Origin of the sequence: Microbacterium sp. WCS2018Hpa-9, from assembly GCF_031843745.1 — a bacterium.
Lineage (GTDB): Bacteria > Actinomycetota > Actinomycetes > Actinomycetales > Microbacteriaceae > Microbacterium.
This window is the reverse complement of the sequence record NZ_JAVTIY010000005.1, coordinates 226,103-281,215: the sequence shown is the minus strand read 5'-3', so window position 1 is coordinate 281,215 and position 55,113 is coordinate 226,103. Positions and strand designations below refer to the sequence as shown.

Below are 55,113 nucleotides of genomic sequence, written 5' to 3'. Positions count from 1 at the left end.
ACGAGGCCCTCGCACACTATCGAGTCGTGATGCTCGACCAGCGAGGCACCGGACTCTCGACGCCGGTTGGCGATGCTGATCTCGAGCGCGGCCCGGCCGCGGTCGCCGAGTACCTCACACATCTGCGCGCCGACTCGATCGTCCGCGACTGCGAGGCGATGCGCGAACACCTCGGCGCGGAGACGTGGAGCGTGCTCGGCCAGTCCTTCGGGGGCTTCACGACCCTGGCCTACCTGTCGACCGACGCGGACTCGATCGCCGACGTCTTCATCACGGGTGGGCTCAGCACCGTCGACCGGCACCCCGATGAGGTCTACGCGCTCTGCTACGACAAGATGCGCGCGGCCTCCGAACGGTACTACCGCAGGTTCCCCGAGCACCGGGATGTGATGCGCCGCCTGGTCGATCGGGCCGATGCAGGCGACATCGTGCTGCCAGACGGCGAAGTGGTCTCGCCCTCGCGACTGCGTTCGGTGGGTTCTGCGCTCGGCACGAACGACGGGTGGCAGACCGTGTGGTCGCTGCTCGAGCGCGATCCCGCGTCAAACGCCTTCCGCCACGACCTGATGCACGCGATGCCGTACAGCGGCCGCAATCCGCTCTACTTCGCGTTCCACGAGTCGAGCTACGCCAGCGGGCAGGCAACACGCTGGTCGGCGGAACGCACGGAGCCGCAGGACTTCCGCGACGACGTCACACTGTTCACGGGCGAGCACATCCGCCGCGAGTGGACCGAGACGGTGCCGGCCTTCCAGCCGTGGCGTGACGTCACGCTCGCGCTGGCGGACTTCGAATGGCCCCGGATCTACAACGAGGTCGCCATCGCCACCTCCGGTGCGACGGGCGCTGCCGCCGTCTATGTGAACGACGTCTACGTGCCGATGGAGTTCTCACTCGAGACCGCTCGCCTTCTGCCCGGCGTGGAGCTCTGGGTGACCAGTGAGCATGAACACAACGGCGTGCGCTCAGGTCCGGTCCTCACGCATCTCATAGATCTCGCGCACGGGCGCCGCATCCGCTGAGCACCTCCGCCGGAATCCTCCTGTAGACGGATGCCGAGGCGGCGGGAGCCGCATAGCCTGGTCCCATGGCCGACGCACTCGGGATGCTCCTCACGATCGCTATCCTCCTCGTCGTCGTGATCGCGACGGTAGTGGTGATCGTGTCCGTCTACGCGAAGGCGCCGCTTGAGAAGAAGTACGAGAGCTCCGGGGGTGGCCTGGGCGGTTCGTTCGACGCGATCTGGATGCCTTCGGCGCATGAGGCCGGAATGGAACGCGACCGTCAGACGCAGCGCACCGCCCCGGCACCATCCCCCGGCGACCCGCCGAGCAGGATCGACGGCGAACGCATCATCATCGACATCTGACCTCGCGTGCGACCCTGGTGAGACGACGAAGGCCCCGTGTTCCGAGGAACACGGGGCCTTCGAACGCGGTGGTCGTTACTTGGTCGATCCGCCGAAGCCCTTGAAGCGCTGGTTGAACTTCTCGACGCGGCCGGCCGAGTCCATGATGCGCTGCTTGCCCGTGTAGAACGGGTGCGATGCCGACGAGATCTCGACGTCGATGACGGGGTACTCGACGCCGTCGAGCTCGATCGTCTTGTCGCTCGAGACCGTCGAACGGGTGAGGAACGTCTCGCCCGAGCCGAGGTCGCGGAACACGACTGCCTTGTACACGGGGTGAATGTCAGTCTTCATGGGATTCCTTAGTTGCTGCCCTGGATTGTGCCAGGGACGAGGGAAGTCTGCGGTGCAGAGAGCACCAAGGATCGATTCTATCAGATCCGCGTCAGGATGCCGCGCGGGCCGCATAGCGGCCCTCATCGCTGCTGAGGACGATCGGCATGCCGAACGTCTCGGTCAGAGTGTCGGCGGTCAGCGTCTCGGCGATGGGACCGGCAGCCACGATGCGCCCCTCGCGCATCAGCAGCACGTGCGTGAACCCGACCGGGATCTCCTCGACGTGATGCGTGACCATCAGCATCGCGGGTGTCGTCGGCGACGAGGCATAGCCGCTCAGAAGCGCGAGCAGCTCCTCGCGTGAGCCGAGGTCGAGAGAGGCAGTCGGCTCGTCGAGCAGCAGCAGCTCGGGGTCGGTCATCACGGCGCGGGCGATCTGGACGCGCTTCTGCTCGCCGTCGCTCAGGGTGCCGAACGTGCGATCGGCCAGGTGGTCGAGACGCCAGTCTCCGAGCACCCGCAGCGCACGGCGCTCGTCGATGTCCTCGTAGTTCTCGTTCCAGCGTCCGAGCACGGAGAATGCCGCCGTGAGCACGGTGTTCAGGACTGTCTCATCGCGCGGCACGCGCTTCGCCATCGCCGAGGAGGCGAAGCCGATGCGCGGACGCAGCTCGAACACGTCCGTTCGCCCGAGGGTCTCCCCCAGCACCGTGACGGTTCCCGACGTCGGGTGCATCAGCGTGTCCGCGAGCTGGAGCAGTGTGGTCTTTCCTGCGCCGTTGGGTCCGAGGATCACCCACCGCTGATCATCGTCGACCTGCCAGGTCACGTGATCGATGATGTCGCGCCCCTCGCGGCGCACGACGACGTCGGTGAATTCCAGGGCGATCGACATGCCTCCAGCCTATCGGCTCAGGCGGTCAGCTCCGCGTACAGCGCGCGCGTGGTGTCGGCGATCGCATCCCAGCTGAACTCCGCGCGAGCGCGCTCCCGACCGGCCGCGCCGTAGGCGCGAGCCTGCTCGGGATCGGATGTCACCTCGGTGAGCACGCTCGCGAGGTCGGAGACATACCGTTCGGGGTCGACCGGAGTTCCGGTGCCGTCCTGCAGCTGCTCGATCGGCACCAGGCGCCCGGTGACGCCGTCGTCGACGACCTCGGGGATGCCGCCGGTGGCCGTGCCGACGACAGCGGCCCCGCAGGCCATGGCCTCGAGGTTCACGATGCCCAGCGGTTCATACACCGACGGGCATACGAACGTCGTGGCCGCCGTGAGGATCGCCGAGAGCTCGTCGCGCGGCAGCATCCGATCGATCCAGATGACTCCCTCGCGGGTCTGCTGGAGAAGGCGCACGCCCTCCTGCACCTCCGCCATGATCTCGGGAGTGTCGGGCGCGCCGGCACAGAGGATCAGCTGAACCTCCGGGGGCAGCAGGCGCGCGGCCTGCAGCAGGTACGGCAGACCCTTCTGGCGGGTGATCCGGCCGACGAAGACGACAGACGGTCGAGCAGGGTCCATGCCGACCGACTCGAGGAACGCGGGGTTCTGCACCGGGCGCCACCGCTCGACGTCGATCCCGTTGTGGATCACGCGCACCCGGGCGGGGTCGACGGAGGGATAGCTGCGCAGGATGTCCTCGCGCATTCCGGCGCTGACCGCGATCACCGCCGCCGCGTTCTCGTAGGCGAGCTTCTCGATGCCGCTCGACACCGCGTACCCGCCACCGAGCTGCTCGGCCTTCCACGGGCGCAGGGGCTCGAGGCTGTGCGCGGTGAGCACATGGGGGATGCCGTGCAGCTGCGAGGCGAGGTGTCCGGCGAAGTTCGCGTACCAGGTGTGGCTGTGCACGAGATCGGCATCGGAGATCGCCGCCGCGATCTCGAGATCGGTCCCGAGCGTCTGCAGAGCGGCATTGGCCGAAGCCAGTTCTGAGGGGGCCTGATACGAGAAAGTACCCGCCTCATCCCGCGGAGCACCGAAGGCCCGAACCTGTACATCGATATTCTGCCGCAGGGCCGTGACGAGCTCTGCGACGTGCACACCCGCACCTCCGTAGATCTCGGGCGGGTATTCCTTCGTGATCATCTCGACGCGCATGTCTAGACGGTAGTGACTCACTTGTCCAGATGCTAGTTAGCCGAGCCGAATCACATCTATGGTTGGTGCATGTCCGCTCCAAAGAAGATCTTCGGCATCATCCTCGCCGGCGGCGAGGGAAAGCGTCTCATGCCCCTCACGGCCGACCGCGCAAAACCTGCAGTGCCTTTCGGCGGACAGTATCGATTGATCGATTTCGCGATCTCGAACCTAATCAACTCGGGTCTGCGCCAGGTCGTCGTCCTCACGCAGTACAAGTCGCACAGCCTCGACCGCCACATCTCGCAGACCTGGCGCATGTCGGCGCTTCTCGACTCGTACGTCACCTCCGTGCCCGCGCAGCAGCGTCTGGGCAAGCGCTGGTTCTCGGGCTCCGCCGACGCGATCCTGCAGAGCCTCAACCTCATCAACGACGAGAAGCCCGACATCGTCGTCGTGATCGGCGCCGATCACGTCTACCGCATGGACTTCCGGCAGATGCTCGACGCTCACATCGAGTCGGGTGCGAACGCCACCGTCGCCGGCATCCGCCAGCCGCTCGCGATGGCTTCTCAGTTCGGCGTGATCGACGCCGACACCGAGTCGGGTCGCATCAAGCAGTTCCTCGAGAAGCCGACCGACATCGCGGGCCTCGAGGACTCGCCTCACGAGGTGCTCGCCTCGATGGGCAACTACATCTTCGACGCCGATGCGCTGATCGCCGCGGTCGAGGCAGACGGCGAATCGCCCACCTCGGGTCACGACATGGGCGGCGACATCGTGCCGTACTTCGTCGATCGGGGCGAGGCCGGCTACTACGACATGAAGCGCAACGACGTTCCGGGGTCCTCCCCGCGAGACCGCTCGTACTGGCGCGACGTGGGTACCATCGACTCCTTCTTCGACGCGCACATGGATCTGATCTCCACGCTGCCCATCTTCAACCTCTACAACATGGAGTGGCCGATCCACTCGCAGGCAGTGAACTCGCCGCCCGCCAAGTTCGTGCGCGACTCCGTCGGGCGCATCGGCAATGCGATCGACTCGATCGTGTCTCTCGGATCCGTGCTCTCGGGCACTCATCTCGAGCGCAGCGTCGTGGGCCCATGGACGCTCGCCGGCGGCGGGTCGACGATCACCGATTCTGTCGTCTTCGACGGCGTGAGAATCGGGGCCGGTTCCCGCGTGCATCGGGCCATCCTCGACAAGAACGTCGTCCTCGCCGACGGCGCGACCGTCGGTGTCGACCGCGAACGCGATCTCGCTCGGGGCTTCACCGTGACCGATTCCGGCATCACCGTGGTGGGCAAGGGTCTCTTCATCGAGCGTTGAGGATGTCGGTCGACGACTGCCGTGCACCGACCGCTGACTTCTGGTCGCTAGGCTCGGAGGCGTGACTGCCGCGCGATTCCTCGTCGTCCTCGATGCCGATTCCACCCTCATCCGCAATGAGGTGATCGAGCTGATCGCCGACGAGGTGGGGCGCGGGGCCGAGGTGCAGGCTGCTACCGAAGCCGCGATGCGCGGCGAGATCGACTTCGCCACGAGCCTGCGCTCACGCGTCGCAGCTCTCCAAGGCGTGCCGGTCTCGGGATTCGCTCGTGTGCTCGCCCGCATCGAGCCGACTCCCGGCGTGCGCGAGCTGACGGCAGCCGTGCATGAGCGCGGGGGCGTCGTCGGCGTGGTGTCAGGCGGGTTCCACGAGCTCCTCGACGATGTCGCACCCGCACTCGGCGTCGACCGCTGGCGTGCGAACCGCCTCGAAGTCGCAGACGGCTCTCTGTCAGGGCGGGTCGACGGCGAGATCGTGGATGCCGCTGTGAAAGCAGCCACGCTGTTGCAATGGGCGGAGGAGCTCGGCGTGCCCCGTCGCGCCACGATCGCCATCGGAGACGGCGCCAACGACCTGCAGATGATGGCGGTCGCCGGGCTCGGTCTCGCCTTCAACGCGAAGCCCGCCGTGCGCGAGGCCGCGAGCCTCGTCATCGGACCGCAGGATCTCTCCGAGGTCATCGCACTGCTGCCCTAGCGGATGTCCGATGCCCCGTCTAACCTCGGGCGCATGGACATCATCCTCATCCCCGGTCTCTGGCTCGATGCGTCCAGCTGGAGCGAAGTGACAACCGATCTCGAACGTGCAGGGCACACGGTGCATCCGCTGACCATGCCCGGCGTGGGTCTTCCTGCCGCCGAGTCCGCTGACATCGGCATCGCCGACTGGGTCGGCGCTGCGGTGGCCGCAGTAGACGCCGTATCCGAGCCCGTGGTCGTCGTCGGTCACAGCGGCGGTGGCAACGTCGCATGGGGCGTCGCCGATGCGCGGCCCGATCGCGTCTCGCGGGTGATCTTCGTCGACACGGTGCCGCCGCCGTCCGGGTTCGGCATCAGCGAGTTCGAGATCGTCGACGGCGTCGTCCCGTTCCCCGGGTGGGATTTCTTCCCGGCTGAAGACGTCGACGACCTCGACGACGCGACCCGCGCTCGCACCGCACCCCTCACGCACAGCGTGCCCGCGCGCGTGCCCACTGATGAGATCGCACTCGGCTCCGGTGAGCGTCATCGGGTGCCGGTGACGCTGCTCATGGGCGGTCTCGACCAAGAGACACTCGAGTCCGAACTCGAGCAGTGGGGGCCGTATGCCGACGAGTTCCGCGCGATCGACGATGTCGAGGTGGTGCGCATCGGATCAGGTCACTGGCCGCAGTTCTCGGTGCCGAACCGGCTCGCCGCACTGCTCGACGCCGCGATCACCCGCCGATGACGGAGCGTCGACGGCGGAGGATCAGTGCCCCATCCCGAGGCCGCCGTCGACGGGGATGACAGCACCCGAGATGTACCCGGCGTCATCGCCCGCGAGCCACGTGACGACGCCTGCCACCTCATCGGGCGTCGCGAAACGTCCGGCCGGGATGTTCGCCTTGTACTGCTTCTGAGTCTCTTCGGGAAGCTCAGCCGTCATGTCGGTCTCGATGAATCCGGGCGCGACGACGTTCGCGGTGATGCCACGTCCGCCGAGCTCCCTCGTCAGAGAACGGGCGAAGCCGACGAGCGCGCTCTTCGAGGCGGAGTAGTTCACCTGGCCAGCGGAGCCGTAGAGGCCCACGACGCTGGAGATGAGGATGACTCGGCCGAATCGAGCCCGCAGCATGCCCTTAGAGGCGCGCTTGACGACGCGGAAGGTGCCGCCGAGGTTCGTCGCGACCACGCTGTCGAAGTCGTCCTCGCTCATCCGCAGCAACAGAGTGTCCTTGGTGATGCCCGCGTTGGCCACGACGATCTCCACGGGGCCGAGCCGATGCTCGACCTCGGTGAAGGCTGCATCGAGCGCAGCGGCATCGGTGACATCCGCACGAACCGTCAGAGTGCCCTCGGGGCCTTCGCCGCTGCGAGCCGTGACGGCGACGCGGTAGCCGTCCCTGACGAATCGTTCGGCGATCGCGCGGCCTATGCCGCGATTTCCGCCGGTGACGAGGACGACGCGAGAACTCATTTTCCACTCCTGATCTGGCCGGTGGGGTTCGGGGCCGGGTCGTCATCGATCCTACCGATGATGCCCCGACGTAACCGGCTCGACGTTTGACAGATCCATGCCCCGACTGGAACGCTGAACCCGACGAAAGGCTTCACCGTGAGCGACAGCAGCATCCCCACCACTCCCGGCGGACAGCCGACGCCTCCTCCTGCGGCCGCGCCGGCGCCTCCCGCACACCCCTACCAAGCGGCTCCCGCCGCTGCACAGCCGCCGGCGTACCCCGGAGCCGCTCCCGCACAGCCGACTCAGGCGTACCCGGGGGCCGCTCCGTCGATCGCCCCGACGCAGCAGCCCTACGGCGCACCGTCGCAGCAGCCGCAGTACGGAACACAGCAGCCGTACGGTTCGCCTGCACCGCAGCAGCCTTACGTCTCACCTGCTCCGCAGCAGCCTTACGTCGTGCCGCAGCAGCAGGGATACGGCTCCCCTGCAGCCGGTCAGCCGGGCGCGGGTTACCCCGCCTACGGCACGCCGATCTACCCGGCTCCGCGTCCCGCCAGCGGCCTCGCGATCACGTCACTGATCTGCGGCATCGCGGGTGTGGTCCTGTTCTGGGCGGTCGTTCCGCTGCTCGCCTCGATCGTCGCCGTCATCACCGGCCACATGGCGCTGCGCAAGACCAAGGAGAACCCCGAGATCGGCGGCCGCGGCATGGCGTTCGCCGGCTTGATCATGGGCTACATCATGGTCGGATTCCTGATCATCGGCATCGTCATGACGATCGTCAGCTTCGTCTTCGTCGGGGCGTTCACGCTGCCGTTCATCTTCTCGTCCTGAGGTGCAGACGGGCGCGCCGTCGCCCCCGCACCGGCGTAGGCTGGACTCATCGTGAAGAGCAAGCCACTGGTCCCTGCTGTCACCTCGCTTCCGCAGTCGCCGAAAGACGAGGCAGACCATCGTGTGCGCCGATACGCGCTCACGATGACCATCCGCATCGTCTGCTTCGCTCTGATGATGTTCGTGCAGCCGTACGGCTGGTACACCTGGGTCTTCGCCCTGGCCGCCGCACTTCTTCCTTATATCGCGGTCGTGTTCGCGAACGCGGGGAGCGACAGCACCGAGACGACGGCAGAGTCTCCCGTGCAGCAGCTGGAGGCTCCGGCCCCGGCGCCGACCCTGCCGGTCGAAAAGGACTCCGCCCCTGACGTCTTCACCATCCACGAGAGCCGCCAGGATCGCGAGTGAGTGGACTGGAATGCTCGCGCGCCGGTTGTCGGAGCGCGGCGACCATGCAGGTGGTGTGGCGCAATCCTCGTATCCACGCCGCTGACCGTGAGAAGGTCTGGCTCGCGTGCGATGAGCATGTCGGATTCCTCCGCGATTTCCTGGCCGCAAGGGATTTCCCCGTGACAGTGAGAGATGGTGTGCCCTCGTGAGTGCCCGCATGGGTAGATGGACCGTATACGTGCTGGTGGCGATCGGTTTCGCCGTCGCGTGCGCGTTCCTCTCGAACTGGCAGTTCGAGAGGAACGAGACCCGGTCCGAGCAGATCGCCCTGGTCGAGAAGAACTACGACGCAGACCCCGTGCCGCTCTCCGACCTCATCGGCGACGACGGCGCTCTCGCCCCCGGCGATGTGTGGCATCCTGTCGTGCTGACCGGTGAGTACGTCGCAGACGAGCAGCTGCTCGTGCGCAACCGCCCGCACGGAGGCACCAGCGCATATGAGGTGCTGGTGCCGTTCCGCGACGCCGACGGGCGCGTGTTCATCGTCGACCGCGGCTGGGTGCCGCCGGGTGACGGCGACTCCCCCGACGCCGTTCCGGCGCCCCCGCGCGGCGAGGTCGAAGTCATCGTCCGACTGCGACCGGGCGAGCAGCTCCCCGCCTCTGGGCGAGGCGCCCCCGAGGGGCAGGTGCCCACGATCAACCTGCCGTCGATCGCCGAGCTGGTCAGCGGCGATGTCATCACGAGCGCATACGGGCAGATCGTCAGCGAAGAGCCTGCCGGAGAGGGCACGCTCGGAGGCTTCGACTCCCCCACCGACGACCCGGGTCCGCACCTGTCCTACGCGATCCAGTGGATCCTGTTCGCGCTGATGGGCTTCATCTTCATCGGCTACATCATCCGCACCGAGATCGTGAAGCACCGCGAAGAGGTCGAGGGGATGCCGGCACCGGTGAAGACGTCTCGGCGGCGCGACAAGGATGCCGACGTCGAAGACGAGCTGCTCGACGCGCGCTGACTCCGATCAGTCCCAGGCCGTCACCCCGCCGATGACGGCGGTCTTGGGGTACGCGCCAACGGGCCCGCCGATCTCGAAGAGGTCGATCATCAGGACCATGGGATAGTCCGGCGCCTGGCCGAGGCGGCGCACCACCTGTCCCTCGCAGCCGATGGTCGTCTCGCCATCGCCCCAGATCACGGTCCAGGTATGCGGCCCCCGGGCATCGAACGGGAGGGTCACCTCGGCCATGTCGGTCGTCAACCTCGGGTCGTGGTGCGACTTGATGCCCGTGCGTGCCCGCGTCGTGCTCCCGATAGCTGAGGCGTCGATCTCGAAGATGCAGATCTCGCCGGCGTCTGTCTCGGAGAGGTGTTCGGTGCCGACCAGCCACGCCGCGAGCATGCATCCTTCGTCGGTGCTCGCGGCGACCGTGAGGTCGATCCGACCGTGACGAGGCGTGAAGAGCAGTCGCTGCGGCGTATGCGTTTCGACCACGAGTCCGTCGTCGCGGTGGCGATGCGTGCCGGCGGTCGATCCGACCGGACCGAAGTATGTCGCCGTCTGCAGATTCGACACCCGTAGCGGCGCGTCGTCCGGGCGCCAGTCGAGCTGATCCTGCTCGATCCGGAGTTCCAGCCCGCCCTCGACGAAAGCGAATCGCGCTTCGGACCGCTCGGGCACCGTCCAATGCGGCAGGTAGTGCGGAACCCACTTCCCCGCGTCGAGCCCCCGCGTGAAGTCATCCGTGAGCGTCGGAGGCGATGACGGACGCGGTGGCAGGAGGTCAGCCACAGCTCAGTCCCGCCAGGGCATCGGCTTCTCGGGCAGGCGAGCGCTGTCGTCGGGGAGATGCGGAAGCTCTTCCCCGCCGGCTCGGATGCAGAGCCAACGCAGCTCTCCCGGGCTGTCGGGCCGAGCGCGCCAGGTACGCGCGACGCCCTGTCCAACGCGGATCACCGTTCCCGGTCCCACCTCCACGACCTCGTCATCGAGTCCCATCTGCCCGCGCCCGTCGAGGAACACGTAGAGCTCTTCAACCCGCGAATGGACGTGCCAGTAGCCCGCTTCCTCACCCGGTTGAAGGGCGTTCGCGGTGAGGCCGATGTACTGCACCGTCAGTTCGTGATCTACGACGCGACGGCCATCGCGCGACCGCGTCTGGTCGAACCCGCCATGGTGTGCGCGCCACTCGTCGAGAGCGCCGATATCGATCACCTGGTATCCGCACATGCCCTTCACCCTTCCGACTTCTGATCTGCCGGGCCGCCCGTGATCGAGCGGCTCCATCCGTCGTCGACGGCGTCGAAGATCACTCGCGTGTGACGGCGGTCTCTCGACCCCTGCCAGAACTCGATCCGGGTGGGGACGATCCGCCACAGCACCCAGTCACCATCCGCGACCTCCGCTCGCGCTGCCGTGGAGCGGGCGGCGAGGTCGGCCGCACTCTCCTCGGGCGTCGCCTCCTCGACGCGGCCGCGCACCCGCACCGCGCGCACCTGCGGCTGCCACCAGAAGTTCAGGGCTGCGGCCGGCGAGGCAGCCAGTTGCGCGCCCTTGCGAGACGACCTCGTGCTGGCGAAGGCCCAGCCTCGCTCATCGATCCGCTTCAGGATGAGGGTGCGAGCGTCGGGCAGTCCGTCGGTATCCACAGTCGCGAGGGTCACCGTGTGCGGCTCAGCCACTCCGCCGTCAGCCGCTGCGCGCAGCCACGTGGCGAAGAGCGCGCTCGGGTCGTCAGGAAGCGCGCCGAGATCCCAGTCGGGGGCGAGCCCGGTGAGAGCGTGCCGACCCTTCAGCCACTCGTTGAGCTGGGCGGTGTCGAAGTCATGTTCGTCGTGCGTCACGCTCTCGACTATGCCACGAGGGGCGACGGATCAGGCGAGCTCGATGAGGTCCTGGTACTCCTGGCTCCAGAGGTCTTCGACCCCGTCGGGGAGGATCAGCACACGCTCGGGGTTGAGCGACTGCACCGCACCCGGGTCGTGCGAGACGAGCACGACTGCTCCCTCGTAGTGCGCGAGCGCGCCGAGGATCTCCTCGCGCGACGCGGGGTCGAGGTTGTTGGTGGGCTCGTCGAGCAGCAGCAGGTTCGCAGACGAGACGACGAGCGTCGCCAGTGACAGACGCGTCTTCTCACCGCCGGAGAGCACCCCGGCAGGCTTGAGAACGTCGTCGCCAGTGAACAGGAACGAGCCGAGCACCCGTCGCGCTTCCATCTCGGTGATGTGCGGAGCTGCCGACACCATGTTCTCGAGCACCGATCGATTCACATCGAGGTTCTCGTGCTCCTGCGCGTAGTACCCGACCTTCAGACCGTGTCCGGGCTCGAGCTGACCGGTGTCGGGCTGGTCGACGCCTGCGAGCATGCGCAGCAGGGTCGTCTTTCCGGCACCGTTGAGTCCGAGCACGACGACCTTGGATCCGCGGTCGATCGCGAGGTCGACGTCGGTGAAGATCTCGAGTGAGCCGTAGGACTTCGAGAGTCCGGTCGCCATCATCGGGGTCTTGCCGCAGGGAGCAGGCTTCGGGAAGCGCAGCTTGGCGACGCGTTCTTCCTGGCGGACGTCATCGAGTCCGGCGAGCAGCTTGTCGGCACGCGCGATCATCTGATGTGCGGCAGCGGCCTTCGACGCCTTCGCCCCGAAGCGGGCTGCCTGCAGCTGCAGGGTCGTGGCCTTCTTCTCGGCGTTGGCGCGCTCCTTCTTGCGGCGCTCCTCGTCGGCCACCCGCTGACGCAGGTAGTTCTTCCAGTTCATGTTGTAGGTGTCGATGATCTGGCGGTTCGCGTCGAGGTAGAACACCCGGTTGACGGTCTCGCCGACGAGCTCGACGTCGTGGCTGATCACGATCAGCCCGCCCTTGTAGTTCTTGAGGAACTCACGCAGCCACACGACGCTGTCGGCATCGAGGTGGTTGGTGGGCTCATCGAGGATCATCGTCTCGGCATCGGAGAAGAGGATGCGGGCCAGCTCGATACGACGACGCTGACCACCGGACAGCGTCGAGAGCGGCTGGTCGAGGATGCGGTCGGGCAGCGAGAGGTTGTTCGCGATGGAGGCCGCCTCGGCCTCGGCCGCGTACCCGCCCTGTCCTTCGAACTCCTCGGTGAGGCGCGCGTAGCGCTTCATCGCCTTGTCGGCGACCGCGGGGTCGTCCGACCCCATCGCGAGCGCCGCTTCGCTCATCCCGAGGTTGAGCTGGCCGAGTCCGCGGGCGTCGAGGATGCGCGTGCGAGCGAGGTCTTCGGGGTTGCCCGATCGCGGATCCTGCGGCAGGTAGCCGAGTTGACCTGAGCGGGTCACGCTTCCGCCGGAGGGCAGGACGTCACCGGCGAGCACCTTGGTGAGCGTGGTCTTGCCTGCACCGTTGCGGCCGACGAGACCGATCTTGTCTCCGTCGCTCACACGGAACGACACGTTCTCCATAAGGAGGCGTGCGCCCACGCGGATCTCGAGTTCGTGCACGGCAAGCACAGGCGGGATGTCCGTTCGTTCAAGGGGATTCAGGCCGAGGGGCCAAACTCCCAGTATAGATCGCTCGGCTGAGCGTTCAGTCGAAGTACAGATCGTGATGCAGCCGGCAGCCCGGATTGAAGACCGCCGAGCACGTCGGACACTCGGATGTCTCGAGGTAGGCATCGATACGCAGCAGCGAACCACAGACGCCGCAGAGCACCGCCTGCGTCGCACGAGCGTCCGTCGACCACTGCCGCAGCTCGTGCCCGGCGAACTCCGTATGACACAGATGGCACGGGTACCAGTCGCCGCAGCAGGCGAACCTGAGGGCGATGACATCGAGCGGCCCCTGATAGTGCTCGCACCGGGTCTGGTCGTCGACCAGCAGACCGTGCACCGTGGTCGCGCCGATCTCGGTCGGGCGGTCGCCAGATCTACCTCTCCAGGGGGATGCGGCCGATACCTCAGGGTGATGCCCCACCTGCCACCTGCTTCCTAGCCTTCTGAGGTGGATGTTATCAACGAGCTCATTCTGCAGACCGTCGCCTCTCCCTGGCTGTACGCCGTGCTGCTCGCGGTGACGATCATCGACGGCTTCTTCCCGCCGGTGCCGAGCGAGACCGTGCTCGTGGCCGCCGCGGCGGTGCTCGCGTCAACGGGTGAGTTCTGGGCGCTGCTGCCACTCGGCCTCATCGCCGCTGTGGGCGCGACGATCGGCGACAACATCGCGTTCGCCCTCGGCCGCAGGCTGGGCACGACACGGTGGGCGTGGATGCGGCGTCCGCGAGTCGCCTCGGCCTTCGCTCACGCGGAGAGAGCGCTCGCGCACCGCAGTGCGGCGCTCATTCTGGGCGCCCGCTACATCCCGGTCGGTCGTGTCGCCGTCAACATGTCGGCCGGTGCTCTGCGCTTTCCGTGGCGGAGGTTTCTTCCGCTGAGCATCGTGGGAGGCATCAGCTGGAGTGCTCTGAGCCTCGCCATCGGACTGCTCGCGGGCTCGTGGGTCAAGGAACAGCCGCTCGTGAGCGCCGGCATCGGCATCGCCGTGGCGCTCGTCATCGGGCTGGTGATCGACCGCGTCACGGCATCCCGCCGGAGACGCACCCGTGATCTGCAACTGGCAGGATGACAGACATGGCACGTCGTCGGCCGCGCACCGAGCGCGCTCCCCGCATCAGCCGTCGCACCGCCGTGCTCACGGCGCTCGGCGCTGTGAGCCTCGTGCTGTTCGCGATTCTCGTGCCGGTGCAGACCGTGCTGTACGGCACGTCGTTGCCGCTCTCGTTCATCCTGGGTGCCGCGGTGTGCGCGGCGCCTCTTCTGGCGCTGAACCATCCTCGTTGGGCGATCGCGATGTTCTGCGCTGCGGCGTTCACGCTTCCGCTTCTCGTGGTCCCTGCTCTCGCGACCGAGGCACCCTGGCCGTGGTCGGTGCCCGCCCTGCTGTCCTTCGTGCTCCTGGTCGGCGTCGTGACCTTCGTCCACGGCGCCAGGGCTGGCGTGCTCCCCCTGGCCATCGGAGCTCTGCTCTCCCTCACTGCGCCGCTGCTGCGCCCCGAAATCGTCGCCACGCCCGAGACGGCCGGCAGCGTCACCGCCGACCTCATCGTCACGAGCTCCGTGGCCGCGGCGATGTACCTGGTGGCAGTCCTCGTCGCCGGGCGGGTCAGGGTGTCTGCCGAGCTCACGCGAGAGCGCGAGCACTCCGCTCTCGAGGAATCGCGACGAGCCCTCGTCGAGGAACGCACCCGCATCGCCCGTGAACTGCACGACGTGATCGCGCACAGCATGTCCGTGATCCAGGTGCAGGCGTCGACCGCACGCTACCGGCTGCCCGAGATCGGCGATGCCGCATCCGTCGAGTTCGACAGCATCGCGGCCACAGCTCGGACCTCGCTGACCGAGATGCGACGGATGCTCGGGGTGCTGCGCACCGAAGACCAGACAGCCGAGCTCGCACCTCAGCAGGGCATCGACGACATCCCCGCTCTCGTCGACACCATCCGTCGAGCGGGTGTGACCGTGGGCCTCGAGATCACAGGAGCAGTGACGGATGCGCCGCAGGCCGTGCAGATCGCGGCCTTCCGCATCGCTCAGGAGGCGTTGAGCAACGCGGTGCGCCACGCATCGGGCGCCGCCGTCACCGTGCGCGTGCAGGCCGACGCCGATGCCGTCGGAATCCGCGTCCGCAACGGCCGGGCTTCAGACTCACCCGCGTCTCCCGGCGGCGGATACGGGCTGCGCGGCATGCGCGAGCGCGTCGAGCTGCTGGGCGGCACATTCGCCGCGAGCCCCACGACGGACGGCGGCTGGGAAGTCGCCGCCTCACTGCCGCTCCGAGACGCACCCCCACGCGACGACGCCCCAGAGCAACCAGAGGAGACCCCGTGACGATCAGCGTCCTCATCGCCGACGATCAGGCCATGGTGCGCGCCGGATTCGCCGCGCTCCTCGACGCTCACGACGGCATCCGTGTCACGGGGCAGGCCGCGAACGGCACCGAGGCCGTCACTCTCGCAGCGCGGCTAGATCCGGACGTCATCCTGATGGACGTGCGGATGCCGGAGGTCGACGGCATCGAAGCGACCCGTCGGATCCTCGGCCCGGGCTATCTCGCAGCCCACGTGCCGAGGATCCTCATGCTCACGACCTTCGACATCGACGACTACGTCTACGACGCGCTCGAAGCTGGAGCCAGCGGATTCCTGTTGAAGGATGCCCTGCCCGAAGAGCTCGTCCACGCCGTGCGCGTGGTCGCCGGGGGCGACGCGCTGCTCGCTCCCAGCGTGACGAGGCGCATGATCGAGCAGTTCGCCGGTCGGCGACCGCGCACGCCGCGAGCCGCGACCGCGCTGGCGGAGCTCACAGACAGAGAGCGAGAGGTGCTGGTGCTCATCGGGCGAGGCAGGTCGAACAGCGAGATCGCGACCGATTTGTTCATCGCGGAGCAGACCGTGAAGACCCACGTCGGCAAGGTGCTGGCGAAGCTCCGGCTTCGCGACCGCGTGCACGCCGTGATCCTCGCGTACGACGCCGGCCTGGTCGAACCCGCATCCTGAGCCTCAGCAGGATCACACCCTGGTAGGGGTGCGAACCACTCCTGGGGGTGATCCCCCGCACGGCACCGCGTTCATACGCTCCTCGGACACCCATCCGAGGAGGAAACCATGACCATCGTCGAGGCACCACCGCGCACCGCTCCGCCGCTGCCTTCTCCGGGCGGGCGCGACACCACGATCGACTTCCTGCGTGCGATCTGCGTCGTGGGAGTCGTGCTGCTCCACGCCATCATGGTCGGAGTCACCGTCGTCGACGGCAGTCCGGTGTTCGCGAACGCCAGCGAAGGATCATGGTGGATCGTGCCCATCAGCTGGGTTCTCCAGGTGATGCCGCTCTTCTTCATCATCGGCGGGTTCGCCGGCTACATCTCCTTCCGGCGCACGCAGGCGCGCGGCGGCACCGCAGCCGCGTTCATCGCCGCCCGGGTGCATCGGCTGCTGCGGCCGGCCCTGTTCGCCATCGGGATCGTCGGCGCGGCGCTCGCGGCGCTGAGCGTCGCCGGCATCCCGGCCGACATCATCGCGGTCGCCGGCTTCCGCTACAGCCAGCCACTGTGGTTCCTCGCCGTCTTCCTGGGGTGCCAGGCACTTCTTCCTGCGCTCGCGAGGGCTCACGCCCGGAAGCCGCTGAGCACCCTGGCCGCAATGGTCGCAGCATCGCTCGCCGTCGACGCGCTCCGCGCGATCACCGGGCTCGAGGGAGTGGGCTTCCTGAATCTCGCATTCGTCTGGCTCGCACTGCAGCAGGTCGGCTTCTTCCTCGCCGATGGCACGATCGACGGACTGAGCCGACGAACACGGGCGATCGCAGGAGCGGTGGCGGTGATCGCACTCCTCGGCGCCTTCACGACCGGCTTCTACTCCCCTGACCTCATCGCCAACATCAACCCACCCACCGCAGCACTGCTTCTCGTCGGGGTCGTGCACCTGAGCGCCGTCGCGCTTCTCCGCGATCGCATCGGCGCGTTCAGCCGTCGCCCGGCCCCGGCCGCATTCGCCGCTTTCGTCAACAGACGCACCATGACGATCTACCTGTGGCACATGCCGACGCTGCTCGCCATGGCCGGACTCTGCGCCACGGCCTCGCTCGCCGGCGGAATCGCGCTGCCGGATCCGAGCACCGTCGCGTGGTGGGTGTCTCGTCCGCTCTGGCTCGCGACCGCACTGGCCCTCACCGCGCTGATCGCGGTCACGCTCACGCGCATCGAGACGCAGCCGTCGCCCCGAGCGGCTGACTCACCTCACCGGATCGTGATCGCGGCGGCGCTCGGCGTCGCCTCGGTCGTCCTGCTTCTCGTGGCAGGAACGACGGTTCCGACGGCCGCGCTCGCCGTCGGCGGAATGCTGCTCTCCCAGCGTCTCGCCCGCCGGTCACACCAGACCGCGAGCGGCGAGAGCGTCGCCGACCTCGTCCGCGTGGCGTAGCGTCCTGACCATGAGCGGCACAGTGGTCCGAAGGCCGAGACGGATGCCCCGCGCCCGCTGCGCCTCGCGCACCGTATGGGCGAAGCCGGCGACCACCGGAATCATCGTGAGCGTCAGCGAGATCGTCATCGCGACCGCATCGGCGTCGACACCCAGCCGACGCAGCGGCCGCAGCATCCGGTGCAGCACGTCGAGCAGATCACCCATGCGAGTCGTGATCGTGAGGAGCGCGGCCAGCAGGAGCAGCGACGTCACCCTGGTCGTGCTGATCCACGCGGTGAGCGGCGAGACGAAGATCCACAGCGCCGACCCGAGAACCAGCACGAGCCAGCGCAGCCGCCATATCTCGACGATCAGGACCTTCACCGGCAGCCCGGCGACGAGATACAGCGTGCCCGCGACGACGAGCGAGACCGTGACGCTCCATCCGTCATGCGGGTACGCGGACGACACGAGCGCGAGCGCAGCGAAGAGCGCGAGCTTGGGCCCCGCCGGCATCCGGTGGACGATGCTCGCCCCGGGCCGATACGACTGGATCATCCGCACAGCCCGCGGTACTCGGCGACCATGTCCTCCGGGGCGCCGGCTGCGATGAGCGACCCTGCGTCGAAGAGCACCGCATGGTCGCATCTCACCGCAAGATCGAGGTCATGGGTGGCGATGACGACCTGCGACGGCAGCGCCAGCAGCAGATCGGAGACCCTTCGGGCGTTGCGCAGATCCAGCAGCGTCGTCGGTTCGTCTGCCACGATCAGTCGCGGCTCGGTGATCAGCACCGACGCGAGAGCCAGCAACTGCTTCTGACCGCCGGACAGCTCGGACGCGGGGACGTCCGCCCTGTCGGTCAGTCCGTGCTCGGCGAGTGCGGCTGCCACCCGACTGGCGACCTCCATCCGGGGTGAGCCGCGCAGCGAGAGCGCGAGATCTTCCGCGGGCGTCGGCATCAGGATCTGCGACTGCGGGTCAGTGAAGACGAAACCGACACGACGTCGAAGGGCCTTCGTGTCGCGGCGCGAATCGAGGTCGTGCACCGTGACTCGCCCTGCATCCGGCAGCACGAGGCCGTTCAAGAGGCGCGCGAAAGTCGATTTGCCCGATCCGTTCGCGCCGATCACCGCGATCCTCGGGGCCGTGAGCTCGACGCTCACATCGCGCAGGATCGACCGCCCTTCCCGCTCGACGGTCACGCCGTCGAGCGAGATCGATCCGACCGCGGTCTCAGATCGCACTGACGGATACGGGCGCTGCGGCGCCACGCAGGCCGAACGCCCGGGGGTACGCGCGCCGCAGCGCGAGAACCAGCGCCGTCGCCGCGGCCGCCTTGAGTAGATCGCCGGGGAGGAACACCAGACTCGCGAGCGCGGTCGGGCCGAGGTCGAGCCCGAGCACCAGAGCCGTCACGGGGATCCCGCACAGATACACGACCAGGATGCCGCCGACGACGACTCCGAGGGCGATCCGCCACCAACTGAGTCGACCGCTGCCCACGATGAGACCGATCACGATGACGCCTGCCACCCATCCGAGCAGGTATCCGGCGGTCGGACCGACGAGGACGCCGAGGCCGCCCCGCCCACCGGCGAGGACAGGAAGTCCGATCGCGGCGAGAGCGAGCACCAGGAGAATCGAGAGCGGGGCCAGGCGGGGTCCGAGCACAGCACCGGCGAGCATGACCCCCAGGGTCTGCGCGGTGATCGGCACGCCGCCGGGAATCGGTATCGTCACCATGCCGAGAACGATGATGAGCGCGGCGAAGATCGCCACTCTTGCTAGTTCGCGACCGAGGTCATCGCGTTGCTGGGTCATGATCGACACCTTCCTGAACACTGTTCACCTGAACGGTGTTCACTATACTGATCACATGAGCCCAGAGCACAACTCGGTCCGTCACGACCGTGCCGGCGTCGCGCGCGTGGCGCTGGCCCTCCTCGACGAAGTCGGCCTCGCCGACCTGTCGATGCGGCGGATCGCGGGCAGGCTCGATGTCCAGCCGAGCGCTCTCTACTGGCACTTCTCGAGCAAGCAGGAGCTTCTGGCAGAGCTGGCCGACCGGATCACTGCGGGGATCCCCCGCGACGATGCCGACGTGCTGACCACCGCGCGCGGCATCCGCGACGCCCTGTTCACCTATCGCGACGGCGCGGAGCTCGTGCTCAGCACCTACGCCCTGCGTCTCGGCTCGTCATACGCCCAGACCGCGCTCGAGGCCGCGCTCGCGCGCCACGGCCACACCGACGCCGCCGATCGAGCAGCGGCAGTCCTGCACTTCGTGCTCGGCCACGCGACGCTCGTGCAGCAGCGCATGCACGCCGACAGCCACGGAGCCGCTCTCGCCGACGGCACGGCCGACGTCACCGCCGGCCTCGACCGCGTCTTCGACCTGGGCGTCACCGCGCTCGCCGGAGAACCGCTCGGCGTCGGCGTCAGCCCTCGGACGACTCCGCGGCGTGGCCCAGCCTGAGTCCCGGCACGAACGCCAGCAGCACCAGACCGAGGCAGAACGCGAAGACCACCCCGAACGACGCGGCATCCCCGCCCAGCGTCGCGACAGCCAGCCCCGCCAGGGCGATCGCCACAGCCGAACCCGCAGCGTCTGAGATCGACAGCGCCGACGAGTTGAACCCCTGGTTGCCCTCGTTCGAATAGGCGAGCGTCAGCACCGTGAGGCGCGGATACAGCAGCCCCATGCCACCACCGGCGAAGCCCCACCCCACGACGACGAGCACAGGCGACACACCCCACTGCGCTGACGCGAAGACGAGCACGAGTGCCACGAGGATGAGCAACAGGCTGATCACGGTGATGCGGGTGTTGCCGAGACGTTCGCCGAAGGTCCCCTGCAGCTGCGAAGCCCCGGCCCATGCGAAGGCGGCGAACATGAGCGCGATCCCCGCCCAGGTGGCCGTGAAGTCGAAGCGCTCCATCAGCAGGTAGGGGATGTATGCCTCGGCCGCGAAGAATGCCCCTGCGGCGATGCCGCGCATGAGAACGACACTCGGCAGACCGCGACCGGCGCGGAGCGTGCGCCGGGGAACAAGCGGCAGCAGTGCGACGGCGATCACGATGACGGATCCGATCGCCACCGGCCATGCGAGGTGCACGGTCATCTCGGCTGTGAAGCCGATCAGCACCGCGAAGACCGCGACCACCACCGCGAGAACAAGGCGGATGACGAGCGCCTGGCGATTCTGCGGTTCGCCGTGTCCGAGGTCGACGCCTCGCAACCGCGCCACGACGATCACGAAGGCGATGATCGTCAGCACGGCGACGCCGAGGAACGCCCAGCGCCAGTCGAGATACTCTGCCACCGCCCCGGCGAGGAACGGGCCGATCATCGACGGCACGACCCAGGCGGCGGCGAACGCTGCGAAGATCCTTCCATGAAGGTGCGGTGGGTACAGACGGGCCACCAACACGTACAGCGCCACCGTCTGACCACCGGCGCCGAGGCCCTGGACGAGACGGCCGACGAGGAACTGATCCATCGAGACGGCAAAGCCCGACAGCAGCAGTCCGGCGATGAACAGCGACACCGCGGCGTACAGGGCACCGCGCGGACCACGGGCATCCGACCAGGCACCCGCCGCGACCATGCCGATCACGCTCGTCGCGAGCGTTCCGGCGAACGCGACGGCGTACAGCTCGCGCCCGTCGAGCGCTTCGCTGACGATGGGCATGACGGTCGTGACCGCCAGTGCTTCGATCGCGGCGAGGAAGATCAGTGCGACAGCACCGGCGGTGACCCAGAGTCGCTCCCGGTCCCAGATCGATGCGGTCGCCTGCTGCTCGGTCGTCATCGGTCCACGAGCGACGCGATGCGCTCGATGGCCTCGGTGATGACCTCCGGGCTCGTGCCGAAGTTCAGCCGGACGAACCCGCTGCCCTGCTCGCCGAAGGCGGGTCCGAAGTGCAGGGCGACCTTCGCCTCCTTCAGGATCCGGCGCGCGGGGTTGTCTCCCCATCCGAGACCCGAGAGATCGATCCAGGCCAGGTATCCGGCATCGGGGATCCGATAGCGCGCGGCGGGGAGCTTCGACGTCAGGAGATCCTCGAGCAGCACGCGATTCTCATCGAGCGTCCTGAGCAGCCCGTCGAGCCACTCGTCGCTCTCCTCGGAGAATGCGGCCACAGCCGCCAGGAGGCCGAACTGCCCGGTGCGCCACTCGACCTCGACCGGAAGCCCGCGCACGATGGCGCTGGTGCGGTCGACGGCGGTCACCATGAGCGCGCATTTGAGGCCCGCGAGATTGAATGCCTTGCTCGCGCTCACGACGGCGTAGCCCACGCGCTCGGCGGCGTCACCCGCGTCGAGGAAGGGCGTGAACCCGGTTCCCGGCTGGGCGAGCGGCGCGTGGATCTCATCCGCGATCACCGCAGCACCGAACTCGTCGGCGATCTCGGCGAGAGCGGTCAGCGAGTCGCGGCTGTGCACCGTGCCGGTCGGGTTGTGCGGGTTGCAGAGCAACATCGCGGTGGCACCGTCTTCGAAGGCTGCGCGGATGCCGTCGAGATCGATCTCCCACTCCGTGCCGGTGTCGAGCAGCGGCACCCGCACGACCTCGGCGCCGGCCTCGGAGACCAGGTCGAAGAACGGCGGGTAGACCGGCGTGGTGACTACCACGCGCTCCCCCGGCTGCGTGACGCGGCGCAGTATCTCGACGATCCCCATGCTCACGTCGGCGGTCGTGCGCATCCGCGACGGATCCGCACGCCAGCCGAAGCGACGGAGAGCGAAGGCCGCGTAGGTCTCAGGCAGCGGCGTTCGCGAGGCGATGTACCCGGTATCGCCGAGGTCGACAGCGCGTCGAAGAGCCGATGAGATCGCCGGCGCCAACGGGAAGTCGGTCTCCGCGACGAAGAGCGGAAGCACGTCGGCGGGATACTCCCGCCACTTCTCGCTGCTGCGCTCGCGTAGCTCTGCCAGGGGCAGGGCCTTGACCTCGAGCATCCTCAGATGGCGAAGCCGAGGGCGCGCATCATGTCGCGCCCGTCGTCCGTGATCTTCTCGGGACCCCACGGCGGCATCCACACCCAGTTGATGCGGAAGCGATCCACGACGCTGTCCAGAGCCTGAGCGGTCTGGTCCTCGAGCACGTCGGTCAGTGGGCAGCCTGCACTGGTGAGCGTCATGTGGATGACGAGAGCGTCGTTCTCGTCATCCCACGCGAGATCGTAGATGAGGCCGAGGTCGACGACATTGATCCCGAGTTCCGGGTCCATGACGTCTTTGAGAGCCTCGGTGACTTCGTCGTACTTCGCGTCGGTGAGGGTGGCTGTCATGCGAATCAGCCTACGCCTCGATGGGGGCTGCGGGGTCGAGGAAACGGTCGTATCCCTCGTCCTCGAGCCGGTCGGCGAGCTCCGGGCCGCCCTCTTCGACGATCTTGCCCGCGACGATCACGTGCACGAAGTCGGGGCGGATGTAGCGGAGGATGCGAGTGTAGTGCGTGATGAGCAGCACGCCGAGACCCGTCGACTCCTTGGCGCGGTTGACGCCCTCGGAGACGATCTTCAGCGCGTCGACGTCGAGACCGGAGTCGGTCTCGTCGAGGACTGCGAACTTCGGCTTGAGCACCTCGAGCTGGAGGATCTCGTGACGCTTCTTCTCGCCACCCGAGAAGCCCTCGTTGACGTTGCGCTGGGCGAACTTCGGGTCCATACGGAGGTTGGACATGGCCGCCTTGACGTCCTTGGTCCACCCGCGGATCGCCGGAGCCTCGCCGTCGATCGCGGTCTTGGCCGTGCGGAGGAAGTTCGTCACCGTCACACCGGGGATCTCGACCGGGTACTGCATCGCGAGGAACAGGCCCGCACGAGCGCGCTCGTCGACGCTCATGGCGAGGACGTCCTGGCCGTCGAACGTGATCGAGCCGGACGCCACCGTGTACTTCGGGTGGCCGGCGATCGTGTAAGCGAGAGTCGACTTGCCCGAGCCGTTGGGGCCCATGATCGCGTGCGTCTCACCCGTGTTCATCGTGAGGGTGATTCCGTTGAGGATCGGGGTGATTCCCGCCTCGGTCTCGACCGTCACGTAGAGGTCGCGGATTTCGAGAACAGACATTCAGACTTCCTTCGTCACGGTCGGGTCGATGAGCACGTCGTCGCCGTCGATCTCGACGACGTAGACCGGAACGGGCTCATAAGCAGGGAGATTCTGGGGCTTGCCGGTGAGCAGCGAGAACGCCGAGCCGTGGGCCCAGCATTCCACTGTCTCTCCTTCGACGAAGCCCTCGGAGAGTGAGATGTCACCGTGGGTGCAGGTGTCTCCGATGGCGTGGATCACGCCTTCGGAGTCCTTGATGACGGTGATCGGCACGCCGTTCGGCTCGACACGCAGCGGCATGTCCTGCTCGAGTTCGGCTACACCGCAGACGCGCTCGGCGGTCATGCGTTCACCTCGGCGAGCTCCGTCTCGATCGCGGCGAGAAGCTCGGCCTCCAGCGCGGGGATTCCCAGGCGCTGGACGATGTCGGTGAGGAAGCCGAGCACGACGAGGCGGCGTGCTTCCTCTTCGCTGATCCCTCGGGCCTGCAGGTAGAACAGCTGCTCGTCATCGAAACGACCGGTGGCGCTGGCATGGCCGGCTCCGAGGATGTCCCCGGTCTCGATCTCGAGGTTCGGGATCGAGTCGGCGCGAGCACCCTCGGTGAGCACCAGGTTGCGGTTGGCCTCGTACGAATCGGTGCCGTTCGCGTGGGCGCCGATCAGCACGTCGCCGATCCAGACACTGTGCGCGCCCTGACCCTGGAGCGCGCCCTTGTAGAGCACGTCGCCCTTGGTGTGCGGCCCCTTGTGGTGCAGGAAGACCTGGCTCTCGAGGTGCTGGCCGGCGTCGGCGTAGGAGAGACCGTAGAGGTAGCCCTCCGAGCCTGCGCCTGCGAGCTCGACGCTCGGGTTCACCCGGACGACGCCGCCGCCGAAGCTGATGACGAAGTGCTTGAGGGTGGCATCCGCGTCGACGCGAGCCTGGTGCGCCGAGGTGTGCACTGCCTCGTCCTGCCACTGCTGCAGGCTGATGACGGTGAGCTTCGCTCCGTCGCGCACGATGATCTCGACGTTCTGCGAGTACTGCGCAGCGCCCGTGTGCTGGAGCACGACGGTGGCGGAGCTGTGCTCGAGCGCTTCGATCACGATGTGCGCGTCGGCGCGACGGTCTGCACCGAGCCCGTCGATCGCGACGAAGACGGGCTCAGCGACCTCTTCTTCACGCGGGATGCGGATGTGCAGCGCCTCGGGCGAGCCCTGCCATGCGATCGCGGCGGTGATGTCCTCCGCGAGGAAGACCTCTCCGCGCGGCGCATCGCCGGCCGCCAGCGGCGCCGACACGTACTGCTCCCCCGAGCCGAACGAGTAGTTCACGCCTTCTCCCGAGCCCGCGACCTCGAAGAGAGGCGAGAGCTTGGCGACCGGAGTGTGCTTCCAGTTGACCTCGCGGCCGGTCGGCGCACCGAAGTCGTCAGGGTCGAAGGAGTGGGGGCGCTCCGAGCGGGTCTGCACCGGAACGAATCCGGCGGATGAGACCTGTGCTGCGGGGTCGATGTGCGCGTTCGTGTGCTGCGCCTCGCTGGGCGCTGTCGTCGAGGCCGCCATTTAGCCGACCGATCCTTCCATGCCCATTTCGATGAGCTTGTTCAGTTCCATCGCGTACTCCATGGGCAGCTCGCGCGCGATCGGCTCGATGAAGCCGCGCACGATCATCGCCATCGCCTCGTCCTCGGGCATGCCGCGAGACTGCAGGTAGAAGAGCTGCTCTTCACTGACCTTCGAGACGGTCGCCTCGTGGCCGAGCTGCACGTCGTCGACGCGGATGTCGATCGCCGGATACGTGTCGGAGCGCGACTTGGTGTCGACCAGCAGAGCGTCGCAGCGCACGGTGTTCGCGGAGTGATGCGCGTTGGCGTCCACCCGGACCTCACCGCGGTATCCCGCACGACCGCCACCACGGGCGATCGACTTCGAGACGATCGACGACTGGGTGTACGGCGCCATGTGGATCATCTTCGCGCCGGCGTCCTGGTGCTGACCGGGGCCCGCGAAGGCGACCGAGAGCGTCTCGCCCTTGGCGTGCTCGCCCATCAGGTAGATCGACGGGTACTTCATCGTCACCTTGGAGCCGATGTTGCCGTCGACCCACTCCATCGTCGCGCCCTCGTGTGCGACCGCACGCTTGGTGACGAGGTTGTAGACGTTGTTCGACCAGTTCTGGATCGTCGTGTACCGAACGCGGGCGTTCTTCTTCACGATGATCTCGACCACGGCCGAGTGCAGCGAGTCCGACTTGTAGATCGGAGCCGTGCAGCCCTCGATGTAGTGGATGTAGCTGTCCTCGTCGGCGATGATCAGCGTCCGCTCGAACTGGCCCATGTTCTCGGTGTTGATGCGGAAGTACGCCTGCAGCGGGATCTCGACGTGCACCCCCTTGGGGACGTAGACGAACGAGCCGCCAGACCACACGGCGGTGTTCAGCGCGGCGAACTTGTTGTCGCCGGCGGGGATCACCGTTCCGAAGTACTCCTCGAAGAACTCCGGGTGCTCACGCAGCGCCGTGTCGGTGTCCATGAAGATGACACCCTGCTCCTCCAGGTCCTCGCGGATCTGGTGGTAGACGACCTCGGACTCGTACTGTGCGGCGACTCCGGCGACGAGGCGCTGGCGCTCGGCCTCGGGGATGCCGAGGCGCTCGTAGGTCTCGCGGATCTCGACAGGCAGGTCCTCCCAGGACTGCGCCTGCTTCTCCGTGGAGCGCACGAAGTATTTGATGTTGTCGAAGTCGATCTCGCTGAGGTCTGCACCCCAGGTCGGCATCGGCTTGCGTCCGAAGAGCTGGTATCCCTTGAGGCGGGTCTTCAGCATCCATTCGGGCTCGTGCTTGAGCGCCGAGATCCCGCGGACCACCTCTTCAGAGATTCCACGCTTGGCGATGGCTCCGGCGGCATCTTCGTCATGCCATCCGAATTCGTACACCCCCAGGCCGTCAAGCTCCGGGCGGTCGATCAGTACATCCGACATCACACACTCTCCTCACAGGTCCCAAAACGGTGTCATCCGCCCCGACACACCTGATCCCCGTCGAGTCTGCGGGAGCGGGTGCCGTTGGTGGGCCCTCATCACCGGCGCATCCATCGCGCCTAAACTGTTGGTGATGCTTCAGCGCGGTAAGCGCTCATCACAACAATCCGATTCTACAGGTTCCGCCTGAAGACAGGGCCGCTCGCCGTGTCCGGGCGGTTCGGAGAAGACTTATGCCCCAGACCTCGATCTCCTCCCCCGTGAACGCACCGGCGTCGGCGCACGCGATGCTCTGGGGACGAGCGCTCCGCGTCTTCGCCTGGCTGTCTTTCCTGGCCCAGACGATCATCATCGGCACCGGTGGCGCAGTGCGCCTCACCGGATCCGGCCTCGGATGCTCTGAGTGGCCGCTCTGCACTCCCGAGTCGCTCGTTCCGATCTATGCCGATCAGGGAATCCACGGAATCATCGAGTTCGGCAACCGTGTCATGACGGGCGTGGTCGGCATCGTCGCCCTCGCCGTTCTGCTTCTCGTGCTGGCGCGTACCGGCGGCCGGCTCCTGGTCTTCTCGGCCCTGCGCTTCGCGGCTGCCGGCATCGTCGCGGCCGTCGTCACCTTCGTGATCGTGTCGCTGTTCTCGCTTCCCGCGACCCCGTTCGCCATGGGCGCTCTGCTCATCGCCGTGATCGCGGCCATGGTGCGCTCGGTCCGCCTGACGACCGAGCGACGTGATCTCGTCATCCTCGCCTGGATCGTTCTGCTCGGAGTCGTCGCGCAGGCACTCGTCGGCGGCATCACCGTGCTCACGGGCCTGAACCCCTTCATCGTCGGGTTCCACTACGTGTCGTCTCTGCTGCTGGTGTGCGTCACCGCGGCGTTCCTGGTGCGCCTCTACGGGCAGCCGGGTCCGAGGGAGCGCGCGGTCCCGAAGTGGTTCGCGATCCTGAGCCATGTCACCGGCCTTGCTCTCGCCGTCACGATCGTCTTCGGCGTTCTCACCACCGGCTCCGGCCCGCATTCAGGTGATGCAGACGTGCTGCGTCACGGGTTCGACGCCACTGTGCTCGCGCACGTCCACGCGTGGCCCGGATACATCCTCGCCGCCCTCGTCGCCGCGCTCACCATCTCGGCGTGGGCGCTGCGTCTCGAGCCTCGCAAGTGGCTGCTCGTGCTCGTGATCGCGATCCTCGTGCAGGTCGGTGTCGGCATCTGGCAGGCGCGTGAGGGTCTTCCTCCCCTGCTCGTCGGGATCCACATGGTGCTCGCATCGCTCTCGGCCGCGGCATACACGGTCGTGGTGCTGCACCTGAAGAAGCCGCTCGCTCCCCGGGAGTGACCGAGCGCGCCGATTGCTCGGCGCTCTCCGCGCCCTCGGCACAGTGGATGCATAGCTGCGGCATCAGAGGCTCATCAGCTCGTCGTGCAACGTGGCTGGCATGAACAAGTCACTGACACGCAGCATCGGCTTCTGGCTCCTCCTCGCACTCTCGCTCGCCTCGGCCGGTGTGGGCGGTTGGCTCATCGCCGGTCAGATCGGCACCATGACGAGCACTCTGCTCGACGGCACGGCCACCGGCATCGAGGTCTACGTCGGGCAGTCGCTCGTCGTCGTCGGCGCCGGGCTTCTGGGCGCAGGCGTCATCGGCATCCTGATCGCGGTGGCGCTGAGCGCCGTGCAGGCGCTTCTGCCGTCCCCCACCCCCGTCGTCGTCGAGCCGATCGACTGGAACGCCGAATCAGACGGCGTCGACGACAACGAGACCACGACGGTCGAGAGCGATGCGACCGACGCGGATGCCGCGCAGATCACCGAGGACGACGAGACTCAGAACGGCAGCAGCGGGTCGACGGCGACGGCTACGAAGATCAGCGTCAAGTAGGTGATCGAGGCGTGGAAGACTCGCATCGGCCGCGCCTCGTTGCCCCGCACCGCCTGGTTGTACAGACGGTGCGACTCGTAGATGAACCAGCCGCCGAACACGGCGGCCGAGACGCCGTAGACGAGGCCCATGTTCGCGATCGGGATCAGCAGCAGCGAGCAGGCGACGGTGGCCCAGGCATAAAGGATGACCTGGAGTCCGACCTGCGAGGCGTTGCGGGTCACGCCGAGCATGGGCACGTCGACGTCTTCGTAGTCGTCTTTGTACTTCATCGAGAGTGGCCAGTAGTGCGGCGGCGTCCAGAGGAAGATGAGTGCGAAGAGGATGAACGCCGGCCAGTCCAGCGAACCGGTGACGGCGGCCCAGCCGATGAGCACGGGGAAGCATCCGGCGATGCCGCCCCAGATGATGTTCTGCTCCGTGCGGCGCTTGAGGATCATCGTGTAGATCACGACGTAGAAGAAGATGGCGGATGCCGACAGCGTCGCGGCCAGCCAGTTCGTCGTGTACCACAGCCATACGGTCGAGACCACGGCCAGCGTCCACGAGAAGATCAGAGCGCCCCTCGGGGTGATCTCACCCGTGACGAGCGGACGGTTCTCGGTGCGATGCATATGGGCGTCGATGTCGCGGTCGAGATACATGTTGAACGCCGCGGCGGACCCCGCGCTCAACGATCCGCCGATGACGGTGGCCAGAACCAGCCACATATCGGGTAGACCGCCCTGGGCGAGGAACATCACCGGGACGGTCGACACCAGCAGCAGTTCGAGGACGCGCGGCTTGGTGAGGGCGACGTACGCCTTCACGGTGCGACCGATGGACTTCTTCACAACGGTCTGATCAGACATCGTCGAGATCTCGATCGCCTCCTCCACACGCGTCACGACAGCGTTTCCCAGTCTAGGGCACGCGAGACGAGAGGCTCGCCCGCCGTCCGTCCGTGAGCCGTGTTCCCTTCTGCATCCGCCTCGCCCGGGTGTCACGGAATCGCGTTCCAGAAACCCTGATCCGCAGTCCCACCGGGCCGCGGAAGCCGCGACAGATCCAGGGAATTACTGGAAGGACGGAGCGTTGTAAAGGGGGGTAATGGGTCAAACCTCGGCGCTATGCTGAAATGACTCGCGCGCCCAGCGCACATCACAAACCCTTCCGTAGCGTTGCGGACTGCGATCGTGCAATCCGGGCGCTCTCGAACAGTTGCAGAAGGGCTTCACAGTGTCGGAATTGCAGTGGGATGAGATCGACCGACGCGCGGTGGACACCGCGCGTCTTCTGGCTGCGGATGCCGTGGAGAAGGTCGGCAACGGCCACCCCGGCACTGCCATGAGCCTGGCTCCGGCCGCGTATCTCCTCTACCAGCGGGTGCTGCGTCACGATCCGACCGACACCGACTGGCTTGGTCGCGACCGCTTCATCCTCTCGGTCGGACACTCCTCCCTCACCCAGTACGTGCAGCTCTACCTGGGCGGCTTCGGCCTCGAGCTCGACGACCTCAAGGCGCTGCGCACCTGGGGCTCGCTCACCCCCGGACACCCCGAGTACGGCCACACCAAGGGCGTCGAGATCACCACCGGCCCGCTCGGCCAGGGACTCGCCTCCGCAGTGGGCTTCGCCTACGCCGCTCGCTACGAGCGCGGTCTCTTCGACCCCGAGGCCGAAGCGGGCACCAGCCCGTTCGACCACTTCGTCTATGTGATCGCCGGCGACGGCGACCTCCAGGAGGGCGTCACCAGCGAGGCCTCCTCGCTCGCCGGCCACCAGGAGCTCGGCAACCTCATCGCGATCTACGACTCCAACCAGATCTCGATCGAGGACGACACGAACGTCGCCTTCACCGAAGACGTGGCCAAGCGCTACGAGGCCTACGGCTGGCAGGTGCAGACCGTCGACTGGAAGAAGTCCGGAGAGTACGTCGAAGACGTCGCCGAGCTCCACGCCGCCATCGAGGCTGCGAAGGGCGAGACCTCCAAGCCCTCGCTCATCATCCTGAAGACGATCATCGGCTGGCCGTCGCCGGGCAAGCAGAACTCCGGCAAGATCCACGGATCCGCCCTGGGTGGCGACGAGCTCGCCGCGACCAAGAAGGTCCTCGGATTCGACGCCGACGAGCACTTCGCCGTCGCTGACGACGTCATCGCCCGCACCCGTGGCCTCGCTGACCGCGCCGCCGAGAGCCGCGCCGCATGGCAGCAGTCGTTCGACGCCTGGGCCGCCGCCAACCCCGAGCGCAAGGCCCTCCTCGACCGCCTCGAGGCCAAGGAGCTTCCGGCAGACATCGCCACGGCGCTTCCCGTCTTCGAGAGCGGCAAGGACGTCTCGACCCGTGCAGCCTCGGGACAGGTCATCAACGCTCTCGCCGCCGAGCTTCCCGAACTCTGGGGTGGCTCGGCCGACCTCGCCGAGTCGAACCTCACCACGATCAAGGACTCCAAGTCCTTCATCCCCGCCGAGTGGTCGACGCACGAGTGGTCTGGCGACCCCTACGGCCGTGTGCTGCACTTCGGCATCCGTGAGCACGCCATGGGCGCGATCGTCAACGGCATCGTGCTGCACGGCCCGACGCGCGCCTTCGGCGGCACGTTCCTCATCTTCAGCGACTACATGCGCCCGCCGGTGCGTCTGGCCGCGCTGATGAACGTGCCCAGCATCTTCGTCTGGACGCACGACTCCGTCGCTCTCGGCGAAGACGGGCCCACGCATCAGCCGATCGAGCAGATCGCGACGCTGCGCGCCATCCCGAATTTCACCCTGGTGCGCCCCGCCGACGCCAACGAGACCTCAGCCGCATGGCTCGAGATCCTCCGTCGGCATGAGGGCCCGGCCGGCATCGCCCTGACACGCCAGAACATCCCGGTGTTCGAGCGCGGACAGGGCACAGCCGAGGGCGATGTCTTCGCCTCGACCGACGGCGTCGCGAAGGGCGCCTACGTGCTCGCCGAGGCTCCGAACGGAACCCCCGACGTGATCATCGTCGCGACGGGCTCCGAGGTGCAGCTCGCGGTCGACGCCCGTGCGGCACTCGCCGACGAGGGCATCAACGTGCGCGTCGTCTCCGCTCCGTCGCTCGAGTGGTTCGAGGAGCAGGACGAGGCATACCGCGAGTCGGTCCTGCCGAAGGCCGTCACGGCCCGCGTCTCGGTGGAAGCCGGTTCCGTGCTCAGCTGGCGCGGCATCGTGGGCGACCGCGGCCGCTCGGTCGGCATCGACCACTTCGGCGCCTCCGCCGACTACAAGACCCTGTTCCAGAAGTTCGGCATCACCACCGAGGCCGTCATCGCGGCCGCACGCGAGACCATCAAGGAGAACGCATGAGCACCCCCACCGCAGACCTCGCAGCAGCCGGTGTCAGCATCTGGCTCGACGACCTGTCACGCACCCGTATCTCCTCCGGCAACCTCGCCGAGCTGATCGAGACCCGCAACGTCGTCGGCGTCACGACCAACCCGACGATCTTCGCCAATGCGATCACCGATAAGAACAACACGTCGTACGACGCGCAGGTCACCGAGCTCGCCGCATCGGGCGCCACGGCTGAAGAAGCCGTCTTCGCGGCGACCACGCAGGACGTCGCCGCCGCTCTCGACATCTTCCGCCCCGTGTGGGAGAAGTCGGGTCACGTGGACGGCCGCGTCTCGATCGAGGTCTCCCCCGACCTCGCACACGACACCGAGGGCACCGTCGAGCAGGCCAAGAAGCTCTGGGCCAAGGTCGACCGGCCGAACCTGCTCGTGAAGATCCCCGCGACGAAGGCGGGTCTGCCCGCCATCACCGAGGCGATCGCGTCTGGCATCAGCGTCAACGTCACCCTGATCTTCAGCCTCGAGCGCTACGCCGAGGTCATCGACGCGTATCTGACCGGGCTCGAGCGGGCGCACAGTGCCGACTTCGACCTGTCGAGCATCCACTCGGTGGCCTCGTTCTTCGTCTCTCGCGTCGACACCGAGACCGACAAGCGTCTCTCGGCGATCGGGACCGACGAGGCCGAGGCGCTCAAGAGCAAGGCCGGGCTCGCGAACGCGCGTCTCGCCTACGAGCTCTTCGAGCAGAAGTTCGCCGAGAAGCGTGCTCAGGACCTCATCAAGCTCGGTGCGAACGCGCAGCGTCCGCTGTGGGCATCGACCGGCGTCAAGGACCCGGCGCTGCCCGACACTCTGTACGTCACCGAGCTCGTCGCCAAGGACGTCGTCAACACGATGCCCGAGAAGACGCTCGAGGCGACGTTCGACCACGGGGTGGTCGCGGGCGACACAATCACGAGTGGCTACGAAGAAGCCCGCGCGGTGTTCGCCGGCCTCGCCGACCTCGGGATCGACTTCACCGACGTCACGCAGGTGCTCGAGGACGAGGGCGTCGCCAAGTTCATCGACTCGTGGCACGACCTGCTGACGCAGGTGGCCGAGGGCCTCGAGGCGCAGCGATGACCTTTGCGATCCACGCCTCTGGCGCGGCTCGGGTCGCGATCGACGAGACGGTCCCCGCTCTCGTCCACGACCTCGTCGCCTCGCGTGTGACCGGTGGCGACGCGGCCCTGTGGGGCCCGGCAGCCGAATCAGAGGCGTCGATCCGTCTGGGTTGGGTCGAGGCGGTGTCCGTCTCGCGTCCTCTGGTCGCCGAGATCGCCGCCCTGCGCGCCGATCTGCAAGCGAACGGTGTGACGAGAGTCGTGCTCGCGGGCATGGGCGGCTCGTCGCTCGCCCCCGAGGTGATCGCTCAGACCGCGGGCGTGCCGCTCACGATCCTCGACTCGACGTCTCCGAGCCAGGTCCTCGCCGCACTCGACGGTGGTCTGCAGGAGACCGCACTCGTGGTGTCGTCGAAGTCCGGCTCGACGGTCGAGACCGACTCGCAGCGGCGCACGTTCGAGGCCGCGTTCCGCGACATCGGCATCGACCCCGTCGAGCGCATCATCGTGGTGACCGACCCGGGCTCGCCGCTCGACGCCGCCGCTCGCGAAGCCGGCTATCGCGTGTTCAACGCCGACCCCAACGTCGGCGGACGCTACTCGGCGCTCACCGCGTTCGGACTCGTGCCGACCGGCCTCGCCGGCGCTGACATCGACGAGCTCCTCGACGAGGCAGAGGCCTCGCTCCTCGAGGTCGCGATCGATTCGGCCGACAACCCCGCCCTGCGCCTGGCCGCGGCGATCTCCGCCACGGTGCCTCGTCGCGACAAGCTCGGCCTGATCACCGACGGCACGCACATCAACGGCCTGCCCGACTGGATCGAGCAGCTCATCGCCGAGTCCACCGGCAAGGACGGCACCGGCATCCTGCCCGTCGTGCTGCTGCCCGTGTCGCCCGAGCTCGATTCCCAGCCGTCCGATCTGCAGATCGTGCGGCTCGTCGACGACGCGAACGAGTTCCACCTGCGCGAGCGACACGAAGGCGAGATCCTCGTCAGCGGTTCGCTGGGTGCGCAGCTCATCGTCTGGGAGTACGCGACGGCGATCGCCGGCTACCTGCTCGGGATCAATCCCTTCGATCAGCCCGACGTCGAGTCGGCGAAGGTCGCGGCGCGCGGTCTGCTCGACGCCCGTCCGGCACCGACCGCTCCGGCATTCGTCGAGAACGGCGTCGAGGTTCGCGTGTCCGACCCCGCTCTCGCGGCATCCGGAACCGTCGAGGGTGTGCTCGACGCGCTGTGGGCTGCGCTGCCGGCGGACGGCTACGTGTCGATCCAGGCATACGTCAACCGGCTCGACGTCCCGCAGCTACAGGGTCTTCGCGAGCTCGTCGCCGCCGACTCCGGTCGTCCGACAACGTTCGGTTGGGGGCCCCGGTTCCTGCACTCCACCGGCCAGTATCACAAGGGCGGACCGGCGCAGGGCGTGTTCCTGCAGATCCTGGAGCGCACCGACGTCGATCTCGAGATCCCCGAGCGACCGTTCACGTTCGGCCAGCTCATCGAGGCACAGGCGGCCGGCGATGCCGGCGTCCTGGCCGAGCACGGCCGCCCGGTCGTCTCCCTGACGATCACCGATTCGTCGGCCGACGTCCTCACCCTCTTCGAAGCCGCACAGAAGTAACAGCCAGGAGAATCCCCCACTGATGTCTGTTCCAATCTCGCGCGGGCACAACCCGCTGCGTGACCCCGATGATCGCCGTCTCAACCGGATCGCGGGGCCCAGTGCTCTCGTGATCTTCGGTGTGACTGGAGACCTGTCACGCAAGAAGCTCATGCCCGCCGTCTACGACCTCGCCAACCGCGGGCTCCTGCCACCCGGGTTCGCTCTCGTCGGCTTCGCCCGACGCGACTGGGAGGACCAGGACTTCGCCCAGGTCGTCTACGACGCCGTCAAGCAGCACGCTCGCACGCCGTTCCGCGAGGAGACCTGGGCGCAGCTGCTCCAGGGCATCCGCTTCGTCTCGGGCGAGTTCGACAACGCCGAGTCGTTCCGCAAGCTCCGTGAGACCGTCGACCAGCTCGACGTCGAACGCGGCACGATGGGCAACCACGCGTTCTACCTGTCGATCCCGCCGAAGGACTTCCCTCTCGTCGCGAAGCAGCTCAAGGATTCGGGTCTCGTCGGTGCGAACGACGATGACGACGAGCGCTGGCGCCGTGTCGTGATCGAGAAGCCGTTCGGCCACGACCTCGAGTCGGCACGCGAGCTCAACGCCGCCCTCGAGGTGGCGTTCTCGGCCGACTCGATCTTCCGCATCGATCACTACCTCGGCAAGGAGACAGTCCAGAACATCCTGGCGCTGCGCTTCGCGAACGAGCTGTACGAGCCGATCTGGAACCGCAACTACGTCGACCACGTGCAGATCACGATGGCCGAGGACATCGGCGTCGGAGGCCGTGCGGGATACTACGACGGCGTCGGTGCCGCGCGCGATGTCATCCAGAACCACCTGCTGCAGCTGCTCGCGCTCACCGCGATGGAAGAGCCGATCAGCCTCTCCGCCGAGCACCTCCGCGCCGAGAAGGAGAAGGTACTCGCCGCGGTGCACGTTCCCGAAGACCTCGCACTCGCCACGGCCCGCGGTCAGTACGCGGGCGGCTGGCAGGGTGGCGAGCAGGTCACCGGCTTCCTCGACGAGGACGGGATGAACCCGGAATCCGCTACCGAGACGTATGCCGCGATCAAGCTCGAGATCGATACCCGTCGCTGGTCCGGTGTCCCGTTCTACCTCCGCACGGGCAAGCGTCTCGGCCGACGTGTCACCGAGGTCGCCGTCGTGTTCAAGAAGGCGCCGGAGCACCTGTTCGGCCGCTCGAACACGTCGGAGCTCGGCCAGAACGCGCTCGTGATCCGCGTCCAGCCCGATGAGGGCGTCACGATCCGCTTCGGCTCGAAGGTGCCGGGCAACGGAACCAACGTGCGCGACGTCACCATGGATTTCGGCTACGGCCACGCGTTCACCGAGGCGAGCCCCGAGGCATACGAACGACTGATCCTCGACGTCCTCCTGGGCGATCCGCCGCTGTTCCCGCGGCATGAAGAGGTCGAGCTCTCCTGGAAGATCCTCGACCCCGTGGAGAAGTACTGGGCAGCCGAGGGTGGTCCGGTCGACCAGTACGCCCCCGGTTCATGGGGTCCGGCATCCGCCGACGACCTCCTTGCCCGTGACGGACGAGTCTGGAGACGCCCATGATCATCGACCTTCCCGACACGACCGTCAGCCAGGTCGCCAAGCAGCTCGTCAAGGTGCGCGAAGAGGGCGGGGCCGTCGCGCTCGGCCGCGTGCTCACACTGATCATCTCGGCCCGCAACGGTGTCGCTGAAGCCGCGATCGACGCGGCCAACGACGCCTCACGCGAGCATCCCATGCGCGTCATCGTGCTCACCACGGGCGACGGCGAATCGCGACTGGACGCGCAGATCCGCGTCGGCGGCGACGCCGGAGCCTCCGAGGTGGTCGTCCTCCGCGCCTACGGAGACGCCGCGAGCAACGAAGAGAGCCTCGTCACGGGGCTGCTTCTGCCCGATGCCCCCGTCGTCGCGTGGTGGCCCGAGGAGGCGCCGAAGTCGCCGGCCGGGTCGCCGCTCGGCAAGATCGCGCAGAGACGCATCACGGATGCCGCGACGGCACCCGACGTCCGTGATCGCCTCGCGCAGCTCGGCGAGACGCATGCTCCGGGAGACACCGACCTCGCCTGGACGCGTCTCACGCACTGGCGCGAGCAGCTCGCCGCCGTGCTCGACCAGCCGCCGTTCGAAGAGGTCACGGCTGTCGAGGTCCGCGGTGGATCCGCTTCGCCGTCGACGGCCCTGCTGGCCGCGTGGCTGCAGATGGCCCTCGAAGTCCCGGTCAAGTGGTCGTACGAAGACCCCGAGCACTGGCAGGAGGGCATCAAGTCGGTGCGGCTTCACCGCTCATCCGGAGACATCCTGCTCGAACGCCCCACTCCGGGAATGGCAGTGCTGACGCAGCCTGATCAGCCCGACCACGACCTGCACCTCCCCCGCCGCACGCTGCGCGAGTGCCTCGCCGAGGAGCTGCGTCGCCTCGACCCGGACGTCCTGTACGGTCGAGTGATCACCGAGGGCTGGGAGAAGCTGGGTCCGCCCGAGACAGGAGAATGATGTCGACGCAGACAGCATCCGCTGAGAAGCGGGTCGTGGTCGAGCCGACGCCCGCGGCACTCGCCGCGAGCGTGGCAGACCGATTCCTGACGCGCCTTCGCGCCCGCACGCGCAACGGCCGCGTCGCTCATATCGCCCTCACGGGCGGCTCCATGGGCGGCGCGGTCCTGCGGGCGACTCGCGAAGACGCTCGGTCGGCTCAGATCGACTGGTCGCTGGTGCATTTCTGGTGGGGCGATGAGCGCTTCGTCGCTCGCGACGACGCCGACCGCAACGCCGTGCAGTCGCGGGAGGCTCTTCTCGACCACATCCCCGTTCCTGCCGAGAACGTGCACGAGGTCGCCGCCGCAAGTGAGGGTCTGACCCTTGACGAGGCTGCAGCCGCCTACGCCGCAGAGCTCGCGCGCTACGGAACCGAGGAGCACCCGTGGCCGTCGTTCGCCGTCTGCTTCCTCGGCGTGGGGCCGGACGGCCACATCGCCTCGCTCTTCCCCGATCGCCCCGAGGTCACGGTGACCGATGCCGCCGCACTGCCGGTGCGGGACTCCCCCAAACCGCCGCCTGAGCGAGTCACCCTGACGCGTCCGGTGCTCAACGCTTCGAAGCGCGTCTGGCTCGTGCTCACGGGCGCAGACAAGGCGTCGGCGCTCGGCCTCGCCCTTGCCGGTGCGAGCTACACGAACGTTCCGGCGGCCGGCGCCAAGGGTCGCAAGCGCACGGTGTTCTTCGTCGACGAGGCTGCCGCCTCAGAGGTCTCTCCTGACCTCATCGATCCCGCGTACTAACCCTGATCGGCAGGATCGGCTCAGGCCTCTTCGGGCTCGCCGCCCGTGGCGTCGTCGCTTCCGCGAGGGATCCCGAGGTCCTGACTGTCGCTGAGCACCTGAGGGTGGTAACGCGCGAGTCCGACGACGCCCCATACGGCGATGGCTCCCGCGATCGCGAAGATCACGAGAACCCACGGCGGTGCAGCGGCTGCCTCGCCGAGGACCACCATGCCGATGAGCACGGCGATCAGGGGGTCTACGACGGTGAGCCCTGCGATGACGAGATCCGGCGGGCCCGAGCTGTAGGCCGTCTGCACGAAGTAGGCTCCGACAGCCGCCGCGGCGATCAGGGCGATCACGCAGACGATGGTGATCCAGTCGAAGTTGCCCGCCTGGACGCGCTTGATGACGACCTTCGCGAGCGTCGCGACGAAGCCGTAGAGGATTCCTGCGCCGACGATGTAGAAGAGCGCACGCATGCGGTGACGAAGGACGAGCCAGCATGCGCCGAGGATGATGATCACGACGAGCAAGATGGCCAGGATCGTGAAGAGCTCTGTGTCGGTGACCTCCTTCTCCGTGGCGAAGATCGCCGCGAAGAAGACGAAGAGGAAGATTCCGCCGACGCAGCACACGATCGCGGTGATCGACTGCTTGGTCGGTGAGTGCCCCGAGATGCGGGCGTTGAGCAGCGTCGTCATGACGAGAGCGATCGCACCGAGCGGCTGAACGACGATCAGGGGCGCCACAGTGAGGGCTGCGAGTTGACACACGATGGCCAAGGCGAGCATCAGAGTCCCGACGAGCCACGACGGCCGAGTCAGCAACCCGCGGACCTGGGTCATTGAGAGGCCGGACGCCCCATTCGCTCCGCTCAGTCGCTCCATCTTCTCGACGCCGCGATGCTGATACTGCGCGCCGAGCGACATGAAGACCGCGCCTGCGAGTGCGAGGGGGATGCCGAGGAGCAGTCCCGGGTTCTGGAACGCGCCTACCAGCTGGTCGGTGACGTCTTCCGCCCCTGTCATCCATACGGAGATGCTCACCCTAAGACCCTACCCGGCGATATGCGCCGAGTAGGGTTATGGCGTGGCTGTTCTTCCTATTCGCATCATGGGCGATCCCGTCCTGCACTCCCCCGCATCCGTCGTCGAAGAGATCACCGACGACATCCGCACGCTCGTCGCCGACATGTTCGAGACGATGGACACCGCGCCCGGTGTCGGTCTGGCCGCACCCCAGGTCGGCGTGCCCCTGCGCATCTACACGTACGCCTACGTGGACGACGACGATCAGCCGTGGCGCGGGGTCCTCATCAACCCCGAACTCTGGATGGTGCCGCTGGAACCGGGCGAGCCAGACGACGAGCTCGAATCCGAAGGATGCCTCTCGTTCCCCGGCGAGCGATTCCCGCTGCGTCGCTCCGAGCGGGTGCGCGTCACAGGCATCGATCTCGACGGCTCGCCCGTCGAGATCTCGGTCGACGGATGGCGTGCGCGCATCATGCAGCACGAGTTCGACCACCTCGACGGGATCCTGTACATCGACCGCCTTTCGGACGGCGACTGGAAGACCGTGCAGAAGATCGCCAAGAAACGCGGATGGGGCAAGCCCGGCGCCAGCTGGGTGCCCGGCGTCGACGATCTCGAAGGCTGACCCGACCTTTCAGCCCAACCACAGCCTTCTCGGAGTTGCATCACAGACTCCGAGCCGGATAGCGTGCTTGAGGCGGGATATCGATATACCCGCTCACCAAGGCTCTGGAGGGGACGAAATGATGAAGATGCGCACGCGACGCGCACTGGCGCTGGCAGGTTCTGCCGTAGCGCTGTCGGTCGCACTGACCGGCTGTAGCGCGCTCAACGGGATTCTGGGAGGAGGCTCCGGAGACGCAGACCGCGACGAGGAGTCCGGTCAGGTCACCGAGAGCTCGAACATCGACATCTTCTCGCTGAAGCTCGGCGACTGCAAGATGGCGAGTGACACCGGCCTGATCGAGGACGCCGACGTCGTCCCGTGCGACCAGCCGCACGACGAAGAGGTCTACTACGAGATCACGATGGACGACGGCGAGTTCTCGGAGGAGAACATCGACGCCGCATCGCAGGAGTGCATCGGCGACGCCTACACGACCTTCGTCGGCATCGCGTTCAATGACTCCGTGCTCGAGGTCTACCCGATCACGCCGACCCAGCAGACCTGGGACGAACTGAACGACCGCGTCGTGCAGTGCGTCATCTCTGACCCCGCTGGTCAGACCACCGGCTCGCTCAAGGGCGCTGCACGCTGATCTGACTCAGATTCGCAGTACGAGGCCCCGTCAGTCGACGGGGCCTCGTTCGCGTTCACAGGGGGGCGCGCCCGGTCTAGACGCATGGCGCGAGGGTTGACGCCACACAAGGGAAAAGCCCCTCCGAAGAGGGGCTTTTCATTGGCTCCCCGGCTTGGACTCGAACCAAGAACCTGCCGGTTAACAGCCGGCTGCTCTGCCAATTGAGCTACCGAGGAATGTGCTCCGCTGCGCGGGCAACTCGTCAATCCTAGCAAACTCCGGAGCCTGCTCGTGACAACGGCCGCAGGTCGGGCGTGTCGTCTGCAACCGCGTCAGTGCCCGGAATCCGCCTCGGCATTCGGGGCCCACAGCAGGTCCTTGCCGACGCCGCGAGCAACCACGTGACCGCCGCGCAGCATCAGCGTCTCGGCGTTCAGCTCGCGGATGAAATCAGCGTCATTCGTGACCAGCAACGCACCCATCCCCTGCTCCTTGCGGCGTCGGGTGATCGCGTCGAACACCACGGGCCGCACCTCGAGGTCGAGGTTGGCGAGGATCTCGTCAGCGATGAGCACCCGCGGCTCGAGCACGAACGATCTGGCTATCGCGACGCGCTGGCGCATGCCGGCGCTGAGCTCATAGGGGAACTTCGAGGCCGTTCCGAGAGGCAGGTGCAGCTCGTCGAGCAGCGTCGCGACTCGGATGGACAGGGCTTTGGTGTTCACCCGCTTCTCGCGGATCAGGATCGGCTCGGAGATGACCTCGCTGACCGTGAGCTGGGGCGGAAGGTCGGCGCCGGCACCCTGCGGCACGAAACCGGTGCGGTAGGTCAGCAGGCGATGTCTGCGACCCGGCCGGCGGATGTCGACTCCGCAGACCTGCGCGCTGCCGCCCACGACCCGGACGGATGGATCGGTCGAACCCGCCAGTGCGGCGACCAGAGTGGACTTGCCCGAGCCTGTCGGGCCGGCGACGCAGATGAGCTCGCCCGGCGCGAGCGAGAAGCTGACCCCGTCGATGGCGCGGGTCGGGCCGCTGTGCCCGATGCGGTCGATCACCAGATCTGAGCTGTCGATCGCATTGGTCGATTCGGGCCGAGAGAACATTCTTCCATCCTGCCCTGCCGCGCCTGACAGCCGCCGTTACGACTCGGCGAACCGCTGACGCTCGACGTCGATGTCACGGAGGCGCATGCGCAGAGCACGCCCGCCGTCGGAGTCAGCCGGAACCCGCTGCACCGCGCCGAGGAGCTCCTGCTTCTCGTGTTCCAGGATGCGCATGATGAGTCGCTTGGCAAGGTCGGTCGTCGAGGCGACGGCGCCCTCTTCGTTGCGCGCCGGGAAGGGGGTCATCAGCAGCTCGCCCGCGAGCGACCGGTAGGGCTCTCGCACCGAGTTGACGGTATCCGTCACCCAACCGGCCCGAGTCCGATCAGCTGCCGATGCGACGGCCTCGCGCACGGCATCCAGCCCCGGTGTCCGGAACGGCGCGCTGAGGGCCCGCGTGAGCAGCGCCTGATCGATCTGATGCCCGTACTGAAGCGCCCCCATCAGAGCGTCGCGCTCCACGGCCGCATCCGCAGTCCGCGGCAGGCTCGCGAGGGTGACCGGAGCCACCCCTGGCGCACCGGACGCGGAGTCGCTCGCACTCTCACGCCTGGCCGGCTCGTGTCTCGACGACTGCGATCCCCCGCGCGCTGCGCGCTCGACCTCGTTGCGCACCTCGGTGGGGTCCATGCCCAACCGCCGAGCCAGCACGCGCTCATAGCCGGGTCGCAGCAGCCGATCGCGGATCTCGGCCACGATCGGCGACGCCGCACGAAGGGCACCGACACGGCCTTCGACCGTCGAGAGGTCGAAGCCGCTGAGCTTCCTGTCGATCGCGAACTCGAACATCGGCTGCTTGGTCTCCATCAGGGAGCGCACGGCGGCGTCGCCGCGCTGCAGCCTGAGGTCGCACGGGTCGAGGCCGTCGGGCGCCACTGCGACGAACGTCTGGGCGTTGAAGCGGTCATCCTCGGTGAAGGCCCGAAGCGCCGCCTTCTGGCCGGCCTCATCGCCGTCGAACGTGAAGACGACCTCTCCCGAGGCGTTGTCGTCGCCCATGACGCGACGCAGCACCTTGATGTGGTCGGTTCCGAACGCGGTGCCGCAGGTCGCGATCGCGGTCGTGAGGCCCGCAAGGTGGCACGCCATGACGTCGGTGTACCCCTCGACCACCACGACCCGACGAGGGTCTCCACGAGAGATGTCGCGCTTGGCGAGATCGAGACCGTAGAGAACCTGGGCCTTCTTGTAGATCGGGGTCTCCGGGGTGTTCAGGTACTTCGGGCCCTGATCGTCGTCGAACAGCTTGCGCGCGCCGAATCCGATGGTCTGGCCCGACACATCGCGGATCGGCCAGACGAGACGGCCACGGAAGCGGTCGTAGACGCCGCGCTGCCCCGTCGACACCAGACCGGCGGCACTCAGCTCGTCTCGGGTGAACCCCTGCGCGGTGAGAGCCTTCAGCATCTTGTCCCACCCGCGCGGTGCGAAGCCGACACCGAAATGCGCGGCAGCACCCGCGTCGAATCCCCGCTCGCCGAGAAAACGGCGTCCGGCCTCGGCATCTGCGGTGAGCAGCTGCGCCCGGAAGTACTCCGCGGCGGCGGTGTTGGCGGCGTAGAGGCGGCTGCGCCCGCTTGTCTCCGGCGCCGACCCGCCGTCTTCGTAGTGCAGCGAGAATCCGATGCGGCCTGCGAGACGCTCGACGGCCTCGGTGAAGCTGACGTGGTCCATCTCGCGGAGGAACGAGTAGACGTCGCCGGATTCGCCGCATCCGAAGCAGTGGTAGTAGCCGACCTGCGGCCGCACGTGGAAGCTCGGGCTCTTCTCGTCGTGGAACGGGCACAGACCCTTGAGTGACCCGACGCCTGCGGACTTGAGGGCGACGCGCTCCCCGACGATGTCGGCGATGTTGATGCGGGCCTTGACCTCGTCGACGTCGGCCTGACGGATGCGGGGCATCAGCCGGCCCCTTCGACGACCGCCTGCCGCGGCGTGTGCTCCCGCGCACCCGGTCGCGCGTGACGTGGTGTCCAGATGCCGACCTCTGCCGGATCGATCTCGCCGACCAGCCTGTTGTGCCAGTCGATCGCGCTCTGATCCGTGAGGCTCGCGATCTGGTCGACGATCACGCGTGCGCGTTCGGCGTCCGTCGTCGCGGCGACGAAGTCCGCGGAGAATGCCGGCTCGAGCACATCCGCGCCTGCAGACCAGAGCGTGTCTGTCGACCAGAGCGCGTCGGCGAGCCTCTTCAGCACGCGGCGCTGCTCTTTGTAGACACCCTTGCGGGCCTCGATCGTGACGATCGCCTGCCCCATGATGCCCTTGAGAACGGCGATCTCGGCCTCGATGACGCGCGGCACGACGACGTGCGCGTTGTAGCGCACGAGCGCGGGGCCGGCATACGCCTCGCGCGTGGCCGAGACGGCTGCGCGCGCGAAGCGACCGATGAAGTCGCTCGTGAGGTTCTTGAGCCGTGCGAGATCTCGACGCGACCGGTCGAACGACTGCAGCCACATCGGCTGCGACGCCAGCCGGTAGAGCGCATCGGCGAGCTCGTCGCGCGTGAAGTCGTAGCCGACCCACTGCTGGATGCGATCGATCAGCGCATCATGCGCCTGCGGATCGGCGAGCTGGGAGACGTCGACATAGCCGTTGAGGATCGCATCCTCGAAGTCGTGCACGGAGTAGCCGATGTCGTCGGAGAGATCCATGATCTCGGCCTCGATGCAGCGTCGACGCCCTGGAACACCGTCGCGCATCCAGCGGAACACCGCTTCGTCTTCGGGATACACGCCGAACTTGAGACGCCCACCGGGGTCGGGCACCGGGCTGTCGACGGTCCAGGGATACTTGCAGGTCGCGTCGAGGCTGGCCCTGGTGAGGTTCAGGCCGACTGACTGTCCGTTGTCGTCGATGGCCTTGGCCTCGAGCCGCGTCAGGATGCGCAGGGACTGCGCGTTGCCTTCGAAGCCGCCGATCGGCTCTGCCCACTCGTTCAGCGCACGTTCACCGTTATGACCGAAGGGAGGATGTCCGAGATCGTGACTGAGGCAGGCGGTGTCGACGACATCGGCCGAGACACCGAGCGCGGTCGCGAGTTCGCGTCCGACCTGAGCGACCTCGAGCGAGTGGGTCAGACGGTTGCGGGCGAAGTCGGCCGTGCTCGCGGGGCTGAGCACCTGCGTCTTGGCCGCCAGCCTGCGCAGGGCTGCCGAGTGCAGCACGCGCGCGCGATCGCGAGCGAAGTCGTCGCGTTCCGATCGATGGGTCTCGGCGAAGAATCGCTCGGCGTCGCGCGGGTCGTATCCGTCCGAGCGACCGCGCGCCGGGTATGCCTGAGGATCAACCGCCACTGTTCTCGATCTCCGCCCCTCGCATCATCTCGGATGCCGATGCCGCGAGCTCCCGCGACTCCAGCCACTTGTCCGGCAGCGCCGGACGCTTCGGGCGTCCGGATCGACCGCGCTGGCCCTCGGCATCCGCGCCGGGGTACGGCGCCGTGTGATCGAGCTGACCGAGCAGATCGTCGATCTCAGCCAGGCTGGATGCGGTCGCGAGCCCGGTGCGGATGTCGCCGCCGACCGGGTAGCCCTTGAAGTACCACGCGACGTGCTTGCGCACGTCGCGGCATCCGCGTCCTTCGTCCTCGTAGAAATCGACGAGGAGCTCGGCATGACGACGGAACGCATCGGCAACGAAGCCGAGGGTCGCATCGACCGGGTGGGACTCGGCGCCGAATGCGGCGGCGAGTTCGCCGAAGAGCCAAGGCCGACCGAGGCAGCCGCGGCCGACGACGACGCCGTCGCAATCGGTCTGCTGCATCATGCGCACGGCGTCATCCGCCGACCAGATGTCGCCGTTGCCGAGCACCGGGACGCTCGTGACCGCCTGCTTGAGCTCGCCGATCGCGTTCCAGTCGGCGAAGCCGGAGTAGAACTCGCTCGCTGTGCGTGCATGCAGCGCGATAGCAGAGACACCCGCGTCTTCGGCGGCGCGACCAGCATCGAGGAAGGTGAGGTGGTCAGGGTCGATGCCCTTGCGCATCTTGATCGTCAGCGGCACATCGCCCGCCGCCTTGACGGCCTGCGTGACGATCTGCGAGAACAGCGTGCTCTTCCACGGCAGAGCGGCCCCGCCGCCCTTGCGGGTGACCTTGGGCACCGGGCAGCCGAAGTTCAGATCGATGTGGTCGGCGTGGTCTTCAGCGACGATGATGCGGACGGCCTCGGAGATGGTGTGCGGGTCGACGCCGTAGAGCTGGATCGACCGGGGGGTCTCGGACTCGTGGTGCCTGATCAATCGCATCGTCGTCTCGTTGCGCTCGACCAGCGCCCGGGACGTGATCATCTCGCTCACATAGAGCCCCGCGCCGTACTCGCGGCAGAGGCGTCGGAAAGCGGTGTTGGTGATACCCGCCATGGGTGCGAGCACCACCGGTACGTCGAGGGCGATCGGACCGATGTTGAGAGTGCGAGCGGATGCGGTGGCGACAGTCATATCCCCTCCATTCTCCCAGACACGGAGCCGGTATCGGCGCATCGACCTAAGCTGTGAATATGACTGATCCCGCAGTGCGCTCCATCCCCTTCACAGACGCCGAAGGCAACGAGAAGACGATCGACGATCTGGGTGCCGACGTCGTGCTCGTGGTCAACGTCGCGTCGAAGTGCGGCCTCACTCCGCAATACGAGCAGCTCGAAGAGCTGCAGCGTCTCTACGGCGACCGCGGGTTCAGCGTCGTCGGGTTCCCGTGCAACCAGTTCTTCGGTCAGGAGCCGGGCTCGGTCGACGACATCCTCGAGTTCTGCTCCACCACCTACGGGGTGACCTTCCCGATCAACGACAAGGTGAAGGTCAACGGCAGGAACGCCACCGACCTCTACAAGACGTTGAAAGAGACTCCGGATGCCGGCGGCAAAGCCGGTCGCGTCGAGTGGAACTTCGAGAAGTTCCTCGTGCTCCCCGACGGCGAGGTCGTCCGGTTCCGGCCGAAGCAGAAGCCGAACGACCCCGAGATCGTCGGCGCGATCGAAGCCGCGCTGACCCGCTAGACCGCGGCGGTCTCGCTCTCGGTCTCGCTTTCGCCGCGCTTGGACCAGAGGTCTCGGAGCACGTTCTCGAACGCGGCAGGCGGCTGCGCGCCGCTGATGCCGTACTGACCGTCGATCACGAAGAACGGCACGCCCTGGATCCCGTAGGCCTGGGCCTGCGCCTGGTCCTGGCGGACATCTGCCAGGTGTCGAGCTGAGACGAGGGCCTCGCGGGTGTCATCGGGGTGGAGCCCCACCTCAACGGCGAGCTCGACCAGGTCGTCGATGCGGCCGACGTGCTTTCCCTCGGTGAAGTACGCCGACATGAGACGCTCCTCCATCTCGTGCTGCACGCCCTGCGCCTTCGCGAAGTGCAGGAGCTCGTGGGCCTTCACCGTGTTGGTGTGCTGCAGCAGGTCGAAGCGGTACTCGAGCCCGGCGTTCTCGGCGACCCCGGTCACGTGCGACAGCATCTGCTCGACCTGCTCGCGCGGCATCCCCTTGTGACCGGCGAGGAAGTCGATCTCATCGCCGTCGAAGTCGACAGGAGTGTCGGGCGAGAGCTCGAACGAGTGGAACGTGATGTTCACCTGCGGGGCGTCTTCGTCGCCGGAAACGGCTTCGAGTCCCTTCTCGAGGTTGCGCTTGCCGATGTAGCACCACGGGCAGGCGATGTCGGACCAGATGTCAATCGAGATGGCTTCACTCACACTGACATCCAACCGTATGCACCTATGGGCTATTCCGTCGTTAGGATTCTCAGATGCTCTCCGCCGCCGATCCGCTGCCGTTCAGCCCCGAGAGAGTGCTGATCGCGGGTGTCACCGGGTCGGGCAAGACGACGCTCGCGCGGCGTGTGGCCGAGCTGTGGCAGCTTCGGCACGTGGAGATCGACGGCCTGTTCCACGGCGAGAACTGGACCCCGCGTCCCTCCTTCCTCGACGACGTCCGCGGGTTCGCCGCGACGGACCGCTGGGTCACCGAGTGGCAGTACACGAGCAAGGGCACCGACGAGATCCTCGCCCCACGCGCCGAGCTGGTGATCTGGCTGGACTACCCGTATCGGGTGGTGCGCTCACGCCTGCTCCGACGGACTCTCAGTCGCAGCATCCTGCGCACCCGAATGTGGAACGGCAACGTCGAGAAGCCGCTCTGGAAGATGCTCGCCAGCGACCCGGAGGAGAACATCATCGCCTGGCAGACGAAGACCCTGCACAAGTGGTCGGAACGGATGCCCGTCGTCACACTCGAACACCCGCACCTCACGATCGTGCGGCTGCGGCATCCCCGCGAGACGGAGAGATGGCTGCGCGCTCAGGCAGAGGCGTCAGGCGCGTCGATCGCTCCACCGAAGCGACGGTCACGCGACAGATAGACCCCGATCGCGCGCCACAGCTCTTCTCGCGAGAAATCTGGCCAGAGAGTGTCGAGGAACACCATCTCGGCATACGCCGCCTGCCACAGCAGGAAGTTCGAGGTGCGCTGCTCACCCGAGCTGCGCAGGAACAGGTCGACGTCCGGCATGTCAGGCACGTAGAGGTTGCGACGGATCATCTTCTCGGAGATCGCGTTCGGCTTCACCCGACCGGCCGCGACATCGGCGGCGATCGAGCGCATCGCGTCGACGAGCTCGATGCGGCCGCCGTAGTTCACACACATGGTGAGTGTGAGGACGTCGTTGTTCTTGGTCAGCTGCTCGGCGTACTGCAGCTCCTTGATGACGCTGCCCCACAACCGTGGCTTGCGCCCGGCCCATCGGACTCTCACGCCCCACTCGTTGAGCTGATCGCGTCTGCGATGCAGGACATCTCGGTTGTATCCCATGAGGAAGCGCACCTCGTCAGGAGAGCGCGCCCAGTTCTCCGTGGAGAACGCGTAGACGGAGAGGTGCTTCACGCCGGCCTGGATCGCGCCGGCGACGACGTCGAGAAGCACCTCCTCCCCTGCCTTGTGCCCTTCGACGCGGCTGAGTCCCCGACGGTTGGCCCAGCGACCGTTGCCATCCATGACGATCGCGACGTGCTCAGGGACCGATCGGAAGGTGGGCGGATAGACACCCGTCCAGTCGAGCGGGCGATAGGCCACGGCATCCTTGTGCGTGTAGGGCTTGGGACTCACCGTGCTCCTTCTCGGGGGATGTCGGCCACCAGATGCTCGAGTGAGCGGATGCCGCGCTCCAGATGCCATTGGGCGTAGGCGGCGACGAGGCCGGATGCTGCGGCGTTGTCGGCGTGCGGAGCAGCGTCGATCGCTTCCCATTCACCGGCCATGAGCGACCGCAGCAGCGACAGGGTCTTCTCCGCGACCTTCGGGCTGCCCGCCGGCGCGCAGTTCGGGCAGACGGCCCCGCCGAGCTGCCCGACGAAATGCGCGTGAGGCCCCGGGGTGGCGCATCGCGCGCAGTCGCCGAGCGACGGAGCCCACCCCGACAGCGCCATGACCCGAAGCAGATAGGAGTCGAGGATGCTGCGGGGCGAATGCTCGCCCCGAGACAGCGCACGCAGGCCACCGACCAGCAGGAGGTACTGATCGGGCGTCGCCTCGGAGTCGCTGAGCCGGTCGGCAGTCTCGACCATCGCGTTCGCAGAGGTGAATCGGTCGTAGTGGGCCGCGATGTCGGATCCGTACGAGCCGAGCGACTCGGCCTGCTGGACGATGTCGAGAGTGCGCCCCTGGTAGAGCTGCACATCGGCGACCATGAACGGCTCGAGACGCGACCCGAACTTCGACGACGTGCGTCGCACGCCCTTCGCGACTGCGCGGATCTTGCCGTGTCGCCGAGAGAGCATGGTGACGATGCGATCGGCCTCACCCAGCTTGTGGGTGCGCAGGATCACCGCTTCGTCTCGGTAGGTGGGCACCGTTCGATTATCCTCCGTGCGGGAGAATAGAGGCGTGACCGAACCGCTCTTCATCATTCCGCTCTGGGCGGACCTGCTCGGCGTAGGCCTCGGCGGAGTCCAGGGCGCGATGTTCGCCTCGGGATTCCAAGGCCAGCGACGACTCGACTGGCTCGGAGTCGCGATCATCGGGATCATGATCGGCATGGGGGGCGGCCTCATCCGCGACATCCTTCTCGGCCAGACCCCCGCGACGCTGCAGAGCAACTGGTATCTGCTCACGGCCACGGGCGCGTCGCTGTTGGGGATGCTGCTCGCGGGACTCTTCAATCGACTCAACACCGTGATCGTGGTGCTCGACGCCGTCGTGATCGGCATGTTCGGTGCGTTCGGCACGAGCAAGGCGATCGCGTTCGGCATCCCTCCCGTGCCCGCCGTCTTCATCGGCGTCTGCGCGGCCGTCGGAGGCGGTGTGCTGCGAGACATGCTCATGGGACTCCCGACGTCGATCATGCACGTCGGCTCGCTCTACGCCGTCGCCGCCGGTGCCGGATGCGTCTTCATTGCGACCGCGAACAGCCTGGGGATGTCGATCACCCTCGCCGCCGTGCTGGGCATCATCGTCACCGCTGTCATCCGCGTGCTCGCCGTCAGCTTCGACGTGTCCCTGCCCGAGCAGCGACGACTCTACCGTCGCAAGGTCGCCGCTGAGACCGGCGTCATCCAGGTCGTCAAGCCCAGCGCAAACTGACGCCCGTCTGCTGCGACGCCGTCGAAAGAGCGCCTCCGGTCGGAATCGTACGCGTATTCCGACCGCCGGGGTCAGGTCGAGGTGATCCCCTCAGACGAAGATGGCACCTGCTGCCGGTATCACGCACGCATACCGGCAGCAGGTGCCCACTCGAGCCGAGGTTCAGACCGCTGCGAGCTCCTGCTGACGCGTGCGGATCGAGCGGTTGACGCCCGACACGATCGCCTTGAGCGACGCCGTCGAGATGTCGCCGTCGATGCCGACGCCCCACAGACGCTGGTCTCCGACCTGCAGCTCGACGTAGGCCGCGGCCTGCGCGTCGCCGCCGGCGCTGAGAGCGTGCTCGACGTAGTCGTACACCGTGATGTCGAAGCCCTGCCCGCGCAGCACCTCGACGAAGGCCGCGACGGGGCCGTTGCCGTTGCCGGCGACCGCGACCTGCTGATCATCGTCGCGCAGCACGACGTCGAGCACGACATCCCCTGACATGTCGCTGCGGGTCTGCGTGGCGAGCAGCTCGAAGCGGCCCCACTTGGCGGCCTCTTCGGCTGCGGGCAGGTACTCGTCGTTGAAAATCGACCAGATCTGCTCGCTGGTGACCTCGCCGCCCTCGGCATCGGTCTTGGTCTGGACGACACCCGAGAACTCGATCTGCAGCTTGCGGGGCAGATCGATCGCGTGATCGGCCTTGAGCAGGTAGGCCACGCCGCCCTTGCCGGACTGCGAGTTGACGCGGATCACGGCCTCGTACGACCGGCCGAGGTCCTTCGGGTCGACCGGCAGATAGGGCACGGCCCACTCGATGTCGTCGACCGTGACGCCTTCGGCCTCGGCCCGGGCGGCCATCGCCTCGAAGCCCTTCTTGATCGCGTCCTGGTGCGATCCGCTGAATGCGGTGAAGACCAGGTCGCCGGCCCACGGACTGCGCTCGGGCACCGGCAGCTGATTGCAGTACTCGACCGTGCGCTTGACCTGGTCGATGTCGCTGAAGTCGATCTGCGGGTCGATGCCCTGCGTGAAGAGGTTGATGCCCAGCGCGACGATGTCGACGTTGCCGGTGCGCTCGCCGTTGCCGAACAGGCAGCCCTCGATGCGGTCGGCGCCAGCCATGTATCCGAGCTCGGCGGCAGCGATCGCGGTGCCGCGGTCGTTGTGCGGGTGCAGCGAGAGGATGACGTTCTCGCGGTGTGCGAGGTTGCGGCTCATCCACTCGATCGAGTCGGCGTAGACGTTGGGCGAGGCCATCTCGACGGTGGCGGGGAGGTTGATGATCACCTTGCGGTCGGGCGTCGGCTCGAAGATCTCGATGACCTGGTTGCAGACGTCGACGGCGAACTCGAGCTCGGTGCCGGTGTAGCTCTCGGGCGAGTACTCGTAGTAGACCTTCGTGTCCGGGATCGTCTTCTCGTACTGACGGCACAGACGTGCACCCTCGAGCGCGATGTCGATGATGCCCTGCTTGTCGGTGCGGAACACGACCTCGCGCTGCAGCACGCTGGTCGAGTTGTAGAGGTGCACGATGGCCTGCTTCGCGCCGGCGATCGACTCGTAGGTGCGCGCGATCAGGTGCTCGCGGGCCTGCGTCAGGACCTGGATCGTCACGTCGTCGGGGATCAGGTTCTCTTCGATGAGCTGACGGACGAAGTCGAAGTCCGTCTGACTGGCCGAAGGGAACCCGACCTCGATCTCCTTGTAGCCCATGCTGACGAGCAGCTCGAACATCACGCGCTTGCGCTCGGGCGACATCGGGTCGATGAGGGCCTGGTTACCGTCGCGGAGATCGACAGCGCACCAGCGAGGGGCCTCGGTGATACGGGCGTCGGGCCAGGTGCGGTCGGGCAGGTGAACGGTGATCTGCTCGTGGTACGGCCGGTACTTGTGGATCGGCATCGCGGACGGGCGCTGAGTGTTCTGCATGATGGGGCTTCTTCTCTTCGTCAGAAATGTGAACGGGCCAACACAAGCGCCGCGACGAGGAAGGCCCTAGCTTTAGGACTCGTCGCGGCAGCTAAGAAGAAGCAGACCGCCGAAAGGCATGCGGCCATGGTAGCAGGGATGCGGAAGCCGTCTGACTCGCCAGTGAGACGATCCACCGACACGAGACACTGTCAGGCATGAGCACACCGCGCAGTCGCATGCTTCTCGCCGCAGCAGCCCTCATGGGTGTGCTCGGTCTCGCCGCGTGTTCCACCGGCCCCGCCTCCTCGCCCACACCCACGAGCTCGGGATCGCCCGCGTGGGATACCGCGAACGTGGTGCCTCCGGAAGGACGCGTCATCGGCACGGGCATGGTGCTCGACGTCGCCGGCGAGGCGCAGCTGTGTCTCGGGATCGTCGCCGAGTCGTACCCGCCCCAGTGCTCGGGGATCCCGCTCGAGGACTGGACGTGGGAGGGTGTCGACGGCAGCGAGACCAGTGCCGACACCACGTGGGGCACCTACGCCGTCTACGGAACCTTCGACGGCGAGCGGTACATCGTCACGGATCCGCCCATCATGCTCGCGCTCTACGATCCCATCCGACCGGAAGACCCGGCGGGCGGTGTCGACGGCATGACCTCAGAGGCAGACCTCACCCGCGTGCAGGACGAGCTCGCGGCCTCGCTGGGCCGCGATGCCCTCACTCTCTGGGTCGAGCGCGGCTACGTCTGGGTGAACGTCGTGTGGGACGACGGCTCGCTGCAGGCTGCGGTCGATGAGACGTACGGCGACGGAGTCGTCATCGTGACGTCAGCTCTGCGCGAGATCGACTAGGACGACGGGATGAGCGCGAGCTTGCCGCCGGGGTGACCACCGGCGAGCAGCTGCAGCGCAGCAGGCGCCTCGTTCAGCGGGAAGGTGCGGGTCACAGGGACGACGAGGTCGCCGTTCTGCGCGAGTGCGACCAGCTCGGCGCGGATGTCGTCGCGGAACCGGGCGCTCGCGGGCATGGAGCCCGCGATCGCGAGGATGCCGTCAGCGCCAGCCCTCTGGGACGCGGCGATCGTCACAATGCGACGACGTTCGTCGACCAGCTCGAGGGACACGTCGATGGCCTCATCGGTGCCGACGGCGTCGAGTGCGGCTGCCACGGCGCCTCCGGCTGTTGCCTGTCTCACGCGGTCGGCGAGCCCCGGCCCGTAGGTGACGGGGATGCCGCCGAAGCGCTCGACCACATCGAATCTCTTCGCACTCGCGGTGCCGATCACTCGGATGCCGCGGAACGCCGCCTGCTGGAGCACGCTCACCCCGACCGCACCTGAGGCGCCGTGCAGCAGGATCGTCTCGCCGGGAGCGGCCTTCGTCACCGAGAGCATCTCGGCCGCCGTCGTACCGGCGAGAAGCAGGTTCGCGGCCTCTGGGTGAGTCAGGGTCGTCGGCTTCGCGAAGGCCTTCTCAGCGGGGATGGTGAGTGCGGTGGCGTATCCCCCGCTCACGCGGAACGCGACGACCTCGTCGCCCACGCTGGCGGGTCCGGATCCGATCTGCGTGTCGGGTCCGATCGCGGTGATCTCGCCCGAGACCTCGTAGCCGATCGACACCGGCAGCTCCACACCGGGCCGCGCCGCTGCGACGTGCTTCGCATCTGCCGGGTTCACGCCCGCCGCGCGGACGCGGATCGAGATCTCGCCAGGGCCGGGGCGAGGCACCTCGTGCTCGACGAACTCCCACGTGTCAGGGGTGCCCCACGATGACGCGATCCAGTGCATGGCAAGTGTCATGTCGCGACCCTACCCTCAGAAGACGCACCGGACGTTCGTCGCCGTGTCGATGATGTGGGCCCAACCGCCTGCGGGAGCGGTCGCATCGTTTCGAGCGAGCACCCCTCGTCGTCTCATCTCACGAGATCCTCATCGACGTCCCACATCGTGTACGAGATGATCGCACCACCGGCTATCAGGTCGTTCGCGACGAGGTTGGTCCGCTCGACACCGACGATCCTCCCCGTGTCGAGGGACAGGAGCACGACGTCGCTCGCGGCGCCGTCCGGCGTGATCACACGCAGTCCTGCGACCTGTCGTCCCAGGCGGTCGGAGGTGGTGCCGAGCGCCTCCACTCCGTCCGCATCCGCGAGGACGTCGAGCACCTGCGACTCCTGGGCATTCGTGAGGGTCCATTGCTCGAGCACCGATGTCGCGGCGGCGACGACCTCAGACCCTGACGGATCCGACGGCATGCCGAACGCCATGAGCGCAGCGGACACCTCCTCGCGGGAATCTCCGAAGACGTCGGGAACGGGGGTCGTGAACTGACCGGGCTCCATCGGCAGGTCTGCGACGACCTCGCCCGAGCTGCTGATCTCCGCACCGATGTTCGCGGACGCGTCCGTCGGGTCGTACGGCACACCCCGCACCGAGACCATCCGACCCGAGAGGTCGGGCTCCCAGCGAAGGGTGTTGAGCTGCGGGACGACCTTCGTCGCCCCGGTATTGCCGTTGATGTCCAACCCCCACGTCGCCGATCTGACGACGCGCTCCGGATCGGCGGGTCCTGGCGTCGCGCTGAGTGTCGCCCGTGCCGCCTCGAGCGTCTGGGCCGTGCTCTCCCCTGCGGCGAAGTCCAGGGGCTCGGGCGAACCCGCCACCGCCTCGCCCTGCGGAACCAGCACGGCGACCGCGACGACGATCGCGACGGCACCCACCGCGACAGCCGACGCCCAGCCGAGTGCGCGCCGGCGCTGGCGCCGAGGCTTCGCGGCGGTGCGGATGATGCGCTCGAGGGTCCTTTCTGCCTCGGCATCGGGCTTCGCGTCGCGGGGAGTTCGCGCGGGGTCGGCCTGCATCAGGACACGTTCGAGCTCAGAACGGTCATCCGTCATGATCCCTCCGCCCCTTCCAGTCCGAGCTCCGCGCACAGCTTCGCCTGCGCGCGCGAGAGCTTCTTCCGCACTCGGACGCGCGGGCTGCGAAGCAGTTCAGCGATCTCCCCCACTGCGAGCTCATCCCAGTACGTCAGCATGATGATACGCCGCTCTCCCGTGGTGAGGGCACTCAGAGCTGCGAGAACCCTGGCGCGCATCGCCAGGTCTGGCGGATCCTCGTCTCGCGACACCCCCTCATGCACGGCATCGATGACCGAATGCCGCAGCGTCGACCGACCCGATCGGACGCCGATCAGACGATCGGCTGCCCGGATCAGCCAGATCCGATCCATCGGCTTCGCGGGGATGAGCCGGGACCATGCCAGGAGGAAGACCTCGGAGACGATCTCCGTGACCTCAGCGGGGTCCTCGACGACGCCTTCGACATGATGCCTGACCGCCGCCCAGTTGGCGTCGAAGAGCCGAGCGAACGCTTCGTCTCTCTGGGCTTCGCGGTTGTCACCGCGGGCGCTCATCTCTCTCGTCCGCTTGAGCACCCGATCCGCGACGCGTCTCGGTGTCTCATGTCAGAAGCCGAGGCGGCCGAGCTGCTTCGGGTCGCGCTGCCATTCCTTCGCGACCTTGACATGCAGGCCGAGGAAGACCCTCGTGCCGAGCAGCTCTTCGATGCCCACGCGAGCACGGCGTCCGACGTCGGCGAGCCGCTTGCCCTTGTGCCCGATGATGATCGCCTTCTGACTGTCGCGCTCGACGACGATCGACGCATGCACATCGGTCAGGTCG

At 67.3% G+C, this 55,113-nt stretch carries 60 protein-coding genes, 1 tRNA gene and 1 pseudogene (2 of these 62 only partly in view); 27 read left to right on the top strand and 35 right to left on the bottom strand.

Annotated elements, in window-relative coordinates; translation table 11 throughout:
- Positions 1–1,022: the 3' portion of an alpha/beta fold hydrolase gene (locus RQG82_RS12580; protein ID WP_311259404.1), read on the top strand. 226 nt of this gene lie to the left of the window's left edge; the window shows 1,022 of its 1,248 coding nt (coding positions 227–1,248); its start codon lies beyond the left edge, outside the window; the stop codon is at positions 1,020–1,022.
- 65 nt (positions 1,023–1,087) lie between these two features.
- Positions 1,088–1,369: a hypothetical protein gene (locus RQG82_RS12575; RefSeq protein ID WP_311259403.1), complete on the top strand. Its 282-nt coding sequence runs from the start codon at positions 1,088–1,090 to the stop codon at positions 1,367–1,369.
- A 75-nt stretch (positions 1,370–1,444) separates the two neighbouring features.
- Here RQG82_RS12575 and RQG82_RS12570 read toward each other — a convergent pair whose 3' ends face one another.
- The 3 genes from RQG82_RS12570 to glgA form a co-directional block, all read right to left on the bottom strand.
- Positions 1,445–1,702, bottom strand: coding sequence for a type B 50S ribosomal protein L31 (locus tag RQG82_RS12570; protein ID WP_201469959.1), 258 nt, complete (start codon positions 1,700–1,702; stop codon positions 1,445–1,447).
- A gap of 91 nt (positions 1,703–1,793) precedes the next feature.
- Positions 1,794–2,579, bottom strand: coding sequence for an ABC transporter ATP-binding protein (locus RQG82_RS12565; RefSeq protein WP_311259402.1), 786 nt, complete (start codon positions 2,577–2,579; stop codon positions 1,794–1,796).
- Between the two features lie 17 nt (positions 2,580–2,596).
- Complete coding sequence (gene glgA / locus RQG82_RS12560) at positions 2,597–3,781, bottom strand: glycogen synthase (RefSeq protein ID WP_311259401.1); 1,185 nt, start codon at positions 3,779–3,781, stop codon at positions 2,597–2,599.
- 69 nt (positions 3,782–3,850) lie between these two features.
- Between glgA and glgC the strand changes: the two genes are divergently transcribed.
- The 3 genes from glgC (at position 3,851) to RQG82_RS12545 (ending at position 6,521) form a co-directional block, all read left to right on the top strand.
- Entirely contained in the window at positions 3,851–5,092 is a 1,242-nt protein-coding gene (gene glgC / locus RQG82_RS12555; RefSeq protein ID WP_311259400.1) for a glucose-1-phosphate adenylyltransferase, read from the top strand.
- A gap of 61 nt (positions 5,093–5,153) precedes the next feature.
- The gene (gene serB / locus RQG82_RS12550; RefSeq protein WP_311259399.1) at positions 5,154–5,789 is read left to right on the top strand and encodes a phosphoserine phosphatase SerB; all 636 of its coding nucleotides are present in this window, start codon (positions 5,154–5,156) and stop codon (positions 5,787–5,789) included.
- 33 nt (positions 5,790–5,822) lie between these two features.
- A complete protein-coding gene (locus RQG82_RS12545; protein WP_311259398.1) occupies positions 5,823–6,521 on the top strand; it encodes an alpha/beta fold hydrolase in 699 nt (232 codons plus the stop codon).
- 21 nt (positions 6,522–6,542) lie between these two features.
- Here RQG82_RS12545 and RQG82_RS12540 read toward each other — a convergent pair whose 3' ends face one another.
- A complete protein-coding gene (locus tag RQG82_RS12540; protein WP_311259397.1) occupies positions 6,543–7,250 on the bottom strand; it encodes a beta-ketoacyl-ACP reductase in 708 nt (235 codons plus the stop codon).
- Between the two features lie 138 nt (positions 7,251–7,388).
- Here RQG82_RS12540 and RQG82_RS12535 point away from each other — a divergent pair, with 138 nt between their 5' ends.
- From RQG82_RS12535 to RQG82_RS12525, 3 genes are all read left to right on the top strand, one after another.
- Positions 7,389–8,069, top strand: coding sequence for a DUF4190 domain-containing protein (locus tag RQG82_RS12535; protein WP_311259396.1), 681 nt, complete (start codon positions 7,389–7,391; stop codon positions 8,067–8,069).
- A gap of 51 nt (positions 8,070–8,120) precedes the next feature.
- Positions 8,121–8,477, top strand: coding sequence for a DUF3099 domain-containing protein (locus RQG82_RS12530; RefSeq protein ID WP_311259395.1), 357 nt, complete (start codon positions 8,121–8,123; stop codon positions 8,475–8,477).
- Between the two features lie 199 nt (positions 8,478–8,676).
- Complete coding sequence (locus tag RQG82_RS12525; protein WP_311259394.1) at positions 8,677–9,477, top strand: SURF1 family protein; 801 nt, start codon at positions 8,677–8,679, stop codon at positions 9,475–9,477.
- Between the two features lie 6 nt (positions 9,478–9,483).
- On the opposite strand, the gene RQG82_RS12520 is transcribed toward RQG82_RS12525, so the two are convergent.
- The 5 genes from RQG82_RS12520 to RQG82_RS12500 form a co-directional block, all read right to left on the bottom strand.
- Entirely contained in the window at positions 9,484–10,251 is a 768-nt protein-coding gene (locus RQG82_RS12520; protein ID WP_311259393.1) for a hypothetical protein, read from the bottom strand.
- Positions 10,252–10,254: 3 nt separating this feature from the next.
- Positions 10,255–10,689, bottom strand: coding sequence for a cupin domain-containing protein (locus RQG82_RS12515; RefSeq protein ID WP_311259392.1), 435 nt, complete (start codon positions 10,687–10,689; stop codon positions 10,255–10,257).
- Positions 10,690–10,694: 5 nt separating this feature from the next.
- A complete protein-coding gene (locus RQG82_RS12510) occupies positions 10,695–11,303 on the bottom strand; it encodes a pyridoxamine 5'-phosphate oxidase family protein (RefSeq protein WP_311259391.1) in 609 nt (202 codons plus the stop codon).
- A 30-nt stretch (positions 11,304–11,333) separates the two neighbouring features.
- Positions 11,334–12,932 carry an ABC-F family ATP-binding cassette domain-containing protein gene (locus tag RQG82_RS12505; protein ID WP_042537558.1) on the bottom strand — a complete coding sequence of 533 codons (1,599 nt, stop codon included), beginning with the start codon at positions 12,930–12,932 and terminating at the stop codon, positions 11,334–11,336.
- Positions 12,933–13,008: 76 nt separating this feature from the next.
- Positions 13,009–13,395: a CHY zinc finger protein gene (locus RQG82_RS12500; protein ID WP_311259390.1), complete on the bottom strand. Its 387-nt coding sequence runs from the start codon at positions 13,393–13,395 to the stop codon at positions 13,009–13,011.
- A 27-nt stretch (positions 13,396–13,422) separates the two neighbouring features.
- Here RQG82_RS12500 and RQG82_RS12495 point away from each other — a divergent pair, with 27 nt between their 5' ends.
- The 4 genes from RQG82_RS12495 (at position 13,423) to RQG82_RS12480 (ending at position 17,398) form a co-directional block, all read left to right on the top strand.
- Positions 13,423–14,043, top strand: coding sequence for a DedA family protein (locus RQG82_RS12495; RefSeq protein ID WP_311259389.1), 621 nt, complete (start codon positions 13,423–13,425; stop codon positions 14,041–14,043).
- 5 nt (positions 14,044–14,048) lie between these two features.
- Positions 14,049–15,305, top strand: coding sequence for a sensor histidine kinase (locus tag RQG82_RS12490; protein WP_311259388.1), 1,257 nt, complete (start codon positions 14,049–14,051; stop codon positions 15,303–15,305).
- Entirely contained in the window at positions 15,302–15,973 is a 672-nt protein-coding gene (locus RQG82_RS12485; RefSeq protein WP_311259387.1) for a response regulator transcription factor, read from the top strand. Before RQG82_RS12490 ends, RQG82_RS12485 begins: the two co-directional genes overlap by 4 nt.
- A 108-nt stretch (positions 15,974–16,081) precedes the next feature.
- Positions 16,082–17,398: an acyltransferase gene (locus tag RQG82_RS12480; protein ID WP_311259386.1), complete on the top strand. Its 1,317-nt coding sequence runs from the start codon at positions 16,082–16,084 to the stop codon at positions 17,396–17,398.
- Here RQG82_RS12480 and RQG82_RS12475 read toward each other — a convergent pair.
- The 3 genes from RQG82_RS12475 to RQG82_RS12465 are packed head-to-tail and all read right to left on the bottom strand — an operon-like array spanning position 17,345 to position 19,204.
- Positions 17,345–17,938, bottom strand: a complete 594-nt coding sequence (locus RQG82_RS12475; protein WP_311259385.1) for an energy-coupling factor transporter transmembrane protein EcfT — start codon at positions 17,936–17,938, stop codon at positions 17,345–17,347. The genes RQG82_RS12480 and RQG82_RS12475 overlap by 54 nt on opposite strands.
- A complete protein-coding gene (locus RQG82_RS12470) occupies positions 17,935–18,627 on the bottom strand; it encodes an ABC transporter ATP-binding protein (protein ID WP_311259384.1) in 693 nt (230 codons plus the stop codon). The genes RQG82_RS12475 and RQG82_RS12470 overlap by 4 nt, the downstream gene beginning before the upstream one ends.
- The gene (locus tag RQG82_RS12465; protein ID WP_311259383.1) at positions 18,617–19,204 is read right to left on the bottom strand and encodes a biotin transporter BioY; all 588 of its coding nucleotides are present in this window, start codon (positions 19,202–19,204) and stop codon (positions 18,617–18,619) included. The genes RQG82_RS12470 and RQG82_RS12465 overlap by 11 nt, the downstream gene beginning before the upstream one ends.
- Before the next feature lie 55 nt (positions 19,205–19,259).
- On the opposite strand from RQG82_RS12465, the gene RQG82_RS12460 reads away from it, so the two are divergent.
- Positions 19,260–19,859 carry a TetR family transcriptional regulator gene (locus RQG82_RS12460; protein WP_311259382.1) on the top strand — a complete coding sequence of 200 codons (600 nt, stop codon included), beginning with the start codon at positions 19,260–19,262 and terminating at the stop codon, positions 19,857–19,859.
- Here RQG82_RS12460 and RQG82_RS12455 read toward each other — a convergent pair.
- Genes RQG82_RS12455 through sufB form a run of 7 tightly spaced genes read right to left on the bottom strand, consistent with a single transcriptional unit; the run spans position 19,822 to position 26,407 of the window.
- On the bottom strand, positions 19,822–21,195 hold the full coding sequence (locus RQG82_RS12455; RefSeq protein WP_311259381.1) for an MFS transporter: 1,374 nt from the start codon (positions 21,193–21,195) through the stop codon (positions 19,822–19,824). The genes RQG82_RS12460 and RQG82_RS12455 overlap by 38 nt on opposite strands.
- Positions 21,192–22,346, bottom strand: coding sequence for an aminotransferase class I/II-fold pyridoxal phosphate-dependent enzyme (locus RQG82_RS12450; protein WP_311259380.1), 1,155 nt, complete (start codon positions 22,344–22,346; stop codon positions 21,192–21,194). The genes RQG82_RS12455 and RQG82_RS12450 overlap by 4 nt, the downstream gene beginning before the upstream one ends.
- Before the next feature lie 2 nt (positions 22,347–22,348).
- Entirely contained in the window at positions 22,349–22,678 is a 330-nt protein-coding gene (locus tag RQG82_RS12445) for a metal-sulfur cluster assembly factor (protein WP_060926108.1), read from the bottom strand.
- A gap of 10 nt (positions 22,679–22,688) precedes the next feature.
- Entirely contained in the window at positions 22,689–23,459 is a 771-nt protein-coding gene (gene sufC, locus RQG82_RS12440; protein ID WP_311259379.1) for a Fe-S cluster assembly ATPase SufC, read from the bottom strand.
- Positions 23,460–23,786 carry a non-heme iron oxygenase ferredoxin subunit gene (locus RQG82_RS12435; protein WP_042537584.1) on the bottom strand — a complete coding sequence of 109 codons (327 nt, stop codon included), beginning with the start codon at positions 23,784–23,786 and terminating at the stop codon, positions 23,460–23,462.
- Positions 23,783–24,988 carry a Fe-S cluster assembly protein SufD gene (gene sufD / locus RQG82_RS12430; protein WP_311259378.1) on the bottom strand — a complete coding sequence of 402 codons (1,206 nt, stop codon included), beginning with the start codon at positions 24,986–24,988 and terminating at the stop codon, positions 23,783–23,785. The genes RQG82_RS12435 and sufD overlap by 4 nt, the downstream gene beginning before the upstream one ends.
- A complete protein-coding gene (sufB, locus tag RQG82_RS12425) occupies positions 24,989–26,407 on the bottom strand; it encodes a Fe-S cluster assembly protein SufB (RefSeq protein WP_311259377.1) in 1,419 nt (472 codons plus the stop codon).
- Between the two features lie 233 nt (positions 26,408–26,640).
- Between sufB and RQG82_RS12420 the strand changes: the two genes are divergently transcribed.
- Positions 26,641–27,744, top strand: coding sequence for a COX15/CtaA family protein (locus RQG82_RS12420; RefSeq protein WP_311259376.1), 1,104 nt, complete (start codon positions 26,641–26,643; stop codon positions 27,742–27,744).
- A gap of 100 nt (positions 27,745–27,844) precedes the next feature.
- On the top strand, positions 27,845–28,288 hold the full coding sequence (locus RQG82_RS12415) for a hypothetical protein (protein WP_311259375.1): 444 nt from the start codon (positions 27,845–27,847) through the stop codon (positions 28,286–28,288).
- On the opposite strand, the gene RQG82_RS12410 is transcribed toward RQG82_RS12415, so the two are convergent.
- Positions 28,234–29,139, bottom strand: a complete 906-nt coding sequence (locus tag RQG82_RS12410) for a heme o synthase (RefSeq protein WP_311259482.1) — start codon at positions 29,137–29,139, stop codon at positions 28,234–28,236. The two genes, RQG82_RS12415 and RQG82_RS12410, sit on opposite strands and share 55 nt — an antisense overlap.
- Before the next feature lie 367 nt (positions 29,140–29,506).
- On the opposite strand from RQG82_RS12410, the gene tkt reads away from it, so the two are divergent.
- Genes tkt through pgl form a run of 6 tightly spaced genes read left to right on the top strand, consistent with a single transcriptional unit; the run spans position 29,507 to position 37,606 of the window.
- Positions 29,507–31,603, top strand: a complete 2,097-nt coding sequence (tkt, locus tag RQG82_RS12405; protein WP_311259374.1) for a transketolase — start codon at positions 29,507–29,509, stop codon at positions 31,601–31,603.
- Entirely contained in the window at positions 31,600–32,712 is a 1,113-nt protein-coding gene (gene tal, locus RQG82_RS12400; RefSeq protein ID WP_311259373.1) for a transaldolase, read from the top strand. The genes tkt and tal overlap by 4 nt, the downstream gene beginning before the upstream one ends.
- Entirely contained in the window at positions 32,709–34,316 is a 1,608-nt protein-coding gene (locus RQG82_RS12395; RefSeq protein WP_311259372.1) for a glucose-6-phosphate isomerase, read from the top strand. Before tal ends, RQG82_RS12395 begins: the two co-directional genes overlap by 4 nt.
- A gap of 22 nt (positions 34,317–34,338) precedes the next feature.
- Positions 34,339–35,889, top strand: coding sequence for a glucose-6-phosphate dehydrogenase (zwf, locus tag RQG82_RS12390; protein WP_311259371.1), 1,551 nt, complete (start codon positions 34,339–34,341; stop codon positions 35,887–35,889).
- Positions 35,886–36,821 carry a glucose-6-phosphate dehydrogenase assembly protein OpcA gene (locus RQG82_RS12385; protein WP_311259370.1) on the top strand — a complete coding sequence of 312 codons (936 nt, stop codon included), beginning with the start codon at positions 35,886–35,888 and terminating at the stop codon, positions 36,819–36,821. The genes zwf and RQG82_RS12385 overlap by 4 nt, the downstream gene beginning before the upstream one ends.
- Positions 36,821–37,606, top strand: a complete 786-nt coding sequence (gene pgl / locus RQG82_RS12380; RefSeq protein ID WP_311259369.1) for a 6-phosphogluconolactonase — start codon at positions 36,821–36,823, stop codon at positions 37,604–37,606. The genes RQG82_RS12385 and pgl overlap by 1 nt, the downstream gene beginning before the upstream one ends.
- A gap of 20 nt (positions 37,607–37,626) precedes the next feature.
- On the opposite strand, the gene RQG82_RS12375 is transcribed toward pgl, so the two are convergent.
- Positions 37,627–38,616 (bottom strand): DMT family transporter, encoded by a 990-nt coding sequence (locus tag RQG82_RS12375; RefSeq protein ID WP_311259481.1) that lies wholly within the window; start codon positions 38,614–38,616, stop codon positions 37,627–37,629.
- A gap of 61 nt (positions 38,617–38,677) precedes the next feature.
- Between RQG82_RS12375 and def the strand changes: the two genes are divergently transcribed.
- Together def and RQG82_RS12365 are read left to right on the top strand one after the other, a co-directional pair.
- Positions 38,678–39,244 carry a peptide deformylase gene (gene def, locus RQG82_RS12370; RefSeq protein ID WP_311259368.1) on the top strand — a complete coding sequence of 189 codons (567 nt, stop codon included), beginning with the start codon at positions 38,678–38,680 and terminating at the stop codon, positions 39,242–39,244.
- Positions 39,245–39,371: 127 nt separating this feature from the next.
- Positions 39,372–39,878 (top strand): septum formation family protein, encoded by a 507-nt coding sequence (locus tag RQG82_RS12365; RefSeq protein WP_311259367.1) that lies wholly within the window; start codon positions 39,372–39,374, stop codon positions 39,876–39,878.
- Positions 39,879–40,020: 142 nt separating this feature from the next.
- On the opposite strand, the gene RQG82_RS12360 is transcribed toward RQG82_RS12365, so the two are convergent.
- The 5 genes from RQG82_RS12360 to dusB form a co-directional block, all read right to left on the bottom strand.
- Positions 40,021–40,096: transfer RNA gene (locus RQG82_RS12360), tRNA-Asn, on the bottom strand.
- A 96-nt stretch (positions 40,097–40,192) separates the two neighbouring features.
- Positions 40,193–40,966 carry an ATP-binding cassette domain-containing protein gene (locus tag RQG82_RS12355; RefSeq protein ID WP_311259366.1) on the bottom strand — a complete coding sequence of 258 codons (774 nt, stop codon included), beginning with the start codon at positions 40,964–40,966 and terminating at the stop codon, positions 40,193–40,195.
- A 36-nt stretch (positions 40,967–41,002) separates the two neighbouring features.
- A complete protein-coding gene (gene dnaG / locus RQG82_RS12350; RefSeq protein ID WP_311259365.1) occupies positions 41,003–42,868 on the bottom strand; it encodes a DNA primase in 1,866 nt (621 codons plus the stop codon).
- A complete protein-coding gene (locus tag RQG82_RS12345; RefSeq protein WP_311259364.1) occupies positions 42,868–44,262 on the bottom strand; it encodes a deoxyguanosinetriphosphate triphosphohydrolase in 1,395 nt (464 codons plus the stop codon). The genes dnaG and RQG82_RS12345 overlap by 1 nt, the downstream gene beginning before the upstream one ends.
- Entirely contained in the window at positions 44,252–45,406 is a 1,155-nt protein-coding gene (gene dusB, locus RQG82_RS12340) for a tRNA dihydrouridine synthase DusB (protein WP_311259363.1), read from the bottom strand. The genes RQG82_RS12345 and dusB overlap by 11 nt, the downstream gene beginning before the upstream one ends.
- A gap of 59 nt (positions 45,407–45,465) precedes the next feature.
- On the opposite strand from dusB, the gene RQG82_RS12335 reads away from it, so the two are divergent.
- On the top strand, positions 45,466–45,960 hold the full coding sequence (locus tag RQG82_RS12335) for a glutathione peroxidase (RefSeq protein ID WP_311259362.1): 495 nt from the start codon (positions 45,466–45,468) through the stop codon (positions 45,958–45,960).
- Here RQG82_RS12335 and RQG82_RS12330 read toward each other — a convergent pair.
- Together RQG82_RS12330 and RQG82_RS20170 are read right to left on the bottom strand one after the other, a co-directional pair.
- Positions 45,957–46,649: a DsbA family oxidoreductase gene (locus RQG82_RS12330; protein ID WP_311259361.1), complete on the bottom strand. Its 693-nt coding sequence runs from the start codon at positions 46,647–46,649 to the stop codon at positions 45,957–45,959. The genes RQG82_RS12335 and RQG82_RS12330 overlap by 4 nt on opposite strands.
- 49 nt (positions 46,650–46,698) lie before the next feature.
- Positions 46,699–46,890: pseudogene (locus RQG82_RS20170) on the bottom strand (hypothetical protein); the annotation flags it as partial.
- Between RQG82_RS20170 and RQG82_RS12325 the strand changes: the two are divergent.
- On the top strand, positions 46,805–47,314 hold the full coding sequence (locus tag RQG82_RS12325) for an AAA family ATPase (protein WP_396653623.1): 510 nt from the start codon (positions 46,805–46,807) through the stop codon (positions 47,312–47,314). The pseudogene RQG82_RS20170 and the gene RQG82_RS12325 overlap by 86 nt on opposite strands.
- On the opposite strand, the gene RQG82_RS12320 is transcribed toward RQG82_RS12325, so the two are convergent.
- Both RQG82_RS12320 and recO read right to left on the bottom strand, forming a co-directional pair.
- Complete coding sequence (locus RQG82_RS12320) at positions 47,254–48,057, bottom strand: isoprenyl transferase (RefSeq protein ID WP_311259359.1); 804 nt, start codon at positions 48,055–48,057, stop codon at positions 47,254–47,256. The genes RQG82_RS12325 and RQG82_RS12320 overlap by 61 nt on opposite strands.
- Positions 48,054–48,800: a DNA repair protein RecO gene (recO, locus tag RQG82_RS12315; protein ID WP_042537620.1), complete on the bottom strand. Its 747-nt coding sequence runs from the start codon at positions 48,798–48,800 to the stop codon at positions 48,054–48,056. Before recO ends, RQG82_RS12320 begins: the two co-directional genes overlap by 4 nt.
- A 34-nt stretch (positions 48,801–48,834) precedes the next feature.
- On the opposite strand from recO, the gene RQG82_RS12310 reads away from it, so the two are divergent.
- The gene (locus RQG82_RS12310) at positions 48,835–49,530 is read left to right on the top strand and encodes a TRIC cation channel family protein (protein ID WP_311259358.1); all 696 of its coding nucleotides are present in this window, start codon (positions 48,835–48,837) and stop codon (positions 49,528–49,530) included.
- Between the two features lie 162 nt (positions 49,531–49,692).
- Here the strand turns inward: RQG82_RS12310 and leuA are convergent, their stop codons facing one another.
- Positions 49,693–51,447, bottom strand: a complete 1,755-nt coding sequence (gene leuA, locus RQG82_RS12305; RefSeq protein WP_311259357.1) for a 2-isopropylmalate synthase — start codon at positions 51,445–51,447, stop codon at positions 49,693–49,695.
- A gap of 197 nt (positions 51,448–51,644) precedes the next feature.
- On the opposite strand from leuA, the gene RQG82_RS12300 reads away from it, so the two are divergent.
- Positions 51,645–52,283 carry a hypothetical protein gene (locus RQG82_RS12300; RefSeq protein ID WP_311259356.1) on the top strand — a complete coding sequence of 213 codons (639 nt, stop codon included), beginning with the start codon at positions 51,645–51,647 and terminating at the stop codon, positions 52,281–52,283.
- On the opposite strand, the gene RQG82_RS12295 is transcribed toward RQG82_RS12300, so the two are convergent.
- The 4 genes from RQG82_RS12295 to era form a co-directional block, all read right to left on the bottom strand.
- Positions 52,280–53,230 (bottom strand): NADP-dependent oxidoreductase, encoded by a 951-nt coding sequence (locus RQG82_RS12295; RefSeq protein WP_311259355.1) that lies wholly within the window; start codon positions 53,228–53,230, stop codon positions 52,280–52,282. The two genes, RQG82_RS12300 and RQG82_RS12295, sit on opposite strands and share 4 nt — an antisense overlap.
- A gap of 113 nt (positions 53,231–53,343) precedes the next feature.
- Positions 53,344–54,327 (bottom strand): hypothetical protein, encoded by a 984-nt coding sequence (locus RQG82_RS12290; protein ID WP_311259354.1) that lies wholly within the window; start codon positions 54,325–54,327, stop codon positions 53,344–53,346.
- Positions 54,324–54,845 (bottom strand): sigma-70 family RNA polymerase sigma factor, encoded by a 522-nt coding sequence (locus RQG82_RS12285; RefSeq protein WP_311259353.1) that lies wholly within the window; start codon positions 54,843–54,845, stop codon positions 54,324–54,326. Before RQG82_RS12285 ends, RQG82_RS12290 begins: the two co-directional genes overlap by 4 nt.
- Before the next feature lie 51 nt (positions 54,846–54,896).
- Positions 54,897–55,113: the 3' end of a GTPase Era gene (gene era / locus RQG82_RS12280; protein ID WP_311259352.1), read on the bottom strand. 680 nt of this gene lie beyond the right edge of the window; 217 of the gene's 897 nt are visible here — the last part of the coding sequence; its start codon lies off the right edge, out of view; the stop codon is at positions 54,897–54,899.

Coding starts and splice junctions, on each gene's coding strand:
- RQG82_RS12575 (WP_311259403.1), top strand. CDS start 1,088: ATGGCCGACGCACTCGGGATGCTCCTCACGATCGCTATCCTCCTCGTC.
- RQG82_RS12570 (WP_201469959.1), bottom strand. CDS start 1,702: ATGAAGACTGACATTCACCCCGTGTACAAGGCAGTCGTGTTCCGCGAC.
- RQG82_RS12565 (WP_311259402.1), bottom strand. CDS start 2,579: ATGTCGATCGCCCTGGAATTCACCGACGTCGTCGTGCGCCGCGAGGGG.
- glgA (WP_311259401.1), bottom strand. CDS start 3,781: ATGCGCGTCGAGATGATCACGAAGGAATACCCGCCCGAGATCTACGGA.
- glgC (WP_311259400.1), top strand. CDS start 3,851: ATGTCCGCTCCAAAGAAGATCTTCGGCATCATCCTCGCCGGCGGCGAG.
- RQG82_RS12545 (WP_311259398.1), top strand. CDS start 5,823: ATGGACATCATCCTCATCCCCGGTCTCTGGCTCGATGCGTCCAGCTGG.
- RQG82_RS12540 (WP_311259397.1), bottom strand. CDS start 7,250: ATGAGTTCTCGCGTCGTCCTCGTCACCGGCGGAAATCGCGGCATAGGC.
- RQG82_RS12525 (WP_311259394.1), top strand. CDS start 8,677: ATGGGTAGATGGACCGTATACGTGCTGGTGGCGATCGGTTTCGCCGTC.
- RQG82_RS12515 (WP_311259392.1), bottom strand. CDS start 10,689: ATGTGCGGATACCAGGTGATCGATATCGGCGCTCTCGACGAGTGGCGC.
- RQG82_RS12490 (WP_311259388.1), top strand. CDS start 14,049: ATGGCACGTCGTCGGCCGCGCACCGAGCGCGCTCCCCGCATCAGCCGT.
- RQG82_RS12480 (WP_311259386.1), top strand. CDS start 16,082: ATGACCATCGTCGAGGCACCACCGCGCACCGCTCCGCCGCTGCCTTCT.
- RQG82_RS12475 (WP_311259385.1), bottom strand. CDS start 17,938: ATGATCCAGTCGTATCGGCCCGGGGCGAGCATCGTCCACCGGATGCCG.
- RQG82_RS12465 (WP_311259383.1), bottom strand. CDS start 19,204: ATGACCCAGCAACGCGATGACCTCGGTCGCGAACTAGCAAGAGTGGCG.
- RQG82_RS12460 (WP_311259382.1), top strand. CDS start 19,260: ATGAGCCCAGAGCACAACTCGGTCCGTCACGACCGTGCCGGCGTCGCG.
- RQG82_RS12455 (WP_311259381.1), bottom strand. CDS start 21,195: ATGACGACCGAGCAGCAGGCGACCGCATCGATCTGGGACCGGGAGCGA.
- RQG82_RS12450 (WP_311259380.1), bottom strand. CDS start 22,346: ATGCTCGAGGTCAAGGCCCTGCCCCTGGCAGAGCTACGCGAGCGCAGC.
- RQG82_RS12445 (WP_060926108.1), bottom strand. CDS start 22,678: ATGACAGCCACCCTCACCGACGCGAAGTACGACGAAGTCACCGAGGCT.
- sufC (WP_311259379.1), bottom strand. CDS start 23,459: ATGTCTGTTCTCGAAATCCGCGACCTCTACGTGACGGTCGAGACCGAG.
- RQG82_RS12435 (WP_042537584.1), bottom strand. CDS start 23,786: ATGACCGCCGAGCGCGTCTGCGGTGTAGCCGAACTCGAGCAGGACATG.
- sufD (WP_311259378.1), bottom strand. CDS start 24,988: ATGGCGGCCTCGACGACAGCGCCCAGCGAGGCGCAGCACACGAACGCG.
- sufB (WP_311259377.1), bottom strand. CDS start 26,407: ATGTCGGATGTACTGATCGACCGCCCGGAGCTTGACGGCCTGGGGGTG.
- RQG82_RS12420 (WP_311259376.1), top strand. CDS start 26,641: ATGCCCCAGACCTCGATCTCCTCCCCCGTGAACGCACCGGCGTCGGCG.
- RQG82_RS12415 (WP_311259375.1), top strand. CDS start 27,845: ATGAACAAGTCACTGACACGCAGCATCGGCTTCTGGCTCCTCCTCGCA.
- RQG82_RS12410 (WP_311259482.1), bottom strand. CDS start 29,139: ATGTCTGATCAGACCGTTGTGAAGAAGTCCATCGGTCGCACCGTGAAG.
- tal (WP_311259373.1), top strand. CDS start 31,600: ATGAGCACCCCCACCGCAGACCTCGCAGCAGCCGGTGTCAGCATCTGG.
- RQG82_RS12395 (WP_311259372.1), top strand. CDS start 32,709: ATGACCTTTGCGATCCACGCCTCTGGCGCGGCTCGGGTCGCGATCGAC.
- zwf (WP_311259371.1), top strand. CDS start 34,339: ATGTCTGTTCCAATCTCGCGCGGGCACAACCCGCTGCGTGACCCCGAT.
- RQG82_RS12385 (WP_311259370.1), top strand. CDS start 35,886: ATGATCATCGACCTTCCCGACACGACCGTCAGCCAGGTCGCCAAGCAG.
- pgl (WP_311259369.1), top strand. CDS start 36,821: ATGTCGACGCAGACAGCATCCGCTGAGAAGCGGGTCGTGGTCGAGCCG.
- RQG82_RS12375 (WP_311259481.1), bottom strand. CDS start 38,616: ATGACAGGGGCGGAAGACGTCACCGACCAGCTGGTAGGCGCGTTCCAG.
- RQG82_RS12365 (WP_311259367.1), top strand. CDS start 39,372: ATGCGCACGCGACGCGCACTGGCGCTGGCAGGTTCTGCCGTAGCGCTG.
- RQG82_RS12355 (WP_311259366.1), bottom strand. CDS start 40,966: ATGTTCTCTCGGCCCGAATCGACCAATGCGATCGACAGCTCAGATCTG.
- dnaG (WP_311259365.1), bottom strand. CDS start 42,868: ATGCCCCGCATCCGTCAGGCCGACGTCGACGAGGTCAAGGCCCGCATC.
- dusB (WP_311259363.1), bottom strand. CDS start 45,406: ATGACTGTCGCCACCGCATCCGCTCGCACTCTCAACATCGGTCCGATC.
- RQG82_RS12335 (WP_311259362.1), top strand. CDS start 45,466: ATGACTGATCCCGCAGTGCGCTCCATCCCCTTCACAGACGCCGAAGGC.
- leuA (WP_311259357.1), bottom strand. CDS start 51,447: ATGCAGAACACTCAGCGCCCGTCCGCGATGCCGATCCACAAGTACCGG.
- RQG82_RS12300 (WP_311259356.1), top strand. CDS start 51,645: ATGAGCACACCGCGCAGTCGCATGCTTCTCGCCGCAGCAGCCCTCATG.
- RQG82_RS12295 (WP_311259355.1), bottom strand. CDS start 53,230: ATGACACTTGCCATGCACTGGATCGCGTCATCGTGGGGCACCCCTGAC.
- RQG82_RS12290 (WP_311259354.1), bottom strand. CDS start 54,327: ATGACGGATGACCGTTCTGAGCTCGAACGTGTCCTGATGCAGGCCGAC.
- RQG82_RS12285 (WP_311259353.1), bottom strand. CDS start 54,845: ATGAGCGCCCGCGGTGACAACCGCGAAGCCCAGAGAGACGAAGCGTTC.